The following is a 57,671-nucleotide window of genomic DNA, read 5'->3' as shown; positions in this document are numbered from 1 at the left end:
GTAAACGGGATTCTCCAAACAAAGTCCTCGCTGCTTCTGGATTTGCTGCTAAAAAACGACGAATACAGACACTTAAAGGTGTTTCGTTGCCTAATACACCTGCATCTGCTGTGCCGTAGAGTGATGCAGAGTCATAGCAAAGATGTTGAAAACCAACCCTTTCTCCTACCAAACTGCGCCATTCCTCACTAAATACTTCTCCCGCCATCACCAATTTAACTTGATACTGCTGCCACTCGATCCCACGGACAATACCAGTATCAATCACATCTTTCAGAAAAGGTGGATATCCCAATAGCACAACTTGATCAAAAGCACTACCAAGTGCCTGTACTACCCGAAGAATTTCTTCCTTATTATTACCTGGGGTAATTACCGTAATTGGATAACCTTTACTGGCAAGATAGCGACAGCAATTGGTAGTGTACATTCCACCTACCCAAGTTCCCAAAGTGAAACAAATCACAGCAAGGGTGCGTCTAGTGTCAGCAGCAAAACTATCGTGAAATATCTGTTCAAAGCGGGTGGCAATTTGCAATTCATCTGTGAAGAAACGCGGCCAAAATGTTGGTTTTCCCGTTGAACCTGAAGAAACAGCAATCATGTCACAGCTAGAAAGCTGTCCGTAGCGGCATAAGTTTGCTAATGGGTGACGCAGTAAATAATTTTCTTTGGTAATCAACGGCAGGGTTTGGAAATCTGTAAAATTTTGGATGGAATCAGGATTTATTGCTTGTTCTGCTAAGAAATTTTTATATGCAGGTACACTAGTAGCTACATCATGAAATAATGACAAAACCCTAGATTCGCCATCAGTGTTGAGATGCTGTTGTACAAGTGTATCTAAAGGAGTATGTAAAAAATCTGCATATACGCTAACTGCTCGTTGCCGTTGTGATTCAGTATTCATAATATTTTGTTGGTTGTTGGTTGTTGGTTGTTGGTGGTTAGTAGGTAGAGACGCGAGGAACATTGCGTCTGTAACAATAGCAGTTAGTTGTTAGTTGTTTGTTTTCTCTCTTGTTCCCCGTGTCTTCCTTGTCCCCATTGCCCCTACGAGTTCCCCAGTTCCCTCCGTAATCACGGCTATCCTTGTTGTAGCTAATAATAAAACCCTTTACCAATTCTTCAGCACCATGCAAGTCTATTGCAGTAAACAACACGCCAATAATAGGAGTAACCGTTTTTGTACTCAGTGTGGTGAACCTTTGCCTATTCATCAGGGAGAAATTATTGCTAATCGTTATAAAATTATCAAGTTACTTGGACAAGGGGGTTTTGGACGCACTTATTTGGCGGAGGATAGAAAACAAACTGCTAAAACGTGTGTGCTGAAAGAATTTGCTCCACAAGTAGAAGAAGAACAAGATTTAAAAAAAGCTAAAGAATTATTTGAGCGCGAAGCGAGTGTATTAAAAAAACTCCAGCATTCGCAAATTCCCCGCTTTCACGCTTCATTACAAGCCAAAATCGGCAATCATGATTTTTTCTTTTTGGTGCAAGATTATGTGGAGGGTGAAAATTACTTAGACTTGCTAGAAGAACGTCTTGCCAAAGGACAATGTTTTAACGAAGAGGAAGTAATCACACTCCTACAACAAATTTTACCTGTGCTGTCCTATATTCACTCACAAAATGTAGTTCATCGTGATATTTCTCCCGATAATTTGATTTGCCGACGTTCTGATCAACTGCCAGTATTAATTGATTTTGGTGGTGTCAAACAATTACCAGCGTCTCAAGGTTTTTGGTTTACCCAAATGGGTGGTATCCGCACAATTTTAGGTAAAAAAGGATATGCACCAGAAGAACAGCTACGGCAGGGAAAAGCTTTTCCTAGCAGCGATTTGTACTCATTAGCAGTAACAGCACTAGTATTACTGACGGGAAAAGAACCACAAAAACTTTATGACAGCTATCAGGGTAATTGGTACTGGGGAAAGGAAATCAAAGTCAGTGCCAAGCTAGAAGCTGTGTTAAAAAAAATGCTGGCTTATAAACCAAGCGATCGCTATCAAAACGCCAATCAAGCCCTACAAGATTTGAAATCGCCCGTCCCTATCCCAGCTGCCAATCCCCACATCACCAAACTCAAAACAATAGTGGTTGCACCAGGGCGAAAAGGTGTCAAAGCGCTAGCTACGAGATTCCACAACAAAACCCAAGCGATCGCCCAAAGCCTGCCTATGCCCGTTTGGCTGCGTCCTTTCGCCATGAGTATGATCGGCACAACTGTAGTTGCTTTGACTTTTGTCGGTTCTTGGGCGCTAGTCAGTGCTGTCATTCAAGGCGTATCATCAATTACTATTCCTACGATTACTCTCCCTAAATTACCTGATGGTTCCGATTCTCCTACTAAACCAGTGGGGGACTCTAGTAACAAAGAAGGAACCCGCATCAGCCAAATTTTAGATCGCCGTACCCAACTACAAATTCCCGAAGGGTTTTTTATTCAAACAGTCGATCAAATTTTTTATACTAACAATCCAGAGCTTGTAGGACGTTCCCTCACCTCTGACTCCAAAGATGAAGCTTTGCGTCAAGAGTGGTACTCTACAGCAGAGGATCTATTAAAAAAAATAGAACAAGCTAAACTTAGTACCAACGCCCGTCGTCAATTAGGAAGCTATAGCCGACGAAATTTACGAACTTGGCAGCAGCAGGCCCAAGCCGGAGAGTTCGGAGACTATACAATCGAACAACTCCAGACAGAAACAAATCGAAAATTTGACCTATTATTTCCGGGACAACGCCGTAGAAATGCGAAACTGGATGAGAATACATTTGGTCAGATATGGTACGCGATCGCAGCCGATCAAGTAAGTAAACTAGAATCTACAAATTAGTTCTTTGTTGGTGGTTGGTTGTTGGTTGGAAAACCCCAAACAACTAACAACTAACAACTGACAACACAAAAGTTCTTTGTTGGTGGTTGGTTGTTGGTTGGAAAACCCCAAACAACTAACAACTAACAACTGACAACACAAAAGTTCTTTGTTGGTGGTTGGTTGTTGGTTGGAAAACCCCAAACAACTAACAACTAACAACTGACAACAAAAAATGACAAATGACCATGAACGTTTATTGCTCCAAAGGACATGAAAATCCGCCTGGTTGCCGCTTTTGTTTACATTGCGGCGAAAAGTTGGATGCTGCTATTGGGGGTATCCAACCGGGACAAACTTTGGGCGATCGCTATTTAATTGTGCGTCAACTTGGTCAAGGAGGGTTTGGACGTACTTATTTAGCTGAAGATATTAACCGCTTCCGAGAACTCTGTGTTTTAAAAGAATTTTCTCCCCAAGTCCAAACTGCCTACGTTTTAAAAAAAGCAGAAGAACTGTTTCAAAGAGAAGCTACTGTTCTCTACAAGCTGCAACATCCTCAAATTCCGCGTTTTCGCGAACTGTTTCGCAGTAATTTTGACGGTAAAGAGTACTTATTTTTAGTGCAGGACTATGTAGAAGGACAAACCTATCGTTCGCTACTAGATGAACGCCTCAAAAAAGGTTTACGCTTCACAGAATCAGAAGTCATTCAACTATTGCTACAAATTTTACCAGTATTAGAGTATATCCACTCACTAGGAGTCATTCACCGCGATATCTCTCCAGACAACTTGATGCTTCGCAAACCCACCCAAACCCTCCCTTACCAAGCGGGAACTCAGGGGGGGTTAAATCCTTACTCAGGCGGAACTGAGGAGGGATTACCAGTCCTGATAGATTTTGGCGGTGTCAAACAAGTAGCAGCAGTTGTTGTCTCCCAATATTACCAACCAAACGCGGGTGCTGTGACACCACCAGCTACCTTACTCGGGAAATTTGGATATGCTCCCCCAGAACAGATGCAAACAGGGTTGGTTGAACCTCATAGCGACCTCTATGCTTTAGCAGCAACAGCATTGGTGTTGTTGACAGGTAAACAACCATCAGAACTAATTGATGACTACACCCTTGCTTGGCAGTGGCGACGAGAAATTAACCTTAGTCCCACTTTGGGAGCAGTGTTAGATAAAATGCTCTCCCCAGTTCCCCAACAACGCTATCAAAGTGCCCGCGAAGTCCTACAAGCCCTCAATCCTTCCCCAGCCCCCGTCCCCAATCCACCCACCACCGCAACCCTCGCCGTTGCCCCCTCCTCCCCCCACTCCCCCACTTCCCCTACTCCACCCTACGGGAAGCCGCTTGCGCGTCTACACACTCTCCCCACCTCCCCACCTCCCCATCCCCCCACCTCCCCATCTCCCACCTGGTGGACACCCGAGAAAATCATCTTGGTATTTTTATTACTAACAACATCTGCTGTTGTCGCCGTGTGGGGAGCAAACACTTTGCTTTCATCGCGTTTTGATGATGGTTCAGACGGTTCTACATCACAGCCAACACCAACATTCAGCCCCACCCAGCAACCCCTTGCTCCCCTCGCCAAATATTCACCAGAAGAACGGGCGCGCAAAGAAAGATTACGCGATCGCCGTCAGCGTTTAGGTATTGATGAAAACTTTTATTTGAGCTTGGTAAATCAAGTATTTTGGGAGAACAACCCTAGTTTGGAACGACGTAGCCTCACAGACGAAGCAGCAGATGCACAATTACGGGCGCAGTGGGACAAAACAGCTGAACAGTTATTGCAAAAACTAACTGTGTTGAGTTCAGAAAGCAGACAAAAACTAGGCACTTACGGAGGAGGCGATCGCGATCGCTGGAAAGTCGAAGTTAACAAACTCAATGTATCTAGCCGTGCTTTATATGATTTAGGAGATGCAGCATTCTTCCAGCAATTTCCAGAACAAGAACGCAAGAATTTTATCGATCAGCCCATCGGACAAGTTTGGCACGCTTTTGTTGCTGATAAACTCAGCGCTATTCTGGCTAGAAGTGCTTTCCAAAAGATTAATTTTGATCCTAATACGACTACCAAAACCGTTAGCGGCAACCTTAAAAGTTCAGCAGGCAAAGTTTTCATCGCCGACCTGCGCCAGAATCAGTTAATGGAAGTGAACTTAGCAGCAAATCCGCAAATTCTGTGGTCAATTTATTCGCCCACCGGGAAGTATCTGTTTTTGGAAGATTCTAAAAAGCGATCGTGGTCTGGGGAACTGCCAGAAAGCGGATTTTACGAGTTTGTTGTTGTGTCACGCACTTCCCAGCCCCTTTCATATCAACTAACTTTAAATGTAGAAAATCCTACTCCCACCCCATCACCTACACCAACCGATACCCCCACACCTGACGAGACACCCCCACCTACACCAACCGATACCCCTACACCTGACGAGACACCCCCACCTACACCAGAACCAACTTCTACACCATAATTTTGTTGGTTGTTAGTGGTTAATGGTTAGTTGTCAATTGTCAATGGTCAATTGTCATTGGTAAGAGGGAACTCTTAACAGTGAACAGGGAATAGGAAATAGATAATTTCTCCCTTGTCTGGTTTGTCTGGTTTGTTTCCCCACACTCCCAGACGCTTCAAACAGCGCGTCTCTACATTACTCCCCACACTCCTCCTACTCTCCCTTGTCTTCCTTTTCCCCCAAGTCGTCCCCCGTGTCTCCATGTCTCTAATCCCAATCTCTCATCCTGCCGCAGTCTTAAAAATTTCTGCATTTATTTCTATCGTTTATGTAATAATTGTAAGTCTGTGCATAAAAGCATAAGAATCTCTAGTCTTGCAGCGATTTTAAATTCCAAGAAATAGTTAAATAATCTTGGAGGTTGATTTCTCGTTAGTTGTTGTAAAGGTGGAAGAATTGGAAAAGCAATCTTACCCCCCCGAGGAATTATCTTCGGTTCCTGTTGGCAGACACTGCATTCTCGAACTTTACGGCTGTCCAATGGGTTTACTCAATGATATCGGGTTCATTAGAGAGGCTTTGCAAGCAGCTGCTAAGACAGCAAAGTCTACTCTGCTCAAAGAGGTATCATACCAGTTTGAACCCTACGGAGTAACCGCATTGGCACTTTTAGCCGAATCTCACATATCGATTCATACTTGGCCAGAAAACGGCTACATAGCAGTAGATGTGTTTACTTGTGGTCAACATACAAAACCGGAGAAGGCTTGCGAATACCTTATAGAGGCTTTTCAAGCCACTAGGCATGTACTCATGACACTTCCTCGTGGTAGGTTTTCACCGACTATTCAACCAACAATTAAAGAGTTGGAACAGACCCTACTGGTGAATACATGATATTGGAAGTAGAGAGAATAATCTTATGCCAGGTAGCGAAGTAGGTGCAGATTTTTGGGTAAACGAGTACATAACTCCTTGGGATATCTATGCTCATGGAGTAACGGCGGTACTTGCTTACCAGAAAACTGAATATCAAGAGATGTACATTGTGGAAACAGGAACCTACGGCAAAGCCCTAGTCCTAGACGGCAAGTGGCAATCTTGTACTGGGGATGAGTTTTTATACCATGAGCCCTTGGTTCACCCTGCGATGATTTTTCATGGCGCACCACGTAAGGTACTAATTCTTGGTGGCGGCGAGGGAGCTACAGCTAGGGAAGTTCTGCGATGGCAAACTGTAGACAAAGTCGTGATGATTGACATTGATGGCGAAGTGGTGGAAGCTTGCAAGCAACACCTAAGCGAAATGCATCAAAACGCCTTTGATGACCCACGTCTACATGTGGTAATTGCGGATGCCCTTGACTTTTTGGATACCACTGATGAGAAATGGGATGTAATCATCTCTGATCTTAGTGATCCGATTGAGTCAGGGCCATCATTTCAACTGTTCACCAAAGAATACTTTGAAAAAGCCAGTCGCGTATTATCACCGAATGGGTTTTTTGTAGTTCAAGCAGGCCCGGTATCACCAGGGGAATTAAATCTCCATGCGAGGTTGGCCAAAACCTTGAATGCGGTTTTTCCCAACGTGCAGTCTTATAGTAGCCACACCTGTACCTATGGCAGACCCTGGGGTTTTATCTTGGCTTCCCAGCTAGAGATCAATACCCGACCTGACCCAGAAAAGGTAGATTTGCTGTTGCAGGCAAAAACTAGTGGTGGGTTCCGCATGTTTGATGGAATCGCGCTTTTGGGTATGCTGCATTTGCCACTGCATCTGCGAAAAGCGATCGCTACAGAAACTCAAGTCTATACTCTGGCTGAACCTCCCAAATTTTTTGGTCAAGGTCAGTTACAGGGAGTATGAGATAGGGGTTATGGGTTTAGGGGTGTAGGAAGATTTGTATTGTCATGTTTGGTTGTGAGATTTTCTCATGAATAGCTGACTTGAAAGTATACTTCACCCCGTCTATCCCGTCCTATCAGACACCCCTTTCCGAACCTGCGGAGAGGGGCTGTTTTTGTGAGGTTTTTTCATGCTTGGTGGTGAAATTCAAAATACGTTTTCTTGGAACTTAATGATGATTTATAATAATATTATTTCGTATAGAAGCCTCCCTCGTCATATGGGATATAGAGGGTTGTGCTATGAGAGCGGGAAGATTTGAGTAAAATACAGCTTCAACAATATAAAGTCCTCCAGAGCTTTTGGTCTAATGGTGCTATTCCTTAGGGAAGTTGAATTCAAGCTGAGTTGTTAACAGAAAATAAATGCGTTACCAGGAAAAATATTGAAGATAAATGTCAGTTCCAGTTAAGTATAAATGCTTATGGTGATAGAGAAATTTTTTTGGATGTAGAGTCTTAATACAGCCAAAAATTTACGTTTCGTAACATCCCCCAATATTACACCCAACTTAGTTCGGTTATCCGGCTACCAACGGCAACACCAATAAGGGTTTTTAGCGTCACTATATATGTAGTAACTATTGCAAAGGAATTTCAGCTATTTTTTTGGCAAAAATACCATATTAGATTATAATGGAAAGATTTATCTAGACCTATTTACTCTCGAGTAAATTTGTTGTAATATTAAATAAATAGAACTCATACTGACTTCGTATTGATAGTGTCGTCACCAACGACTTAAGGAAAAGAAGAATTGTTGAAGATAGCGAAAGTGTATTTGTAGGGGTCTGAAAATCTAGGGATAGTAGGGGAACCCATTTAAGGGGCTAACCGTCTTGACAGGTTCTATCAAGCCCAAAAACTCAACCCTTTGTAGTAGTTTCCCAAGCCCTGCTAATGTCCGCTGATATATGCACAATCTTTTCTAATTAGCCATAACTATCTAAGTATTCTTTTGTGTTTGGAGTAGAGGAAAACGCACCAATGCCCACAGTTAACACTGAACTAGAAAACACCAATGCCAAATTCACGGCTGATATGGTGCGAACCTATTTGCGCGAAATTGGTCGTGTGCCACTGCTAACCCGTGAGCAAGAAATTGTTTATGGGAAGCAGGTACAGCAGATGATGACACTGCTGGATGCTAAGGAAGCTTTGGTGAAGAAACTGCGCCGCGAACCTAGCCTGGAAGAGTGGGCTGCTCACGTGAAAAAATCTGAGTCGGAAGTGAAGCAGACTGTGCAGCAAGGTAAGCGGGCAAAGCAGAAAATGATAGAAGCGAACTTACGCTTGGTTGTTGCTATTGCCAAAAAGTACCAGAAACGCAACATGGAGTTTCTGGATTTGATTCAAGAAGGAACACTAGGATTAGAACGTGGTGTAGAGAAATTTGACCCGACACGAGGTTATAAGTTCTCGACCTATGCCTACTGGTGGATTCGTCAAGCAATCACCCGTGCGATCGCTCAACAAGGCCGTACTATTCGCTTACCCATTCATATCACCGAAAAGCTGAACAAAATCAAAAAAGTGCAGCGAGAACTCGCTCAAAAATTGGGGCGATCGCCATCTCCCGCGGAAATTGCCAAAGAATTGGAATTAGAACCCGCCCAAATTCGCGAGTATCTAAACATGGCACGCCAACCAGTTTCTTTGGATGTGAAAGTAGGTGATAACCAAGATACAGAACTGCAAGAAATGCTGGAAGATGAAGGCCAGTCACCAGAGTATTACATGACTCAAGAATTCTTGCGCCAAGACTTGAATAACCTGCTTTCAGAACTCACCCCCCAACAGCGAGAAGTTTTAGCTTTACGCTTTGGTTTGGAAGATGGCAATGAAATGTCCTTGGCTAAAGTAGGTGAACGCTTAAATCTTAGTCGTGAGCGCGTCCGCCAATTGGAGCATCAAGCTCTGGCGCATTTGCGTCGTCGCCGCGCCAATGTGAAAGAGTACATTGCTAGCTAAATGGTTAGCTTAGCGCTCAAGGGCGACGCGCCTCCTGAGTTCAGGAGGCGATTTTTTTTCAGTTATCCGCGATTCAGTTATCAGTAAACATACAAATTTCAAAACTGATAACTGGTAACTGATAACTGTTCACTGTCATAATCCGGAATCGAGAGATTAACTTTTGTAGTTGCAGATAGATGTACAAAAGCGAGGTATTCTCCCAAAAAAAGCGCCACTTATTTTAAAAGTTACAAAGTTTTTGAATAATTTGAATTTTTCCTGACAATCATCCTATTGAGTTATTCAATTAGGGGAAACTGTAATAGCTCAAGCAATGGTAGTCTAAGGTTACGTTCAAAATTAAATAAAAAATTTCTTTGCTTCCAGAGTTTTTTCCCCGACAATATAAATCGACCTTTTGATGGAGTCTTGCTCCTTTAATGTTTAGTTAAATGTTAGGCAAAAGTTAAAAAAAGTATTTTTTGTTACAGGAGAAATAAGGTGCTTAACCACATAAACAAATTCCTTCCGCCTCGTCAGTATAGATTTCCATTAGTTGCATTACTACTGATTGTAGGTGTTGTTGGCGAGAGGGCTAAACCTGTGTTAAGTAACCAACTTGCTAGACTACATGCGCCTACCAGCCAGGAATTTAGTACTCAAACAACCACTTATACTTGGTTAGAGGGTGCTTCTTCTGTTAACTCAACTGCTACCAATAAAGAAATGCGTCTACGCAGAGCGCTCACAGCATCAAGCTCTACAACCAAAAAATCTAGTTTAGATAAAATAGCATCTACACAATTACTAGAGAATCCAGCACAAAATTACACTTGGTTACAGGGAAATAATCGCCTTAGCTCAGAACCACCAGCATCCTTAGGAAATAAATTAGCCTTACAGGAAAGCGTACCTAAAGCATCCATAAAAACAACAGAAGTGGCATCAAAATCGAAATTTCCCAAACAAGATGGTATTTACCTTTATGGACAGTCACCAAAACCAGGGCAGTTAGGACAAGGTTATATCGTATTTGAGAAGCGCCAGAATAAAATAATTGGTGCTTTGTATATGCCGAGTTCTGAATATAGTTGCTTCAATGGTACAGTCAATTCCTCAGGGGAGTTGGCGATGACTGTTAGGGGTTATGCTGGTGAAATTAGTCCATCGGAAATAGCTACAATCAATGGTTTACCTAGAACTAGTGACGATGAACCTGATATTTATGGGCATTCAGTAGAATTACAAGATTACTATCGATTAAAGTCTATCAGTAGTAGCGATCGCCAAATTTTAAAGATGTGTAAAACTAATCAATAAAGCTATGGTCGTTGCATGTTTGTGAGATATTTTAGAAATATTTAGATGTTAAAATTTGTTTTTTAAGCTTGTGATTTTCGCTATCCCATGATTATGCAATACCCCTGTTAGTAGTGTATTTATTTTAGATATTAACTAGAACAATTAACTATTTATTGATAGAGAACTCTTAACAGGGGACAGGGAAGAGGTATTCTTATCCTTGGTTGTGAGATTTTCTCAACTCTAAGAACCTTGGTGAATCTTTTGGTAAACCAAATCTCGTAGGATATTAGCTTTTTGATTCGTAACTGAACTGTGCAAACTCCGCAGAGTCATCCGCACCAAAAGATTTTTTTGATGGGGTTGGATACCCAAGCGTTGAATTGCTTGTGGGGGAAGTTGGTGATAGTGAGTTTGACTCAATATATCCACTGATTCCAAAAGTTCAGCGTCATTGCTTAAAGTCTCTATTATTTGTTCGCAGATATCTTCTAATTCCGTATCTATCGCGGTGACAATTGACATATCGCGGCTGATACTGGGTTGATTGGAGACTTGGCGGTAAGGTTCTAAATTTATCATTTGGGCTGCAATACGGGGGTGGGTACTCCGTAATAAGCGAATGTCATCTATTCCCTTTACCAGCATTGCTAAACGATCTAGTCCCCATCCTGATGCTAAACCGCTAGAATGCGATCGCAACAAATCAGGATGAACTTCCCCACATTCTCCTACTTCAATCCATTTGCCATCAACTAATACTTCAATTTCTAACCCGTTGCGGGTGTAGGGATGTGAGGTTTGGTTAAGGCGGTAGGATACCCCTGGAAGCACAGCATAGAGAATAGTTTCAATGAATTGGACTTTAGAGACGCGATTACCAATTAACCACACGTCCATTTGATGAGGTTCACCCACATGGCTTTTATCCACCACATCCCGGCGATAGCAGATACCGGGGTGGAGGATGAGTTGTTCTCCCTGGAGATGGGAAACTAACTCTGGCATAATTGCGGTGGTGTGAGTTCTGAGTAATCTACCGTCGTCCAGATAGCGGGTGTATTTTGGAGAACGGGACAAACTATCTGAAGGGAAATAAAGTTTGTCGAAATTGTCAGCGACTGTGGTGATGGGCGAAGAACGCCAAATAGTTGGTTCTGGATATCCAGACTTGTCCAAAGCCTCGGCGATTTTGTAGACGATAAGATTAATGACGTGAATGCCATTTGCCGGGTTCGTCAAGTCCGGCTTTAGAAGTCCCGGTGGTTCATTTTTAGCCTCTCTAGTTCAACTTTGTAATACGAGTGTAGCATCAATCAAAGGATAATGGCATCACTCAAGTGGGTGAAACAAGAGATGAAATGCATATGGAAATCCCTATCTGTGTACATCGCCTTGCACGGTGTTCGATTAAAAAAATAATTTTTTCATTGCTTTAATCCACATATAAAGTTTTTACTTATCTTCACTTGCAGGAGAAATCATCGAACCAGTAGCTTCACCTTGAGAACCTAACTGGACTTGTTCCACTGATGCTTCCATGCTGGCATCAGTGACATCACTAAAATATGTACCAAACAATTTGTCATAATTGGACGCAACTGCTAAAAATGCTCCACCCAAAATATAAATGGGTAGAGGTAATTGCAATTCTTGCACCCAGTCAAATAATTGTGCTAAGGCAAACAACACAACAAAACAAGCTAACCAAACTCTCATCTTCACTATCCACCGAGTTCAAATTTGTCTACCCATTTTAACGAAAGAGGCAGGAGGTAGTGCTTTGACTAGGAAAAATTTAAAGGGAAGAGGTAAACTTTTGACCCCTTTCCCTTTACCCCTTTACCTTTGTTTAAGAAAGAGTCCGCCGCAGTCGGGGTTGAATAATTAACAAAGCGACGAGAGCAAAACCCAGTAACACAGCTAAGGCGCTACCAAAGGTAACGTCACCCCAAAAGGCGTGCATCACCACGCTACTTAAGCCCCAATCTTGATGGGTGTAAAGATAGCGAATCGGTTCAATGGCGTAGCTAAGGGGATTGAGGGTAGCTACAACCTGCAACCACTGGGGCATAAACGATAATGGAGCTAAAGCAGTGCTGGCAAATAATAGGGGTAGATTCGTAACAAAAATTACTGCTATTAGTTCAATATGTCCAGGTAGGGCAAAAGCCAAGCCTAAGCTAAGGGCAGTTACACCCAAAGCTAGGAGAAAGACAATTAAAGCAATAGTCGCCAAACCAGCTATATCTGGCACTCCTGCACCTAGAAATCCTGCGGCTGCCACAATCACGGCTGCTTGCAGCAAACTTTGGCTGATGATAAAGATGGCGGAAGCCAATACAATTGAATATCGTGATGCGAGAGGAGCGACTAACAATCGATTCAAAAAGCCGAATTCACGGTCAAACATGACTGGTAAACCAGCATTTAACGCTCCACCAAAGGCAGTAAAAACAATAATACCAGCACTGAGAAATTGGGCGTAATTTGTTGTACTACCAAAAATACCTTTGGGTGCGTTTTGAAATAAAGCGCCAAATAGCACTAACCACATTACAGGTTGAATAATACCTGCAAGTAAGGTGGAAGGACGGCGTTGCAATTGAATAAACAAGCGGCGTGTCAAAGCCAAGGTTTCTTGAACTAGCTCACCAACAAAATTAGGAGCTGTATCAGCGTAAACTTGTGGTGCAGCCACTTGCTGCCAGTTAATTTCTGATTTGGGAGGTATAACAGTACCACTCATATCTATTTTGGTTGTTGGTTAGTGGTTGGTTGTTGGTTGGTGGTTGGTAGTTGTGGTTGTTCCAAACAACAAACAACTAACAACAATCAACACTTATCTCATATTTTGCTTTTTCTCTGCTTTGGGATCACGGTTTCCCAAGGCTGCTAGTTCCGCATCCATAAGGGTGCGTCCTGTGGCAGTGAGGTAAACGTCGTCTAAACTAGGACGAGATTGGGCAATCCCAAATACAGGTAATCCGGCATGATTTAGCGCTTGTTGGATGGTTATCAAAGCATCATTTTGTGGTGTTACCACTAAGTTTAGAGAATTTCCTTGAGCGCTGTTGATGATCACTTCCTGCACAAATGGCAGAGGTGTGAGTAAGTTTTTGGCTTTTTCTGCTTCTTCTGTGGGTGTAAACTCGCGGATACGCAGGGTGATGCGATCGCCTCCCACTTTATCTTTGAGTTGGGAGGGTGTACCATTGGCTATGACTACACCCCGGTCAATTATTGCCACGCGATCAGCTAAAGCGTCAATCTCTTCTAAGTAATGGCTGGTAATCACTACAGTAGTTCCGGCTTCGCGCAATTTACGCAGAAATTCCCAGACAATAAAACGGCTTTCTATGTCCAACCCCACTGTTGGCTCATCTAAAACTAGGACATCTGGTGCGTGTAATAATCCGGCTGCCAAGTCTAGGCGTTTGCGTAAACCACCAGAGTATGTGCCAGTCTTTTGATCTGCGTATTCTTGCAAACCGAGTAAATTTAGCACCACCTCAACGCGCTGTTTTGCCACCGCCGCGTTTAAGTGATAGAGTGCTGCTTGCAGTTGCAGAAGTTCGCGTCCAGTTAATATCTTATCTATAGCTACTTCCTGAGCTACATAACCAAGTCTTTTTCTAGCCGCTCTCGGATTATCTATCACGGAAATGCCAGATACTTCGATTTTACCAGCATCTGGTGTAGTGAGAGTACACAAAGCGCGTAGAGTAGTAGTTTTGCCGGCTCCGTTGGGGCCAAGTAAACCAAAAATTTCTCCTGGTTCTACCTGAAAGGAAACATCCTTGACGGCTTCAACCGAACCGTAGCGCTTTTTAAGGTTTTCAATTAAAACGGCGGGAGCCATGACAGGTAATCCCTAATAACTATACAAATCTCAACAGTGTCTACTCTTATTTTAAGAGTTAGGAGTTAAGACTAATGATTAGAAAAATATTTAACTTTCATTATGTGGTTTTTATACTAGGGTGATTGCAAGTCATCTGTCTTGGGACAGATGAATTTATGCTGCTACCTTTAGTGTGTAAAAATTTTATCTGCTCAAACTTCAAAAGCGATCGCTCTGTTAAAATTACCTTTTGTTCCCCTGATGGGGAATCAAAAACTAATTATTCTAAATTTTAAACAATGCCTCGAAGTAACCCAAGCATAATTAATAACTACGAATCTCACCTCAACTGGTCAGCGAACACGGAACTAGTGGGATTAGTATTTGAATTAGCCCCCAAAGCAGATGTTTCCATCTATCCCCAATACACCATTGGACTGCACGCTTGGTTTCTGGATCAAGTGCGTGCTGTAGATCCAGAACTTTCTGCTTATCTCCATGATGGCGAGTCAGAAAAACCTTTTACAATCTCTGCATTAGATGGAAAATTGGTCAGCAGTGGTAAACAGTTGCACCTTTTTGCTAGCAATACTTACCATTGGTATGTGACAGCATTATCAAAGCGGCTAGTAACATGGCTGGCGCAATGGCTGAAAAACCCGCCCACAGAAGTAAATTTACGGAATGCACCCCTACAAATTAAATCGTGTCAAATTACTCATGCCGTCACATATGCTGAGTTACTCAACTCTGACCATGAAGACACAATAGCACTACAATTTTTAAGTCCAACAAGTTTCCGTCGCAAAGGTCATCACCTACCCTTACCAATGCCTACCAATGTCTTCCACAGTTATCTACGTCGTTGGAATGACTTTTCTGGTATGCCTGTTGACCAAGAAACATTTTTGGCTTGGGTGGATGATCATGTGTTAATTACTCGTCACCTACTGACATCCGCAAAAGTACTAGCAGGAAAGAAAGGTGCTGTTACAGGGTTTACAGGCGCGGTAGAATTTGGTTTAAGTAAAGAAGCAGCTAAGCAACCGGAGTTTTATAAGTTATTTTATGCTTTAGGGAAGCTTGCACCTTACTGTGGTACTGGTCACAAGACTACCTTTGGATTGGGGCAAACACGCTTAGGTTGGTCATTACAAGCAACGCCAGAAGTGCCAAATGTAGAAAGTTTTTTGGCAAAAAGAATTGAAGATTTAACAGATATTTTTAAGGCGCAACGCAAGCGGACAGGAGGAGTGCGGGCGGAAGAGATAGCAGCTAAATGGGCTACTATTTTGGCGCGTCGGGAAATGGGAGAATCTTTGCAAGTTATAGCCCAGGATATGGGGATACCTTATGAAACGGTGAAGACTTATGCAAAGTTAGCACGGCGGGCTTTGGTGAACAATTCTGATTCTGTTTGAGGGTTGAAGTTGAAACGCAAAGGGGCGCAGAGAAAAGCGCACCAGGTAGCAGAGTTTAAGTTGTGGTTGGGTTAAAGGCGATCGCTTTGTTCTAGTTGTGTGGGAATATTGGCTAATCTTTTGATTATTCTTCACTTTGAATTCAGGTTTATATGATAACGAACACAGATGAACACAGATGCACACAGATGATTTATCGGTGTGTATCTGTGTGCATCTGTGTTCGATTTTTTTATTAATCAACACACTTAACGCTTTTAATACTTCCGTCTTCTTTGAGAGATACAATCTTTACCTTCACTGTTTGTCCTTCCTGGAGAACACCGGCTTTCTTCGGTTCTCTCTCGGTTAGCTTTATTGTTCCCAGTATCTCGTAAGTCACCTTGTTACCACTGATTTTGGTAACTTTTGCCTCTAATATTTGCTCAACTTGGAAGTCTTGCGACTTCATTACTTTGGCTATTTCTACTTGACGCGCTGACTCTACAGGAGATGGGGTAGAAATGGCAATTTCTCCTATTGGTACACCTGCATCTTTGTAGTAACGCATCAGGCGAGATACCCAACCTAAAATTTGCAGGATTTTTTGAGCATCGGTGATGGTTTTAAGGTAATCACTACAAGTTTTCTCGATACTGCGGTAATAATCTATGGTTCGGTTGCTGTGACTGATTTGTTTACCGTTACTCACTAAGGTTTTGAGATATTTGAAAAATCTGGAAGTTGCATCTGGTTCTTTGACTATAGTGCGTAAATAGGCGATCGCTTTTCCCAATTCGTTGACATCTGTATCTGCTTTGACTAAAGTTTGAGCGATCGCATGGGCAATATCCCATTCTGCATCTGTCAAAGATTCTGAATCAAATTCAACTAAAGTCATAATTAGTACATTCCTGCTGGTGGTTCACGGTCGGTAGGGTAGCGCAGTATGGTTGTAAGTTCTTCTAGTTGCGGTTTCTGAATCAGGCGTGAGTGGGCAATTTTGATATTTTGTTGTATAAATTTTTGTAGTTTTTCTCCTGTTAATTCATCAGATTCACTTAGCTGATATGATGAATAGCGTTGCTTGAGGTTTTGCGGTTGTTCGATTTTTTCCACACTCACCGTCATTGTCCCCATACCGATAGGTTTACCACCTCCCACTTTCAAGGCAATGGGATATTTGGGGTCTTGTCCTAAGATAATTAATAAAGTTCCTAACTCTTCTGGTAGTAAATTCTTAAAATGCAACTGAGTTGTGAAAGTGTACTCTCTTGCGGCTTGCTGTACGGGGATACCAGCATTTTGCCCTTTATCTATAGCCCTGATTGTATGGTAGTAAAATTTGCGACCTGCTACTAGACCACGAACAAAGTATGCGCTGCGTTGTTCGGGACGGGGACGATACAGCGAAGGCATAAAGCCAGCAGTAAATCCGATTTTCTCACATTTGGCATCGTTGAAATCTAGTAAACCCTGCCAATCTAACGCGCCGAATACCCGACTGGCGGGACAAAGTTGTTCTTTGTTACGGCAAGGTAGTCTTTCGGGGGGAATTTGGGATTTATACTTAGAAGTGATTACTGCTAAAGTGCTGTTGGTAATTGCTTCGTATGCAGACCGGATGCAGCCTTTGAGGGAGGTACCGCCAATTGAAAGCTTTTGGTCAACACCTTGGATCATGGTTTTAATCAAGGAAATGCGGTTGTTACCGATGTCGCTACCCATGACAACTACCCCGGTGGAGACGTGGAGAGATGTCTGCACTTTCAGCTTCAGATATAAAGTGCCATGTAGGCGATCGCTAAAATATTTATGATGTCCCACAGGACATTGTAACTTGGGACGTTCTTTAGGAAAAGAGACGAATTGATAAGGTTTTGGTGCTAGTTCAGGGTTAGGACGTTGTGGACGATTTGTTGTCATAATTGCGGTAGTTCTACAGTCAAAGCTACAAATTGCACAGTTGAAGTTCGATCATCAATAAAATAACGTTGAGCTAATTTTGGTTTTTTGTTTTTTTCTTCGTGCAGTCGAGTATCTAAATCTTTTGGGAAAATAAGCTTTTTAGGAAAACGAGTTTCATCAGGTCGATACCCATAAGCGGGATAAGCATAGGAGGGAAATTTTTTGATATTACTTGGTTCTATGCGCCAATTTTTCCCGACTAACTCAAAGCTATGATGAATGTCATTAATAGTTAATAACAGTATTTCATAAGTATTTTTTTGTTTGTATTTCCACCGCAGTTCACACTCATGATTGAACATTTGTCCTTCTAGCATGGGAAAGTCTGTTTCTGTTGGTGGTTCTTCTAAAATGCCACTGACTTTGTGAGTCCAACGCAAAAAATAATAGCTAGGTTCAATTATGAAGTTTGGTATTAAATCTAGTAATTCCAAGACTGATAAAGGATTTTTTTTATAACCAACAAAAGGTTTCATTTCGTCTGTACCAATAAATTACTCCAAGACCTTACAGAACGCTCAAATAAATCTTGAACTCTTCCTTCTTGCCAAATGAGCTGGACACCAAAACCTAAATCCATTTCTTGGGCTGCGATGGGTGTATCTTGATGGTCTACTGTAGGGAAAGCATATAATTTTGCTTCATCTGGTTCTAAAAACTCTCCTACACCTAAAAGGTAAGTATTAGCCCATTTTTTTTGACTACCAATAGCACAAATTTGTTGTTTATCTTCCGATAAAATACAGCCAGGATATTGCACAACGGCTTGATTTAACTTCACCTCTACTGTACCCAAACCACGAGATTTAGCAAAACCTAAGCCAAACCAACGATCATTTAAATCTCGCAATACTAAACCAATTAAACCTAACTGTGCCAAGGTAAAATTCTTTAAATGAATTTTGGTACGGAATTCACCAGCAGTGCAAACTTGATAGTTGAAAGGGCCGACTGCAACAGAACCAAATATTCGGTCGATTGCTACTCCATTACGTTCTTCTATTTTCAATGGTTGGGATTGATCAGGATAAGCATCTTCTATTCTGATACGGCTAGCGATAGAAGTATTGCCAAACATTTGGTCTGTAAAAGAGGAAAGTTTGTAAATCTCACTAGACGATTTATTTTGGAGATAATCGTATTTATCATTTAATGGGTCATTTGCCCAAAGTATATCTAAATTATTAGAATCGCGTCTATCTCTACCTACCGTCCTAACAATTCGTTCTGCATGGGCGCGAATAGCACCTTTTAAACTGCTTCCTGGCAAATATATAGAACGTCCTCCAGCATGATATGTTTCCACAAACTCCATATCAGGCTTGGTTGGATCAGCACCTTCTTTGCCCGATTTAATCAGAATCGGACCATCGGGAATGAGAGTGATATCAATTGTGCAGTGATTAACGAATCTTTTATGCATGATTGTATTGAATTAAAAAATCAAGCTTAAGCAGCTACCAGATTATTTAGCTGCAAATCACACTGTTGGAAAATGTAATTAACAGCAGCAAACAATGTATCTAGTTCCTGAATACTATAAAAAGTTAGATTTTTGGTAAATTTTTCTGATTCTAATTTACCAAACTGCCAGCGATCGCCATTAGAAACAATTCCAAATATAGTGATGGCAAATTCATTATTTAGTTTCTGTGCTGCGATCATCTCAGCAATACATTGCGCCCATCCAGCCTCAAAGTTATCCTGTTTTGCTTCTACTAAGATGAAATATGGCTTATCAAAAACTACTTTCCCTAAAGGCGACCTTTTCGCCAGGATATACTCTGGGAAACCTGACAAATTTTCATCATAATTAAAGGATTGGTGACTCCACAAAGTAAATCTGCTACTGTAGCGTTTCCATACTTCTTTTAAAACTGGGTAGATCAAATTTTCGCACACAGCAAATTCTGAGTTATTAACCACTCCTTCTCGCATCACTGTTTCTAAGTCCTCCCGGAAATAGTCAGAGACTTGAAACTCAACTTCACCCATAAAATTTGATTCAGTATAGGTGACTTGAAATGCTTTGAGAACTTCACCGATAGTTTTGTAGTTACTGAAAGCCATATTGACCTCCTCAAGTATTTGGCTGAACAGTGGTAGATTGCTTAGCTATATTTTCTCTGAGATAAGTAATAAGGTCATGAGTCCAAATATCTTTAAACTGTTTACCATCTGCATAGCTGGAGATAGTATCAGTCGTATGATTACTGACTAATTCTTGTAAGTATGTCAATAATTTTTCTGGATCTTTATCAACATCAATCCAGTCCATTTTGTCTATTTCCAGTTTAACCACACCCAAACCACGAGAACGTCCACCACCCAAAGGTATCTGTTCTGTTTCAAATTGATGCAAGCCGATCATTAGTAGTCCTAATTCCCAAGGTTCAGCATTTTCCACTACAGCCTGAAATTCAAATTGCGTACCACCGGGAACTACTTGGAAATCATAAAGTTTACCATCTGCTGCTGTTTCTGTGTCGCGATCAATAGCGACGCCATCTCTTTCTTGGTATTGTCCAAACCAAGTATTAGTTACTACTGTTAAATCTCGGACTTGGAATTTACTAGCAATCCAAGGAGAACCGAACAGGTGAGAAATTAAATCTGTATGCTTGATAATTTCCGCAGTTAAAGCCTCATCGTTATCAAAAGTCTCTTTTAACTGCTTCATTTCCTGAGATGTAATTGACCATTCATCTTCGTTTGCGGGGTTGGCGACTAGTTTGCGATCGCTTCCTACAATTCCTCTGAGAAAACTTTCGAGACGCGATCGCATTGCACCTTTAAAGCTAGAACCTGGGATGAGTGGATTACCCAAAGCATCTTTAATGACTGGTAAATCAGATCCTATGGGTTCACTAGAACGACCTGCACTAATTCTTAATGCGGTGATTGTAGTGAGTTTTCCTATAATTTGCAAGCGATTTTTGAAAGTATCGAACATAGTTTCTAATATTTAGATTACTTTGAAAATATTTTAGATATGCCTTAAATTTCTAGGGTAGTGGGAAATTGTGGCGATTGTAATTTCAATTTATGTGGAGTAACGGTCTCAATAGCAGATTGGATAAAATTTACAAATACTTTACTTACATCCTCATAATCACTACTAGTAATTGGTTGAAATCCATGAGCAAATAACGAGTTATTACGAACTTCTAAGGCATTAATAATTTTGTTTGCATTTTGCTGATAAAGTTGTCCTATTGGGTCATCAGGCAGTTTACTTAAAAGCTCATAGCTATCTTTCAAAGCCAGTTGAATTTTTTTCTTAACAGAAGAGCGTTTTTGCTCATATTCATCCCGCAAAGATTCCGGTAGTTGCTGAATATCAACGTCACCTGTTTTTATACCATATGATTTCAACAGACAAATTTGAGCTAATAATTCTAAAGCTCGGTAAAGTCTACCAACTGCATCATCGTAACGCTCTTGAGCAGCACGTCGTTCTGCATTTAGTATTAAGTCTTGGACAATCTCATAACCGTGTCCTACCGTACTATTACTAAAATCAAACTTTTCATCGATCTGTCCTCGACTGTTAATCACACGCTTAAGAAATAACCCCAGTTGTCGAATTTCAGGGTATTTCATCTGAGACTCAAAAAATTCCAAAGCCTCCCTATGTTCAAATCGATCCCAGGCATCCAACCCACAGCAACAAGCATATAAGGTTCGAATTTGTCGTCTAGTCTCAGGTGGCAATTCCATTGATGACAGAAGTCGCTTTAGTTGAGCGATCGCTGCTGGATAGTTGTATTGTTGTAAGAAAATTGGTAAGAATTGTCCAAGGGTGCGCTGTGCAACTACGGGTGCTACTGTTGCCTGTCCAGGCAATTCTCCTCTTTCGATCTTAATAATGTTTGTTCGGACAGTCGTAGTTACATATAATGTGACTTGATAATCAAGAGCAGCCATTGCCAATCCTACAGACATAGATTTAGTGCCGCCTGTATAATCAGCCATAGTTTGAGCATCTGGTAACTCTTGCTGAATACTCCGAATACATAATGAGGTTTTCAGATAGCATTCTGATAAATCATCTGGTTCTTGAATTAAAATTAAATCTCGATCTTGTTGAAAGCGATCGCTTAATCCTACTTGTGTAGGAATATTAGGTAATCTTTCAATTACTTCTGTTCCACGTCGGACTTCACAGGGAGATCCTTCTCCTATTACTTGGGATTTACTGCCTTTACTACCATCAGAACACACAAAGATAACGCGATCAGGTTGAAGAGCACGAATTGCAGTCACAATCGGTTGATGAGAATCACCAACTGTCACTAAAAGAATTTTTGGCATACTAAAATAAGCTCCTAGTTAACTTTGCTTATATTTTTATACTTGAATACCATCGCGCTTATATTTGAGATATCGTGCGCCATAGCCTAAATAACGGCGTATCATCTCTAACCAAATTGGTTTAAAATCGCTTTGACAAGATTTAGCAATTTCTTGGGCTTTTTTCTGAATATTACCATCAATATCTTCAATAATTTTTTCAGCTAGTGATTCTTTGCCTCTACCCCATTTTTTATCTCTACCAACTTGATAGCGGATGAAATTTTTAATTACTTCTGCACTATCAGTTGTGTCAGAAAGTCGTACTAAGTTACGAAATTGTGATTCTTCTAAGTCTCCATATTTTGTGTTATCTAAAGCAGTTTGAATCCAGACAACTAGCTCATCTTCAGCTTGAAGAATTCCCTTTTGAATCTTGAGTTGTTTTTGTGGATCTGATTGTTCACTCATTTAGCTTTCTCCCGAAATACACTATGAAATTCGTTACTAATTTGTATTTGTCCAAAACCTTCAGAGGTGCGATCGCCTACTCCTTTTAGTTCTAAATCCTTTAATTTTTCTAACCATAAATCCGGTTTATTTGTACTAAATAAATATACAGAGCCTCTATTAGTGACTAATTCTATATCTTTCATTAGTCCCCAAGCTGCATTCCAACCAGAACGATAGTTATAGCTGCTATATGCTACTTCTAACTTAAGAAAATTATCTTTTTCATCCCTATCTAGTTGCAAGAATTCATTCTCTAATTCTACAAATTGACACAACATTTCTGTGGAAATTACCGTGGTGTGTCGCCAATTGTCTGTAAGAATTGCGTCAGCTTGCAGGTCAAGAGTAAAATAAGTGCGATTTTCTAATAGATTTTTTTCGGGTTCACCAAATACTGACCACAATTCCCAACGTTCTTCAAGTTGTTTGTTAAATTCAGTGACTCTTGCTTTGATATCTGCTGAGTGTTCCTCTATTTTTGCTTGAATTACAACCTTGCCTAAACCTCGTGAAGTTGCACCACCTAAACGAAAATTCTCAGAATTTTGATTGATAAAATTACTCAGAGATTTGGCTAATTCTGGATTTTGAACTAAAACTGAACTTCGATAAACAACAGGATGCCAGTTTTTAGAATTTGTATTGGAGTCTTCAACAAATGACTCATTTAAAACTTCAATGCTGTAAAGGATATCATCTTCTGATGTGGCTCTGCGGCGATTAATTCCAACTCGTGTTAGAAAGCGAGTGCTAATAGAATGACTGCGGTATTTATATTTGATTTTGCTGTCGTTAGTTTTACTGTAGAAGCTGCTGTATGGTTCAACCCGTGCATCTGTTTTCTCTTCCAGAGATTTTGGATCGCTAGGGTCGTAAGGATAATTGTATGCATCTGCACAAAAGCGATCTATTAGTGTATCAAAAACTCCGTTACCTTTGGGTAAAAAACCTGGATTTGTTTTAGAACTAACTGCTGTTGCAGGTAAAACCATAACTTCATCATTCACAATTCTGGAAATGAGGTCAGACTTAGTTTTACCAGAATTGGACTCATCTGCAATCTTAGCTACGGCTGGATAAGCATTTTGAAAAATGGCAGGTTCATCACCTAAAAAAAGTGATTCAAAGTCACCGCCGCCTAATACTAAATTTTGTTCTGATATGCCTGGTATTTGTTGATTAGATAGTTGTAGAATTTGAGATGCGATCACGCCTCGAATTACTGAACCAGGAATATGATCTTCGGCTTCACTCACTGAACCAGGTTTTTTCCCAGTGATCGCTAATGGAGACAAAGCTGTAATCTCTAATATAATTCGCATCATACTTTTGCCTCTGGTATTAACAATTTCCAGGTTTGATCATCTTTTGGTAGTGTTTCGAGTTCCTTCCATTTCAACCAACCCAACCCAACAGATTTACTACCACCCAAAGCATGGATATGGCGCAAAGCAGCTAAAATCAAGGGTTTGGCATATTCTGGACATTCTGGAAGTAAATGAATCTTCCCAGTAAATTCCAGTTGATTATTAGCTGGGGAAGTTTCTAAAAAGTAGAGTTTTTGTTCTTCTGCGGTGCGACGGCGACGGTTGATGGTGACACCAGGACGTAATACCTCTGGTAAGTCTTGTCGTTCGATGTCACAAATGAGATCATCAACCACAATGCGTGATGGAAGTATAGGATTACCGAAGATTTTGGAAATAAAACAGTGATAGCCTTGATAACCAGCTAGTTGATAATCAGACTTAAATCTAGGATTAACTTGTGCTTCTGTTGGACAAAGTGTTTCTGCTTTGGGTGATGCAAATATTTGCCATCCTAATCCTCTTGCTAGCTTTTCGCATTCATGGCGTAATCTACCCTTTAATTGAGAGGCAGGAATAACTAGTTGTCCTTTAGCATTGCGGACTATGGGTTTGTCTGCAAGGGAACTATCAGAACCACCAGCACCAACACACAATGCAGTATCAATTACTGCGATGAGTTGAATAGTTTGAATTTGATTTTGAGGTAAATTCTGCAAAAAAATCATGTTGACGAAGTCTGTTGTTGTAACTGTGATGGATTAGAAGTGTTATGTGACTTTTTAATAAAAGGATATAAATCGACTAAATCTCGCCAAATAGTTTCATAAGTGACTTTTTCTTGAGATCCTTGTTTGTCCTCTTTTAAAGACATCCAAGGTGCAAGATTTCCGTTGTTATTTTGTTGCTTTGGTTTGCACCATGCATCTTCAAATTGAGTTTTCAATAAATTCTGAGCGTTTTTGTTAGTTAGTCGCAGTCGAAAATAACGATAGTTGAGTATTGCTGTCTGTTTACCTCGTTCTAGTAGATTACGAATTTGGTAGAGTTGCGATCGCGGAAATTCTGCATCCTTTAAAACCTGAGCAGTTTCCAAAAGTCCACCCAGTTCGTGTAAAGTATAGGGTACAGCATATAGCTTGAGTTTTTGCTGTCCTTGTCCTGATTTGATTAATCCCTGAGAACGAAATTCCCCAATATTAGAAGAAATCATCGTTACAGCTTTCATCACCAAAAAGTCAACTGTTCCGCCATAATAATTCTGTTTTCTGAGGTCTTTGGCATATTTTTTAGCAGATTTCAACAATTGACTAGTAAGTTTTTCTGCATAGTAAATTGGTGTGTCTTCAGCAGTAATTAACACCCCTGTTGACATACTTAATTTACATTGTTTCTCATCTGTAATTATTTTTTTGCCATGATAGCGATGCACCAATTGTGGATTATAATTCTTGTCCGATTTGTAACGTTTTCCTTTGTTTAAAAGTTGTCTTTCAAACTCTTCACCAATTGTTTTAGCGATAGCAAGTGCTTTATCTGCTGGCACAATCAACATCACATCATCCCCACCAATAGTTAAAATTTCAAACGGATGAATCCACACTTCTTTTGTACTTTTTCTTTCTGCTTGCAACTTTGAATTTAATTTGTGGGGTTGAAGATGTTTTGTTAAAGCTGCATAAACTGATTTTTCTGTAGCATCAGAAATATCCCGGCTAAAGCGTTGATAGTCTTCCGGATTTTTGATTTCTTTTTGGATGTAACCTCCCATGTTGTTTCCATCTGCATAAATATAAGCAATAAAGCCATTTGGAGCGCTAGCATCGCCAATTTCTCTAACAGAAAGTGCTTCTTTAACTCGGCTGGGGTGAAGATTTTCGGAACGGATTTTACCGTAGTATTTGTGGGGAGTATCATGTAAATATTGCTCAAACTTGTCAACCCAACTTTCTACTGCATCCTCACCAGGTTCCCAGGCAAAACCTGCCTTTTCATACCATTTTTTTGAACTATTGTCTCTTTTAGCTATTTGTCCTACGTATCTCTTCCTTGCGGATGCTTCTGAAAACCACGGATCGTCAGGAAGTCCCTCACTTGGATCGTCGGGAGAACTTTTCGCTTGGATAATAGCAGAACGACGATCGCCTTCATCTCGCTTTAAGTAGGGATGAGTTTCAAACATAGGCGGATAACAACGCAAGCTTCTATCACTTTCCTGCAATTTATTGCCATTCCGCCTTTGATTAAATTTTGCTGCTAACTTTCCAGCCAATTCATTAAATGTTTTGCGTTCTTTAAAAGCTTCTTCGGAATTTGTGTCAGGTTGAGCAAAATAAGCGTGAATTAATTGATTATCTAGATTTTTTAGATATTTTTCTAACCAGAATGTCTCATTATTTAATTCATCTGGCAACAAGCCAAATTGGATTTCTAATGGCTTAAATTTTCCTCCCACCGCGCAGGAATTAGCTGTCAAAGTTTCTTCTGTATAACGTTTTTCAATCGCATTAGCTAAATCATCAACAAAAGCAGCAGGACAAAACGCCAGAATATTTCCACCTGTAGAATAAATAATTAACTCTGGAATCAATGCTTGTGAAAGTTGAGGGAAGTTTTCTGGTTTATCTAACCAATTTTCTCTGACTTTTTTGCAGTAATTTTTTGCTTGTTGACATTGAGGATAATCAGGATGTTGTTCACAACCAAAAAAAGCAGGCAAATCAACTAAATTAATTCTGTCAAGTAATGCTGATGCACCGCGAATATCCGGAAGTTTAGCCGCTTCAAATACATACTGTTTAATCTTGGTCGCACCACCGTAAACTAAGCCAATGCGAGTCTGCTGTTTCCATAATTCAGGATAATCATTGTTTAATTCATCAAGGGTTTTGGGAAAATAACCTTCAGGGATGCTTTGCAGTTGTTTAACTTGCTCAACAAGGGATTTGGTTATTTCTGGTACTTCTTTCCCTTCATGCAAAGCCTGTCGCATTTGTTGCAACACACTTAAAGGAAACTGAGGTTGCTTTTTGTCTCCCCAAGCTAGACACCAGCAAAGCGCTATCGTGATGCTATTGGGATTGTTGACTTGTAATGTAGCTTTAGTCGCAGTTGAATCAGTCATTACACTTTATATATATAGTGGTTTTACTGAATGTATCAAATTATAGTCTACGTATGGAATCAGCCCTTTCCAGATCCTAGCCAAAATACTAGAGACTCCACTTGTTATGTAAAAAAATTACAAAATATTTATAAGTATAGAAGTCTGCAAACACAGGTTAAGCGATCGCCCACTCGAAAAGCCGTTACAATTCCTGATAGGACAGCGCATTTCCAAGCGATCGTAATGTTGAGGAAGCGCTGCGATGGATACCGGAAGAGAACGGTATAAAAGCCGAGAAGACGGACGCAAAACCATTTCGGCAGACGCAAAAACCATTTCGGCAGACGCAAAAACCATTTCAGCGAACTCAAAAACCATTTCGGCGAACTCAAAAACCATTTCAGCGGACGCAAAAATCATTTCGGCGAACTCAAAAACCATTTCAGCGGACGCAAAAATCATTTCGGCGAACTCAAAAACCATTTCAGCGGACGCAAAAATCATTTCGGCGAACTCAAAAACTATAACTTCTTCCTCAGATCCCACTATTTATACCGTTTATCCAAAAAATAGACTTCTTGCAAAAGTCGAATCAACCCCCCTCGATCCCCCCGTGATCGGGGGGAAGAAATCTTAACTCCCTCCCCGTTTCGCTTAGGGTTGGGGAGGGGTTCTTTTATTTTTGCAAGAGGTCTATTGTTTATAGAGAAGCGATACAAATGAATCTATCTGTGTTCATCTGTGTTCATCTGTGTTCGTTTTCCTTCACTGAAATTAATCACAAACCGTTATATCTTTAGATATATCGAACACCGATACACACCGATGAACACAGATGTAGACACGCAAGTGGCTTAGGTATAGGATACACCCATCGAACACCGATTCATCCTAACCACAAGCATATCGCCTTATTCAAGGTGTTCGATTTCCACCATAATATTTATGTCGTGGTTAATTTAAATTTAGAAGCGATCGCTTTGTTCAAATCACTTTCTCCAACTTGTTTTTTTAACTTTATAAAAATTAATCATACCTTGGATAGATTTATATCTATTCCTTGATCGCGATTTTGAGAAATTTCGTTATAGTCTATACATCTAAAGTCTGCATAGCCAGCTGACGAAGAGCAAAGTTACCCTGACATGACTAATTGGGTGGTATACCTTTTATGAGCAGAGTGTGATTGAAACTAGTAGCAGGCTATAGCAGAAAGAGTGTATAATTTACTTTGAAGCCATCAGTATGCCCACTGAACAGTTAACCAAAGAAAGCGATAATTTAGATCTAAGACAACTGCTCAGAACACTGTCAGCAGTCAAAAAAGGCGACTTTTCGGCACGGATGCCTATCGACCAAACTGGTATGGCAGGAAAAATCGCCGATACACTCAACGATATTATTGAGCAAAATGAACGGCTAACAGCAGAATTACAACGGATTGGGAAGGTTGTTGGTAAAGACGGCAAAATTAGCGAACGCGCTTCTTTGGGTAATGTGCGTGGTGGGTGGTCTGCCTGTGTTGATTCTGTGAATACATTAATTACTGACTTAGTCCAGCCTACAGCTGAAACAGCGCGGGTAATCAGAGCAGTGGCAAATGGTGATCTTTCCCAAACCATCGCCCCAGAAATGGACGGTAGACCCCTCAAGGGAGAATTTCTCCAAACTGCCCAAATGGTCAACACAATGGTGGGTCAGTTGAATGGGTTTGCCAGTGAAGTGACACGGGTTGCCAGGGAAGTCGGAACCGAAGGTAAACTCGGCGTACAAGCACAAGTTCCAGGAGTGGCAGGTACTTGGAAGGATTTAACCGATAGCGTTAACTTGATGGCAGGAAATTTAACTGCCCAAGTCCGTAATATTGCGGAAGTGACGACAGCAGTAGCCAACGGCGACCTCTCCAAGAAAATCACGGTTGATGTTAAGGGTGAAATTCTGGAGTTGAAAAACACTGTCAACATCATGGTGGATCAACTCAACTCCTTTGCAAGTGAAGTGACGCGGGTTGCTAGAGAAGTGGGTGCAGAAGGTAAACTCGGTGGACAAGCCCAAGTGCCGGGTGTGGCAGGGACTTGGCGAGACTTGACGGAATCTGTGAATATGATGGCAGGAAATTTAACTGCCCAAGTCCGTAATATTGCGGAAGTGACGACAGCAGTAGCCAACGGCGACCTCTCCAAGAAAATCACGGTTGATGTTAAGGGTGAAATTCTGGAGTTGAAAAACACTGTCAACATCATGGTGGATCAACTCAACTCCTTTGCAAGTGAAGTGACGCGGGTTGCTAGAGAAGTGGGTGCAGAAGGCAAACTCGGTGGACAAGCCCAAGTGCCGGGTGTGGCGGGTACGTGGAAAGATTTAACAGATAGTGTTAACTTCATGGCGGGTTCCTTGACGGCACAGGTACGGAACATCGCCGAAGTGACGACAGCAGTAGCAAATGGTGATCTTTCCAAGAAAATCACTGTCGATGTTAAAGGCGAAATTTTAGAACTCAAGAACACCATCAACACAATGGTGGATCAACTCAACTCCTTTGCAAGTGAAGTTACCCGGGTGGCGAGGGAAGTAGGAACCGAAGGAAAACTCGGCGTCCAAGCAGAAGTGCGGGGTGTGGCAGGCACTTGGAAGGACTTAACCGACAGCGTCAACATGATGGCTGGTAATTTGACAGGGCAAGTCCGTAATATTGCAGAAGTAGCTACAGCCATTGCCAACGGTGATCTTTCCAAGAAAATTACGGTTGATGTTAAAGGCGAAATTTTGGAGTTGAAGAACACCATCAATATCATGGTGGATCAGCTTGGTTCCTTCGCATCTGAAGTGACGCGGGTTGCTAGGGAAGTGGGTTCGGAAGGAAAACTCGGTGTACAGGCAGATGTCAGAGGTGTGGCGGGTACGTGGAAAGATTTAACAGATAGCGTTAACTTCATGGCGGGTTCGTTAACGGCACAGGTGCGCAACATTGCCGAAGTGACAACCGCTGTGGCAAATGGCGACCTTTCCAAGAAAATCACCGTCGATGTCAGAGGCGAAATTCTGGAGTTGAAAAACACCATCAATACGATGGTGGATCAACTCAATTCCTTTGCTGGTGAAGTGACGCGGGTTGCTAGAGAAGTAGGTGCAGAGGGTAAGCTGGGCGTACAAGCGGAAGTCAAAGGCGTTGCAGGTACGTGGAAAGATTTAACAGATAGCGTCAACTTCATGGCGGGTTCGTTAACAGCACAGGTGCGGAACATTGCTGAAGTGACAACCGCTGTGGCAAACGGTGATCTTTCCAAGAAAATCACCGTCGATGTCAGAGGCGAAATTCTGGAGTTGAAAAACACCATCAATACAATGGTGGATCAGTTGAGTTCCTTTGCGTCAGAAGTGACGCGGGTGGCGAGAGAAGTGGGAACCGAAGGGAAACTCGGTGTACAGGCAGAAGTCAAAGGTGTTGCCGGCACTTGGAAAGACCTCACCGGGGCAGTGAATATGATGGCAGGCAACCTCACTGACCAAGTACGGAATATTGCAGAGGTGGCCACAGCGATCGCTAACGGTGATCTTTCCAAGAAAATTACTGTGCAGGTGAAAGGGGAAATTTTCGAGTTGAAGAACACCATCAATATTATGGTGGATCAACTCAATTCTTTTGCATCGGAAGTAACGCGGGTTGCTAGGGAAGTAGGTTCAGAAGGAAAACTCGGCGTCCAAGCAGACGTCAAAGGTGTGGCGGGTACGTGGAAAGATTTAACAGATAGCGTCAACTTCATGGCGGGTTCCTTGACAGCACAGGTACGTAACATTGCCGCAGTCACAACAGCTGTGGCAAACGGTGATCTTTCCAAGAAAATAACCGTCGATGTCAAAGGCGAAATTTTAGAGTTGAAGGACACCATCAATACAATGGTGGATCAACTTAATTCCTTTGCATCAGAAGTGACGCGAGTGGCGCGGGAGGTAGGAACCGAAGGCAAACTCGGCGTCCAAGCAGAAGTGCGGGGTGTGGCGGGTACTTGGAAAGATTTAACAGATAGTGTTAACTCAATGGCGGGTTCCTTGACTTCCCAGGTGCGAAATATTGCCGAAGTGACAACGGCGGTAGCTAATGGTGATTTGTCCAAGAAAATAACCGTCGATGTCAAAGGCGAAATTTTAGAGTTGAAGGACACCATCAATACAATGGTGGATCAACTTAATTCCTTTGCATCGGAAGTCACACGGGTTGCGAGGGAGGTGGGAACTGAAGGGAAACTGGGTGTACAAGCTTATGTTAGAGGTGTAGCTGGTACTTGGAAAGATTTGACCGATAACGTCAACTTAATGGCAGGCAACCTGACAGCACAGGTGCGCAACATTGCCGAAGTGACAAAAGCGGTGGCAAATGGCGACCTCTCCAAGAAAATTACTGTTGATGTCAGGGGCGAAATTTTAGACTTGAAAAACACCATCAACACAATGGTGGATCAGCTAAGTTCCTTCGCATCGGAAGTAACGCGGGTTGCGAGGGAGGTAGGAACCGAAGGCAAACTCGGCGGTCAAGCCCAGGTGCAAGGCGTAGCAGGCACTTGGAAAGATTTAACCGACAATGTCAACTCAATGGCGAGTAACTTGACGGCACAGGTGCGAGGCATTGCCAAAGTGGTAACGGCGGTTGCTAACGGTGACTTGAAGCGGAAATTAATGCTAGATGCCAAAGGTGAAATTGAAGCTTTGGCAGAAACCATTAATGAGATGATTGATACCCTAGCGATCTTTGCCAACCAAGTGACGACCGTGGCACGGGAAGTGGGTATTGAAGGTAAATTAGGCGGACAAGCGAAAGTCCCCGGGGCGGCTGGTACGTGGAAAGATTTGACCGACAACGTCAATGAACTGGCTGCCACACTGACTACCCAGCTACGGGCGATCGCAGAAGTTGCAACTGCGGTGACTAAGGGTGACTTAACCCGGTCAATTGCTGTGGAAGCTTTAGGTGAGGTTGCCATCCTTAAAGACAATATCAACCAGATGATCGCCAACCTGCGCGAGACTACTCAGAAAAACACCGAACAAGACTGGTTGAAGACCAACCTGGCCAAGTTTACCCGGATGTTACAAGGTCAGCGCGACCTGGAAACTGTATCCAAACTGATACTTAGAGAGTTAGCGCCCTTAGTTGGGGCAGCCCACGGCGTCTTCTACATCATGGAAAATGCGGATAATCATCAGTATTTGAAATTACTGAGTAGCTACGCCTATCGCGAACGCAAACATCTAGCTAACCGCTTCCAATTGGGTGAAGGCTTAGTCGGACAGTGTGCTTTAGAAAAAGAACGCATTCTCCTAACAGAAGTACCGCACGACTATATCAAAATTAGTTCTGGTTTAGGTGAAGCAAGCCCAGTTAATGTTGTAGTGCTACCTGTACTATTTGAGGGACAAGTCACGGCGGTAATTGAACTTGCTTCCTTCCGGCGCTTTAGCGAAATTCATCTGACATTTTTTGACCAACTCACAGAAAGTATTGCGATCGTCTTGAACACCATCGCTGCGAGTATGCGTACGGAAGAGTTACTCAAACAGTCCCAGTCTTTAGCTGAGGAATTGCAAAGTCAGCAAAACGAACTACGAGAAACCAATAAACGCCTCGAACAACAAGCCCAAACCCTGAAAGCATCGGAAGATTTACTCAAGAAACAGCAAGAAGAATTACAAAAAACCAACGCCGAACTCGAAGAGAAAGCAGAACTCTTAGCTGTACAAAACAAAGAAGTAGAACGCAAAAATCATGAAATCGAACAAGCTAGACTGTCATTGGAAGATAAAGCTGAACAACTAGCCCTATCTTCTAAATACAAATCTGAGTTTCTCGCCAATATGTCCCATGAATTGCGGACACCACTCAACAGCTTGTTGATTTTGGCTAAGTTATTAGCAGACAACATTGAAGGCAACCTCAACGAAAAGCAAATCGAATACAGCCGCACAATTTACTCCGCCGGCAACGATTTGTTGTCCTTAATTAACGACATTCTCGACTTAGCCAAAATTGAATCGGGAACTATGTCTATTGATATGGATCAGATGCGATTATCTGATCTGCGCGAACAGGTGGAACGCACATTTAGGCAAGTCGCAGTAGACAAAGGATTGAATTTCACAATTGAATTACACCCAGAACTACCGCCGACAATCTATACTGATGCCAAACGGCTGCAACAAATCCTCAAAAATCTACTGGCAAATGCTTTTAAATTTACAGAAAGAGGTGAAGTTAGCCTACAAGTATTTGTAGCCAACCAGGGATGGAGTTCTGACCAAGAAACCTTGAATCGTGCTAATAGAGTAATAGCTTTTGCCGTTAGGGATACAGGTATTGGTATCGCCCCTGAAAAACAAAAAATCATTTTTGAGGCTTTCCAACAAGCAGACGGTACTACCAGCCGTAAATTTGGCGGTACAGGATTAGGTTTGTCCATCAGTCGAGAAATTACTCGTTTGTTTGGTGGAGAAATTAAACTAGTTAGTCATCTGGGTGAAGGTAGTACCTTTACCTTATATTTACCCCAACCACTTTCTGGTGCTGGGGAGATGGGGAGAACCGGAGATGGGGTGAAGTCTTCTGTCCACCACCCCACCACCCCACCACCCCATCACACTCCCCCTACTCCCCCCACTCCCCTGATCTCCACTCCAGTCATTGATGACAGAGACAACATCCAACCGGGCGATCGCACACTATTAATTGTGGAAGATGACACTAAGTTTGCCCGGATTCTCTTGGAGATGGTACGACAAAATGAATTTAAGGGCATTGTTGCCCATAGTGGCAATACAGGTTTAGCATTAGCCCAAGAATATCAGCCTTCTGCCATTATCCTGGATATTCGTCTGCCAGGGATGGATGGTTGGGCGGTGCTAGATCGTCTCAAACATGACGCCAACACTCGTCATATCCCCGTACATGTGATGACTGTAGAGGAAGGGAAACAGCGCAGTTTACAACAAGGTGCGATCGCTTATTTGCAAAAACCGATTAGCAGTGAGACACTACACCAGGCACTCACTAAAATTAAAGGTTTTGTGGAACGACGTGTCAAAAATTTACTAGTTGTAGAAGATGATGAAAATCAACGTCTGAGTATTGTGGAGTTAATTGGTAATACCGATGTTGCCACTACTGCTGTTAGTACTGCTAGTGAAGCATTGCAAGCCATACGAAACGGCCAATTTGATTGCGTAGTCCTCGATTTAGGACTACCAGATATGAATGGCTTTGAATTGATTGAACAAATCAAGCAATCCCCCAATGGCGAAGCCCTACCGATTATCGTCTACACAGCCAGAGAATTGACGAGGGCGGAAGATGTGCAGCTGCGGCGCATCGCCGAGACAATTATTGTGAAAGACGTGCGATCGCCTGAACGTCTTTTAGATGAAACTGCTTTATTCTTGCATCGTGTGCAAGCCGATTTACCTGCACCTAAACGTCTAATTCTTGAACAATTACAAAATTCTGACTTCCAACTGGCAGGTAAAAAAGTTTTAATTATCGATGACGATGTCCGCAATATCTTTGCTTTGACTAGTATGTTGGAACGTTATCAAATGCAGATTTTCTATGCAGAAAACGGTAGTGATGGCATAGAAGTTTTGCAAAACAATCCCGACACTAATGTTGTGTTGATGGATGTAATGATGCCAGAAATGGATGGTTACGAAACCACCCGCCGCATCCGCGCTAACCCCAATTTTAAATCTCTACCGATTATTGCCTTGACTGCCAAAGCAATGCAAGGCGATCGCGAAAAGTGCATTGAGGCTGGTGCGTCTGATTACATCACCAAACCTGTCGATATTGAACAGTTGCTTTCACTATTACGTGTCTGGTTATATAGGTGAACAGTTAACAGTTATCAGTTATCAGCACCTTAATCTCCGCCTGCCTTGAAACTCATCAACAAGATCCCCGACTTCTGAAAGTAGTTGGGGATCTGTCCTTCTTGATTTTTTAATTGGTAACTAATAAATTGATTGATAAACTAAATCACAAATGGTAAATAATAATTGCAATATTGGTGCAAAAATCGGTGCGGGATTTGCTCTGGGTTTATCCCTGATCACTGCTCTGGGAATAATATCATACCGCACTACTAATAATTTAATTGATAATTATCGTTGGCAAAGTCACTCCTATGAAGTAATGGGCGAATTAGATGATTTAATGTCCCAACTCAAAGATGCAGAAACAGCACAAAGAGGTTATATTATTACTGGAGAAAAACGTTATTTGCAACCTTACAATAATGCATTACCTAATATTCAGCAAAGTCTCAAAGACTTACGTAAATTAACAGCAGATAATCCTCAAACAACAATTAAATTAGCTAATATAGAGACATTAATTAATCAAAGATTAGTTGTAGATCAAAAAAGCATTAATTTACGGCGAAATCAGGGTTTTGCAGTTGCTAGACAACTAATATTGACAGATCAAAGTAAGATTTTAACAGACAAAATCCGTAGTCTAGTTACAGAGATGGAAGCCGAAGAAATTCGACTTCTACAACAGCGTACTAACCGGGCTCAAATTGCTGCTCAGCAGGCAACTGATACTATTATTTATGGTATCCCTCTAGCTTTTTTATTGCTAACTTTAATTGGTGCTTATCTCACCAGAAATATTTCTAAACCACTCGCAGAAATCTCCAAAGCTACAGAAAAATTAGCAGCAGGTGATTTGTCTGTAAATGTGCCAATTGACAACCGTAGGGATGAAATAGGGATATTGGCACAAGCATTTAATCAGATGATCGCTAATCTCCGGGCAACAACTCTCAAAAATAATGAACAAAACTGGCTTAAGTCTAATCTTGCCAAGTTTAGCCAGATGTTGCAAGGTCAAAGAAATCTGGAAAATGTAGCCAGAATAATTCTCTCAGAAATTGTACCATTGGTGGATGCACAACAAGGTGTTTTCTATTTCATGGAGTTTGAAGATGAGCAACCGATCCTCAAATTACTGGGTAGCTATGCACACCAAGAAAGTAAAAATTTATCAAGTAAATTCCGCTTGGGTGAAGGATTGGTGGGACAATGTGCTCAAGAAAAACAAAAAATTATACTTACAGACGTACCAAGTGATTATATCCGCATTCGTTCTGGCTTAGGAGAAGCTAAGCCTTTAAATATCATCGTTTTGCCTGTGCTATTTGAAAACCAGGTAATAGCAGTAATTGAATTAGCCTCTTTACAGAAATTTCGAGAAATTCATCTGACTTTTTTAGATCAAGTTAGTGAAATTATTGGTATAGTTTTGAACGCGATCGCTGCTGACATTCGCACTCAAGAACTACTAGAAGAATCTCAGCAATTAACCCAACAATTACAAATTCAACAACAAGAACTTACACAAAAAAATCAGCGTTTAGAAGAACAGGCAAAAGAACTACAAACCTCAGAAGAACTCTTGAAACAACAACAACAAGAATTAGAAGAGTCGAACGAAGAGTTACAACAACTAAACGCTGAACTAGAAGAAAAAGCAGAATTATTATCCAACAAAAATAAAGAAGTAGAACGCAAAAATCAAGAAATCGAACAAGCTAGATTATCATTAGAAGAAAAAGTCGAACAACTAGCAGTATCTTCTAAATACAAATCTGAATTTCTTGCCAACATGTCCCACGAATTGCGGACACCACTCAACAGTTTATTAATACTAGCAAAAATTCTCGCAGACAATGCTGAAGGCAATCTCACTGACAAGCAAATCGAATACAGCCAAACAATCTACTCCTCTGGGAACGATTTATTGTCCCTGATTAATGACATACTCGACTTAGCCAAAATAGAATCGGGAACCATGTCTATTGATATGGTTCAAATCACAATTGCTGATTTATGTGAGCCATTAGAACGTACTTTTAGACAAGTAGCAATTGACAAAGGATTGAATTTCACAATTGAATTAGACCCACAACTACCATCGACAATCTATACTGATGCCAAGCGGCTACAACAAATCCTCAAAAACCTACTTGCTAACGCTTTTAAATTTACAGAAAAAGGTGAAGTCAGCTTAAAAATCTTTGTAGCCAAACAAGGCTGGAGTTTTGATCACGAAACACTAAATCAGGCAGAAAAAATTATTGGTTTTGCAGTCAAAGATACAGGTATTGGTATCGCTCCGGAAAAACAAAAAATCATTTTTGAGGCTTTCCAACAAGCAGACGGTACTACCAGTCGTAAATTTGGTGGTACAGGATTAGGCTTATCTATCAGCCGAGAAATTACCCGTTTATTTGGTGGGGAAATAAAACTAGTCAGCCAGCTGGGGGAAGGGAGTACCTTTACACTGTATTTACCCCAACCACTTTCTGGTGCTGGGGAGATGGGGAGAACCGGAGATGGGGTGAAGTCTTCTGTCCACCACCCCACCACCCCACCACCCCATCACACTCCCCCCACCCCCCTGATCTCCACTCCAGTCATCGACGACAGAGACAACATCCAACCGGGCGATCGCACTTTATTAATTGTGGAAGATGACACTAAGTTCGCCCGGATTCTCTTAGATATGGCGCGACAATCTGAATTTAAAGGTATCCTGGCTCATAGTGGTAATACTGGTTTGGCGCTAGCACAGGAATATCAACCAACAGCAATTTTATTAGATATTCATTTACCGGGAATCGATGGTTGGACAGTACTAGATCGCCTCAAACACAACCCCAATACCCGCCATATTCCTGTACATGTGATGACAGTAGAAGAAGGAAAACAGCGCAGTTTACAACAAGGTGCGATCGCTTATTTGCAAAAACCGATTAGCAGTGAGACATTACAGGAAGCACTAACTAAAATCAAAGGTTTCGTAGACAGGCGAGTTAAAAATCTGTTGATCGTAGAAGATGACGACAATCAACGTCAAAGTATTGTGACATTAATTGGTAACGACGACGTTGCTACCACTGCTGTCAGTAATGGTACCCAGGCATTATCCGCGATCGCCAATGGAAAATTTGATTGTGTAGTTCTAGATTTAGGACTACCAGATATGAGTGGTTTTGAATTGATTGAACAAATCAAAAAATTACCGAATGTTGAGACACTACCTATTATTGTCTATACTGCTAGGGAATTGACCAGAAGCGAAGATACGCAACTGCAACGTATCGCCGAGACAGTAATTGTCAAAGATGTGCGATCGCCGGAACGACTTTTAGATGAAACTGCTTTATTTTTACACCGTGTTCAAGCCAATTTACCCGCACCTAAACGTCAAATTCTCGAACAATTACAAACTTCCGACAACCTATTAGCAGACAAAAAAATATTGATTATCGATGACGATGTTCGCAATATCTTTGCCCTGACTAGTCTGCTTGAGCGTTATCAAATGCAAGTCTTATATGCTGAAAATGGCAGCGATGGGATTGCTGTTTTAGAAAATAATCCTGATATTAATGCTATCTTGATGGATGTGATGATGCCAGAAATGGATGGTTACGAAACCACCCGCCGCATCCGCGCTAATCCTGATTTTAAATCTCTGCCGATTATTGCCTTGACTGCCAAAGCCATGCAAGGCGATCGCGAAAAGTGTATTGAGGCTGGTGCATCCGACTATATTACCAAGCCTGTTGACACAGAACAATTACTTTCGCTATTGCGTGTTTGGTTGTACCGATAGTATTCGTTCCTCAGATAGAGGTATGAGAGATTATTTTTTATTTGTGGGTAGATGTGGGATTTAATACTTTCACATTATAAATAAGATGATCAGAAAATTTTGGATTTTAGATTTTGAATTTGGATTGAATCCACGGATAAATCCGCTTTATTTTACCATTAAGGAATAATACCAATTCAATTAATGATTGCAACACATCCCTTGGATAAAGACGCGATGAATCGCGTCTCTAAAACGTGGCCTATCTGTCGCATTCTTTTGGCGAATTGCTGAGGGGGTGACAACCGCAGTCAACTTGTGGCAGGGCAAGCCTTTCAGGTGACGGACGCCCTCAAAGATAAAAAGCAACAGCAAGATTTTTCTTATTCATCAGCACTCAAAACTCCTATTTTCACAAAGCGCGATCGCGCTCAATTAATTCTCATCTTTTCAGCAGTGATTAAAGTGAAAGGCAAGCCAAGCCTAAGTTACATCCCCCTTGTCACCCCCTCAGGGCGAATTGGTATAATTGGTCAATTGTCAATGGCAAATCAACAACCAACAACTAACCACTCTTGTAGAGACGCGATGTTCCTCGTGTCTCTACCCACTAACTACTAACTACTAACCACTAACTACTAACAAAATATATTTATTTCATCTAATTAATTAAAAAACATGGAGAGAGAAGAACTGGAAGATGTAGAAATTCAATTGTTATTAGAAGGGATATATCGTTATTACGGGTTTGATTTTAGAAACTATGCTTTAGCTTCCCTCAAACGCCGGATTTGGAATACTGTTAAAACTGAAGGATTAACCACTATCTCTGGACTGCAAGAGAAAGTCCTTCATGAACCAGAATGCCTAGAGAGATTAGTATTAAATTTATCGATTAATGTCACGGCAATGTTCCGAGATCCGAGCTTTTTTTTAACTTTTAGAAAAAAAGTAATTCCCATCTTAAGAACTTATCCTTTTATTCGTATTTGGCACGCTGGCTGTTCTACTGGTGAAGAAGTATATTCGATGGCAATTTTACTAAAAGAAGAAGGACTTTATCACCGCTCACGTTTATATGCCACTGACATTAATGAAACAGTTTTGCGTAAAGCTAAATCAGGAATTTTTCCATTAGCGATGATGCAAGAATATACTCAGAACTATATACAAGCAGGTGGCAATAAATCTTTTTCTGAGTATTATACAGCAGCTTACGGAAATGCTATTTTTTCATCAGAACTTAAAGAAAATATAATTTTTTCCTTACATAATTTAGCTACTGATAATTCTTTTAATGAATTTCATGTAATTTTTTGTCGTAATGTCTTAATATATTTTAATAAAATTCTTCAGCATCGAGTTCATAAACTTTTTTACGAAAGCTTAATTAGATTTGGAATTTTAGGATTAGGACGTCAAGAATCGATCAGATTTACACCCCATGAACAAGACTATGAACAATTAGTTAGTAGTGAAAAATTTTATCGAAGAGTAAGTTAAATTTTGTTGTTTGTTGCTTGTTGATTGTTGCTTGGAGAATCAACCACCAACCACCAACCACTAACACATAAAAACTTATGACATATAAACTCATTGTGATTGGTACATCTTTTGGCGGACTAGAAGCATTACAAGTCATATTATCGGGATTGCCCAAAACTTTCCCTGTACCAATAGCCGTTGTCCAACACCGTCACAAAACTTCTGATGATACACTAAGATTCTTATTACAAAGTTACACTAATTTAGTCGTTAAGGAGGCAGAAGACAAAGAAGAAATTTTACCTGGGTGGGTATACTTAGCTCCCGCAGATTATCACTTGTTAATAGAAAGTAAAGACAAAACAGTTTCTCAACCTTATTTTTCTCTATCTACCGATGCCCCCGTCACCTACGCACGGCCATCAATTGATGTGCTATTTGAAACTGCGGCGGATGCTTATAAACAAAAAGTTATCGGTGTACTGTTGACAGGAGCAAATCAAGATGGTGTTCAAGGACTGGCAAAAATCAAAGCACGCGGGGGAATGACTATAGTTGAAGAACCTGAGAGTGCCTTTTGTGCAATTATGCCCGCAGCAGCGATCGCCTTCAAAGTTGCAAATCAAGTTTTACCCTTAGTAGATATTCCTTCTTTCTTAGTAAAAATTTGTAATTGATGTCGCCTATTTTAGAGAAGCTATAAATAGTGTACTAATTAATTAAGTATATAAAACTCCTTGTTACCATCCCCAAGACCTATTTTCAAGCCAGCTAAAGTTATAACTTAAGATAGTGTGAATTCAGCTAGCTTTAGCGTCACAGTCAATAGGAAGACGTAAAAACGGCTTGTTCTATTTCTAAAAGTGTATATTTGAAATGTCATTTGAGCCTAAAGTTAATGTTCTGTTGGTAGATGACCATCCAGAGAATTTGCTAGCCCTAGAGGCAATTTTAGACAGCCTTGGTCAAAACTTGGTAAGGGCTACATCAGGCGCAGAAGCCTTGCGAAATCTATTGAATCAGGATTTTGCCGTGATTTTGCTGGATGTACAAATGCCAGATCTGGACGGGTTCGAGACAGCAGCCTTGATTAGACAACGAGAGCGATCGCGGCATACACCAATAATTTTTGTAACGGCATTCAACACCAGTGACAACATGGTCTTTAGAGGATATTCTTTGGGTGCAGTAGACTATCTCTTTAAGCCCATAGAACCGGAAATATTGAAGTCCAAAGTAGCAGCATTTATTGATTTATTCCAAAAAAGTGCCGAAGTGAAGCGACAAGCCGCACAGTTAGCAGCAATGAATGCTGAACTTAAAAAACGCGAAGAAATGTTTCGTTCTTTGAGTGCTTGTTCACCCGTAGGCATTTTTTTAACTGATCCTAGTGGTAAATGTACTTATGCTAACCCCCGCTACCATGCTATTTTTGGTTTAACACCAGAGCAAAGTTTAGACGAAGGCTGGATCACAACAATTCATCATGAAGATCAACAATCAGTAGTTGCAAATTGGTATGCTGCTGCTACTGAAGGTAGGGGATACAAAGGAGAGTTTCGCATCATCACTCCAGCAGGAATTGAGCGCTGGGTTTATATGTCCTCATCACCAATGCTTTCCGAAGAAGGCAATGTCATCGGTTTTACAGGTACATCAGAAGACATCACAGAACGCAAAAAAGCTGAAGAAGAACATATCAAACTTATTCGCGAACAAACAGCACGCCAAGAAGCAGAAACAGCAAATCGCCTCAAAGATGAATTTTTAGCCACCCTCTCCCATGAACTCCGCACACCCTTAACATCTATACTGGGTTGGGCAAGACTGCTGCGACAGCGAAAATTAAATGAAGAAGCGATCGACCGTGCTATAGAAACAATTGAACGCAATGCTGGTTTACAAGCTCAGCTTATAGAAGATATCCTAGATGTCTCGCGCATTATGCGAGGCAAGCTTACTCTTAATATTTGTCCAGTTAACTTAGTTAACTTAACTGCAACAGTTGTAAATAGCATACGTCTAGAAGCAGAAGCAAAAAAAATTCAACTTGAATACGTAGTTGAACTCAACGAAACAGAGAACACGGCGACGCAACGATACGACGACACGGAAAATAAAGAGGACGCAGGGATGCAGGGACACGGGGACACGAGGAATACAGATGAAATACTCTCCGCGTCCCCGCCTCTTCCAGTCACCGCGTCTTCCGTAATCGTCTCTGGTGATCCTAATCGCCTACAACAAGTTCTATGGAACTTGCTTAACAATGCCATTAAATTTACCCCCTCTGACGGTAGGGTAGAAGTACGCCTAGAAGTAGTAAACGATTGGGAGATGGGGAGAACCGGAGATGGGGAGAAAGTGGAATCAACCTCTCCCCACCACTCCACTACTCTACGACCCCATCACAAAAACCACTATGCCCAAATTACCATCACTGACACAGGTGTTGGCATTAGTCCAGAATTTCTCCCCTACGTTTTTGATCGTTTCCGTCAAGCAGACGGGAGTATAACTAGAAACCACGGCGGTTTAGGATTAGGATTAGCGATCGTACGTTATTTAGTGGAAATGCATGGTGGTAGTGTTCATGCTGATAGTTCAGGAGTCGGACAGGGAGCAACATTTAGTGTAAAGTTGCCATTGTTGGCAACACAGCAAGTATCCCAAGATCAGGAATCAAAAAACCAAGAATGTGCTGTTGCTACCAAAGCAGAGGGAAATTTCCCGAAAGCGCCTGTTCTCCAAAGATGGAAATTAAAACAAACAGAACAGATAACGAAAACAGCTTCCCCCAGTTCTGTTATAGAATCATCCTTGAGTGGTTTGCAGGTGTTAGTCGTGGATGACGATACTGATACACGAGAATATGTAACCACCGTGCTGCAAGAATCGGGAGCAGAGGTAACAGCAGTTGATTCGGTACAATCGGCACTTTTAATGATTGCAAAATCCTTACCGGATGTGTTGATTAGTGATATCAGTATGCCTGAAGAAGATGGATACACATTAATACGTAAAATACGAAACTTACAGCCAGAACAAGGAAGAGATTTACCTGCGATCGCATTAACAGCTTATGCTAGACCACAAGATTGTCAACAAGCCCTTGATGCAGGTTTTCAGATCTATGTTTCCAAGCCAGTTGAACCAAATCAATTAATTCACTCCGTAGCAAAATTAATGCAGAGATTAGGTGCGGGAAGCTAGGAGGGGAGGATGGGGTGATGGGGTGATGGGGTGATGGGGAGGTGGGGGGCTAGGGGTCCCCACTTTGTGGGGTTGGGGGGCAATGGGGAACTCACCGGACCCCACGACCGACAGGGAGTGGGGATTAGGGGCAGTGGGGAGATGGGGTGATGGGGAGTAGTAGTCATTAACTACTAACCACCAACAACCAACCATCAACCACCAACCACTAACTATTAACTAATATGTAAATTTTTCATAATATTAAATTCAGTACTGCTCATGTTTATATTTCGTTATTTAATTGCCTGATTAATTGTTTTATACTAAATTGACATTACCTTAAAGATTAATGCTCGATTTCAACAGCTTAGTGGAGTTTTCCCGCACCAACTGCGTTAGCATTTGTGCATTTCTCGTGCCAGCAAACTTACTTGCAACGCTGTTGACGATGGTTTTTGCTGCACTCCGTCGCCCGTCATATCAAGTTTGGCAATCAGCAATAGTAGCCTGTATATTTGCTGTTGTGATGATACTGCACGTTTACACTTGGTTTATGATCGGCGTAGTCATGATTCCCACTTATGTTTTGTTGTGGCTAGCTATTACCTGTTTGCTTTGTAATGTAGGGTCAATTGTATTTCACAGACGTAACACCAACGCCCCAATTTTTGGAAGATAATCCCCAACACGCTAAACAATTAAAGTATATTCAATAGCCCGTCTGTACGGCCTTTTATTAGTATTTATCCACAGAAGAGGAAGTTAGACAATTAACACAACAGCAGTCTTCTGAACAAGACGATATTTAAAAATTGATGCAGCAACTATCAGTGCATCACTCACTAAAATCTTTTTCTTTGTCTTCAAGGAATTATTCACATCAAATTTGTAGTTAAATTTTGTTAAGATTGGACTCGATGTGAGTTAGCCTTCCCTGCTTGTTGCTTACCTTGGAGACACTCAATGCTGCGACTAGAACATATTAGTAAAATTTATCCGACTGGCGAAGTTCTCAAGGATATTAATTGGGAAGTTAAAACAGGCGATCGCGTTGGTTTAGTTGGGGTTAACGGCGCTGGTAAATCTACCCAACTCAAAATCATCACGGGTAAAATAGAGCCAACCTCTGGCGAAGTTATTCGTCCTGCCAGTTTACACATATCTTATCTCAATCAAGAATTTGATGTAGATCCTAGTCGCACTATCAAAGAAGAATTGTGGACAGTCTTTAAGGAAGCAAACCAGGTACAGTTATCTTTGGTGCAGGTGCAAAAGCAGATGGAAACCGCCTCTCCAGAAGAACTGGATAAACTAATTAATAAGTTGGATAAGCTGCAACGGCAATTTGAAGCCCTAGATGGTTACGGCTTAGAAGCACGCATTGGCAAGATATTACCAGAAATCGGTTTTGAACCAGAAGACGGCGATCGCCTCGTTAGTGCCTTCAGTGGTGGTTGGCAAATGCGGATCAGTTTGGCTAAAATCCTCCTGCAAGAACCTGATTTATTACTGTTAGACGAGCCAACAAACCACCTAGATTTAGAAACAATTGAGTGGTTAGAAAATTACCTCAAAGGCTTGAATACACCAATGGTCATAGTTTCCCATGACCGGGAGTTTTTAGATCGTCTCTGCACTCAAATAGTCGAAACAGAACGAGGTGTTTCTACTACTTATCTTGGTAACTATTCAGCATATTTACAACAAAAATCTGAAAACCAAACAGCACAACTGAGTGCCTACGAACGTCAGCAAAAAGAATTAGAAAAACAACAAGCTTTTGTTGATAAATTCCGTGCTAGCGCCACCCGTAGCACCCAAGCCAAAAGCCGTGAAAAACAACTAGAAAAAATCGAGCGTATCGAAGCCCCTACAGTAGGAGTGAAAACACTACAATTTCGTTTCCCCCCTGCACCCCGAAGTGGCAGAGAAGTTGTAGAAATTAAAAACTTAACTCACATCTACGATGACAAAATTCTATTTTTAGGGGCAAATCTCCTGATTGAGAGAGGCGATCGCATCGCCTTTGTTGCTCCCAATGGCGCTGGTAAATCAACATTACTGCGCCTAATTATGGGTATGGAACAACCCACAGAAGGTGTTGTCAAACTAGGCGAACATCATGTGATCCCAGGATATTTTGAACAAAACCAAGCAGAAGCTTTAGACTTAGAAAAAACAGTCATGGAAACCATTCATGACGAAGTACCTGATTGGAAAAACGAAGACGTTCGCACCTTATTAGGACGCTTTTTATTTAGTGGTGATACAGTCTTCAAAAAAGTTGCGGCTTTAAGTGGTGGTGAAAAAGCGCGTTTAGCATTAGCAAAAATGTTGTTGTGTCCAGCGAATTTATTAATATTAGATGAGCCAACAAACCACTTAGATATTCCCGCCAAAGAAATGCTGGAAGAAGCACTACAAAACTACGATGGCACAGCGATAATTGTTTCTCACGACCGCTATTTTATTTCTCAGGTAGCTAATAAAATTGTAGAAATTCGCGATGGTGAATTCCGAGTTTACTTAGGTGACTACCATTACTACCTTGAGAAAATAGCTGAAGAAAAAGAACAAGCGAGATTAGCAGCGATCGCTGCTGAAAAAGCTGCCAAAAAAGCTGCTAAAGCTGCCAAGGCTGCTGCCAAGAAGAAGTAAATACCACTACAATTTATGGCTGCGATCGCACCTCAGTTCAGGCTACATACCAAGCCTTTATTCTTCAAAAAGTGATGGACTTGACTCGATAGAGTTATCAAAATCGGGCGTTGGGAATTGCATGGATCGCCGCATCTTAGTAACAAGTCTGATTAGTACCTCCTGTTGTTGTTTTATACGTTGCAAATTACCAATTTGCTTATGTACATGTTGGTTTAGCTCATGTTCGTGAATCGCGAAGGCAAATTGTTTACCCACCTCCGTTGCTAGTTCAATTTCCTCGGTTGTCCACTCACGAGTTTGTGCTTTTGTGGACTCTCGCCAAGCATTAAACGATTGACGGGGGTAAAGCAACCGCTCGTCGGAGTCACACTCTCCTGCCCACAAAGGTTCTGTCTGAGTTTCGTCTCGAAAAATACTTAAGTATCCCAGCAATTGCTGACGATACACAAGTGGAATCATCAAGATGCTACGAACTTTGGATGAAGTGAAAGCCACTTGTAAAAAACGGAACTCATGTATTTGATAAATGTCGGAAATTGCCCAAACATCATAATTCCCAAACTTATAATGTTCCTGCCAGATGCTATACTGCTCCATCAATTGATATTTTGCCAGTTCTGGCATCACAGGTTGTTTGCCGTAGGCATAAACCTTGAGGTGATTGCTGGAGGTTTCCAAACAGTCTAAAAAGCTCTTGGCATTGCCGTCTTGGAGATTAAATCCTTCATTTCTCATGCACAGCCTGCCACCAGAACCACCGAATGCGGTAACGGTTTGTGCCAAAGCTGACTGAAATTCAACAGTAGATAGTGAATGTAGTAGGGTGACAATGTGCTTGATGGTAGCTTCCTGTGAAGCTGTTTGCGGCACTTGGGAAAGAAGGGCACTTTGAGCGATCGCTACTGACAACTGATCAACAACCATCTGCACCACTTCCACTTCCGATTCTGCAATCGAACGAGGTTCTGCATGGTGAGACGCCAGCAACCCCCAGAGTTGATCATCATGCAGAATAGGTAATACGAGAGAAGATTTAACCCCCATCGCCGTTAGGTATTCCAAATGGCACGGATCAACAGGGCGGTAGCGGAACTCCTCAGAGATCATTTCTCCTGTTTCCGAATCATACAGGGGGCTTTGACCAATTTGCTTAGTATCAACATTCACAATCGAACGCACCCGTACCTTGAGATACAAATCACGGTATTGGGGCGGAATTTCATCCCCAGGAAAATGTAGCCCCAACACCGACGGCAACCGATTATGATCTACAGATTCAGCAATAACTTGACCGCTTCCATCTGGATTAAACTTGTAAATTTTTACTCTATCAATTTCCAAAAACGACCGTAACTCTGCCACTGTTGCTGTCAAAATCACCTGCAATTCTAGCTTTTGACGGATATAGCTTGTAAGCTGGCGCAGTAAACTTTTTTGCTTGAAATTATCCTGCATATATTAAATTTTGAGCAGTAATGAGGGAACAACCAAGTTTGCTATTTTTGCCTTCATCTAAGCATTTTGGCGGATATCCGCATCTTGGCAACAATTTTTCACAATCATCTCATTGAGGGGACACCCGCGAATAAATTTTGGGGATTCGCCCATATTTTGATAGCGGGGCTGTCCTGGTAATTGGTAATGGGTAATTGGTGAGCCAGCGCGCCCCAAGGGGGGTTCTCCCCCAATCCCCACTCCCTGTCGGTCGTGGGGGCCGGTGAGTCCCCCATGAGCGTAAGCGCGAACCCGTAAGGGTAATTAAGATACTGATGATTTTTCCAATGCCCAATGCCCAACAACGAAGCATTATTAAGTAGCATTACAAAATTAATTACACATTCTTCAAGCTATTCCCCCTTCCCCGATCCCCGATCCCCAACCCCTCACTACCACAAAGTTTAAGAAATATCTAAAAAATAGAAAAACTCTCATATAAGAAGTTAATAAGCACAAATCTACTTGCAGCTGCGGTTAGCAGTGGTATCATTCGGGTATTACAAAAAGTAAAGGGCAATTTTATTATGACCAAAGCACCTGTTGCTCCCGTGGTGCTAGTCATTTTAGACGGATGGGGCTACTGCGAGGAGACAAAAGGAAATGCTATTGCCGCTGCTAAGACTCCGGTAATGGATAGCTTATGGGCAGCATATCCGCATACCCTTATCCGCACATCAGGAAAAGCGGTAGGGTTGCCAGAGGGTCAAATGGGTAACTCTGAAGTTGGTCACTTGAACATTGGCGCTGGCAGGGTTGTACCCCAAGAGTTGGTACGCATTTCTGATACAGTAGAAGATGGTTCCATCCTCAAAAATTCAGCACTTGTCAGCATTTGTCAAGAAGTCCGAAGTCGCAATGGTAAATTGCACATGATCGGGCTTTGTTCTGAGGGTGGTGTACACTCGCACATTAGCCATCTGTTTGGACTACTTGACTTAGCAAAAAGTCAGGAAATATCAAACATTTGCATCCATGCAATCACTGATGGCCGCGATACCACCCCCACAGACGGCATTAACTCCATCGCACTGATCCAGGACTACATTGACCGGATCGGAGTCGGACGCATAGTCACCCTTAGTGGTCGCTACTATGCAATGGATCGCGATCGCCGTTGGGATCGGGTTCAACGTGCCTACGATGTGATGACAAAAGATAGTTCTGGCAATGGTCATTCTGCCGTAGAAGTTCTGCAAGCATCCTATGCAGAGGGTGTAACAGACGAGTTTATAGTTCCAGTCAGAATAGCGCCTGGAGCCATAGAACCAGGAGATGGGGTCATATTTTTCAACTTCCGTCCCGATCGCGCCAGACAACTCACCCAAGCTTTCGTGAGTCCAGAATTTAATGGTTTTGAAAGAAAGCTGATCACGCCACTGTCCTTTGTCACCTTTACACAGTACGACCCAGAATTGCCAGTAAAGGTTGCCTTTGAACCGCAAAATTTAAGTAATATTCTCGGAGAAGTCATTTCTCAGCATCATCTCAAACAGTTTCGTACCGCCGAAACTGAAAAATACGCCCACGTTACCTACTTCTTCAATGGAGGACTAGAAGAACCCTTCCCAGGAGAAGACAGGCAACTAGTTAATAGTCCTATGGTTGCTACCTACGACAAAGCGCCGACGATGTCGGCCCAAGCAGTTACAGATGTAGCAGCAGCAGCTATTGAAAAGGGTATTTATTCCTTAGTTGTAATTAACTATGCTAACCCAGACATGGTGGGACACACTGGTCAGATCCCAGCAACAGTAGAAGCAATTGAAGCAGTAGATCAGTGTTTAGGTCGCCTGCTGACCAGTATAAGTAAAGCTGGAGGTACAGCAATTATTACAGCTGACCATGGCAACGCCGAACACATGATAGATGAGAATGGCAACCCCTGGACGGCTCACACTACTAACCCAGTCCCTCTGATTATCGTGGAAGGAGAACAGGCGAAAATCCCTGGTCATGGCGGCAATGTTACCTTGCGTAACGATGGCAAACTAGCTGACATCGCTCCTACGATTTTGCAGATTTTACAGCTACCTCAACCACCAGAAATGACTGGGCGATCGCTTTTGCAACCAACAGAGTACGATGTGCAACTTTCTCGCGCACCCGTGCAAGTGGGGCTGTAAAGAGTTCATAATAGTGAATTATGAATGAGAATTTTATACAATTCATAATTCACAATTCATAATTCATAATTCATAAACATTTTCTACTATGACCGTTTCTAACGTTGTACAAGGTATCTGGGTTTTTTCTGCAATTGCCTTGATAGTCCTAGTGTTATTACATAGCCCCAAAGGTGATGGTATCGGAGCCATTGGTGGACAAGCTCAATTATTTAGCAGCACCAAAAGTGCAGAAAAAACATTAAACCAAGTGACTTGGGCTTTGACAGTCATTTTTCTTGGTTTATCTGTGGTTTTGAGCGCCGGTTGGCTCCCTAAATAGAAGTGTGAGGAGTGGGGGAAGTGTGAGAAGTGGTGAAGAAGACAAAGAGGACAAGGGAGACAAGGAAGACAAACGATTCATTGCTTCCCAACCATCAACCACCAACCCTACCCTTACGGGAAGCCACTACGTGTCTACGGGTTCGCCAGTCCCCCTACCCTTACCTTAAGCCGCTACCTGCGGAAGCCGCTTCGCGTCTACGCGTCTACGTGACGGGAACCGCCTTTTTGGGGGGCTGGACTCACCACCAACTACCAACCAACAACCATCAACTAACAAGTTTAGTTTGGCGACGTTTACTAGCATTCATTGGATTAGCTGTAATCACGGGACTGCTCGTTATCTTAACTAACGTGCAGTCGTTTGCCATTCCCCCCTCATCTCCCCCCACCTCCCTACCTCTCCCCCAACCCCATCCCCTACCGTCCACACTGATGCGGTGGCAAGATACAACTAATAGCGGTGACTACTTTTCTCAAGTTGCACCAACACCAGTAGGTTATTTAGTTTGGTCACAGTTTCCAGTTAAGGTTTATATAGAAACACCGCCAACAATAGATCCTAAGCAAGCCCAAGCATGGGTTAATCATGTCTTACAGGCTGTACACGAGTGGAATGCTTATTTACCTTTACAGGTAGTCGAAAACCAAAAAGTAGCTGACATTACTGTTATACGGAAGAACCCACCACTGCAAAAGTTGCCTAATAGCAATATTCCCCGGGCGCGTTCCGCTCAAACTACTTACGAATTTTACAATAATAAAAATATTTTATACCATCGCTTCACTATCCTGCTCAGTCCCAACCAAACAGGACAATATCTTTTAGCTGCTGTTCGCCATGAACTAGGCCATGCTTTAGGAATATGGGGACATAGCCAGTCACAGAGTGATTCTTTATACTTTTCCCAAGTTCGCAATCCCCCACCAATTTCTGCGAGAGATGTCAACACACTGAAGCGAGTGTATGAACAACCAACTAGTTTAGGATGGACTTTACGAAGCTTTAGGACTTCGCCAAAATCTAAAATCGCGTCAAGCAAAAAAACTGGTTGCTGTCGTTCCATGTTGCCTTTGGAGGAATTTGGTTTGGAACAGCTTTATGTATGATTGCGATCGCTTTGAGTAACCGTAACACTACTAATGGTGACGAGTTGTATGCAATCAACTCAATTTTGAAACTATTAGATGATTTTGTAATTATCCCTGCTGCTAACCTAGCTTTATTAACGGGTGGACTGCTGTGCTGGCTGACAGTTTGGGGATTTTTCAAACACTACTGGGTAATAGTAAAGTGGGTAGCAACTGTAACATTGATTACTTTTGGAACTTTGTGATTAGGTCCTTGGACAAATGCTATGACTGCTATATCTCAAGCACAGAGATTACAAGCGTTGCAAAATCCACTTTATGTCTTTGACCAAAAAGCAATAATTGTAGGTGCAATCATTCAAACTGTCAGCATTTTAGCCATCATTGTTATTTCGGTTCTCAAACCTTGGAGAAGGAGCAATATTCAGAAACAAGAGCCGAAAGAAGCTGTTGTTTCTGGTAGTTAAGGAACTATTAATACCAAAATCAAAACCAACCACAATCAGTTGTGGTGTATGGTTTATATACGTTCGGAACTATATTTTTTTGCCCAGCAAACTTCCTTCCGTAATAACCATCATCAAAACCACGGGCAAATTCACCACCAGCGGTGCGTGGCTTGTATGCTTTGCCTTTTTTAGCATTCTCACGTCCTTGGCGATACCCATCAGCGTAAGCTTGGGGATGATAGGCCGGATCTTCATCAACAAGCCAATGGGTAATCGGATAACAATAGTTCAATGGATAAAAAGGATAGAAATCATGATAGCGGTAGCGTCGATGAGCTTGAGCTGGTTGATCGTTGAGGAGAAAACTAGTAGCGGTCATTAAAGCCACTAGACTTGTCATAACTATCTTTTTCATAATATTAGTCTCCAGAGTTATAGAACTCCTGGTACTTTTAAGATATCGGTAACAACATTTAATTGCCATCACCTGTTAGGGTGAGCAAAACAATTTTTATTTGAGATTAGGAATTGGAGATAAAGAACTCACAACTTTGAATATAAGTAAGCCAACGAAGTTATATAGCATTCTTAAATCATTTATGAACAAAAAGCTCCCCGACTTTTTATAAAGTTCGGGGAGCTAGGCGATGTGATTGTTTACAACTCAAATAGGATTGCTATATAACAATCTTGTTTTTATCTACCATAGAAACTAGACAAAATTTTCTGGGTCATTTAGAAAGGAAATAGCCAGGTAAAGATAGTACGGGGTTGATATTTTGCAGTCCTCGTCAGCGAAAATTGCCTCTACAAAAGTTACAGGAGATCATGCGGTGAGTAATCTGGGCAAAAAAAGATTAGATGTAGCGATCGCGATCGCTGCTTGCGCCATTGGTGGTGGTGGTATTTCAGCTGCGCCGACTCCTGGCGTAGAAGTTCCGAAGCAGGTTGTTTTAACTGCCTCTGATATTGCCATGTACACTTCGATCTGGAAAATCTATTTTGAAGAAGATTTATCTAGCAAACAAGTGATAGAAATGTTGGTAGAGATAGGTTTAGTAACAGTAGCAGCAGTAGGAACAGCTTATATTGTTTCCAAAGCAACCACAGCAATATTGTGTGAAATTACAGACTGGCTTGGGCCAGCAGGTTGGGGTATTGCAGCAGCGATCGCAGGTTCTTTAACAGGTTTATTTGGCGCTGCTTGGGCAGTATACTGCGATTATCTTTACCGTCAAAAAGAGCAACAACCTGCGTAATTTTGTCATTGGTCATTCGTCATTACAAAGGACAAATGACCAATGACCAATGACTGTTGCTAACTTTTAAAACACACCAACTTTATCTATTTTTTCCCAATGTCGTAAAGCGATCGCACTAAATCCCAGAGGTACTAGTTTATCTGTGCGTACCTCCCTCTACCCCAGAAAATTAAAGAAAAACTTTTATTCCAAAACATATCTCAACTCTGCGTTCCTTTGCGTTAAAAATATATTATTCCGATGCTTTACCAAAACACTACTGAATCAGATAACTGTGCCAAACCGGTTCAGTATCTTTACGACTCTGTTCAGGAAGCAGTAACCGCCACGTTTTACCCTCTTTTTGCAGTTGCAGATACACTTCAAACGGTTTGTTTGCTTGTGTTAATTTCCGTTTCGGTAGCTTGAAGGTGAGATCGTAGGTTCCACGAACCTGGTATGTAATCAGATTCTGGATCGTCAAGGGTTTTTCTTGGGTAATTGACAGGTGATTAATTTTAAACCCCTGAAAATCAAGATCCAACTGTTGGTTGAGTTGTTGTTGGGTTTTCTCCAACTGAAGTGCGATCGCTTTTTCCACTAACTGACTAGGTGGTGCAAGTACGCTAGTAGTACATGCAGTCAGTACTAATAGCATAATGACAATGATTGTTAGCCGCATTTTTTGCCGTATCACTGCTAAAAACAAAGTTTTAGGGAATATCAGGAATTTATACTACTCTTTCTGTAGGATATACCAGACTCCAGACTCAATCTGAAGTTACACCATCTGTTGTAATAATTTTCTCTTTCTAAGAAATTTAATGGTCTTAATTTTTGAGCAATTACTCCTTAATGGTAAAATTCCCCAGATTGATCTGTATAACTGCACTCTATGTGGCGACTCACTTTCACTATCTGTACCTTAGCAATCCAAAATCTAAAATCAGATGACTTAGTCAGATACTTTCAAAGCTTCATTTTCCTTTTCGGTAATTTTATTTTTTCAGGGAAAATATATGCCTGTGGCAGTAGTCAGCTTGATACTAGCTATACACTCTGATTTTGATTGATGAATATAAATTTTTTCTAAAAATTCAGTTCACAATAATAATTTCAGATATATCAGTGGTCATTTTTACATGATACAGTAATTACTTAGTTCATTTTTGTAAAGCAACGATAATTTTTTTATGAAACCCATTATGATTGATTAGACAAGTACACTTAATACTACTTACAATACATCAGAACTAAGTAGAATGAAAAAATAAACACCAGCCAATAAATTAGGTTTTCAACTAAAAAAGCGCTTAGGCTTTGCATTTTAACAACCTTCACAAAAAACATTATGTTATGCTCACTGTCTCATAGAAAATAAATCACTGGAAATATGAGTACTTTTGTTAAAAAGCTACGAAATCACGTTTTAAAGAATTTGTATCAAATTTCGTTCCTGCAAAATCAAGCTGAGCGGAATTACGAAGCTGCTGTTAAGCAGCACTCAGCAAATTTACCTGTGCTTTCAGTAGCTGATTTTAAGTTAGTTGAGTCTATAAAACGTGAAGGAGTAGTAGTAACTTCACTAGAATCTTTATCTATTCCACAGACAGAGAAAATGTTTTTGGCTGCACAAAAATTGATGCCAGAAGTAGCAAAGAGTGTGTGTGCAGAAGAACATGAATATGTTGTTCATGCTAGTTCTGAACAAATGATGCAGTATCCAGAAATATTTATGTGGGGACTGGAAAAACGTTTGCTTAATATAGTTGAAAATTATATTGGTCTACCTGTTGCCTATCATGGAGCATATTTTCGCAGAGACCTTGCCAACTCTGTTGAGCGAAAATCTAGGCTGTGGCATATAGACGTAGAAGACACAAAAATTCTTAAGATAATTGTGTATTTAAATGATGTAGATGATAATTGTGGTCCTTTTCAATACATCCCACAATCTTTAACTTCGACTGTAGCTCGTTCTTTAAGATATAAACATGGTTACATTCAAGAAAAAAGATTGCAAAATGTTTTATCTCCATCTTTATGGAAATCATGTACAGGATTGGCTGGTACAGTAGTTTTTGCAGCTACTTCCAAAGTTTTTCACAGAGGGAAAATTCCTGTAGATCAAGATAGATTCACAATCTTTTTTGACTATACAAGTAGACAACCTACATATCCATTCTATTGCAAGTCATCCCTGCCTTGGGAAGACTTACTATCACTAGCAGCAAAAGTGAATCTTTCCGAACAACAAAAGCAGTGTGTTTTTTGGCGTCCAAGTCTGTAAAAGTCAAGTTTTAGCTATTATCAGCTGCATACGCTCCACCACACAACAGCTAAAGATGAGGACTTGGGGCTAGTGAATTAAAAATGTAAAGAAAATAGGTTCTTTTTTGAGTTTTGAACTTAGATTTCTCTTTACTAATTAAAGATTTTGAAAATACGCGGGATATAGCACAGTACCAGTTATATTTTTCAAAGCAGCAGGTTGCAACTCTAATGCCATAAAAACTTCATCAGGAAAAGATAATGATGATTGCAAGCCAAATTTTCCTACTGTTTTGAAACCAAAGCGTTGATAGTAATGTGGATTGCCAACAACAATAACAATGGCATGATCTAATTCGCGACATTTTGATAAACCCACCTGCACCAGTCTGCTACCAATACCTTGGCGCTGATGTGATGATTTTACTGCCAGAGGTGCTAGTGCCAGTGCTGGAATATTTTGGTTGGGTGTTGCAATGATAATCTGACTAAAAAGAATGTGTCCTAATACTTCTTCTTTTTCTACTGCTACTAGTGAGAGTTCAGGTATAAAATTCTCCGATTTACGAATAATCTCTACAAGTTCAGCTACCTTGACTTGCCCAAAAGCTTCTGTAATTAATTGGTGAATTGCTAAGATTTCTTTGTTGCTTTCTGGAATAATATTAATTATTTTCAAAGCTATCATAACTAGACAAAGCTAGACTAAATTACTTGGTATAAATCTTTCTTAAATCTTCTGCCTTTCTTCGCTCATCTCTGGTATAAAATCAAGCAGAATTCAATGAAATAATACCTTGATCAAAAACGTGGTTGGCTGTATCTATACCACTAATTTCTATGCGATCCGCAAACACTTCATAGGCTGCAAAACTTAATCTTTCCACAGAATACTCCGTCCATTCATTTTTGCCCACAGGACGAGTACCTGCACCACCCCCACAAATTAAATAAGTTGTACCATTGATGATACGGGTACGTTCATAATGGTGTTCATGTCCATTGATATAAAGTTGCACACCATATTTTTGAAACAAAGGAGTGAAAATTTGAATAAAATCTGGGTTGCTACCATAGACACCTGATGCATATATGGGATGATGACCAAAAACAATTTTCCAGGTAGCATTACTGCGGCTTAATTCTTTTTCTAACCAATTTAGCTGGTTAATCCAGTCAGCATTACTATTAGTATCTAGTGCGAAAAACTGTATTTTATCCCGGCGAAATGTGTAGTAGCGTCCTTGCATATTAAAGCCTGCATATTTGACTTGCAAGTCGCCATTGGCAGTGCGAATATCGTGATTTCCTAAAGCAACTTGAAATTTTACATCTTGCTTTAGTAATGGAGCATAGGGACGCTCAAAGACTGCGTTGATTTTCTCAATTTCACCATTGGTATAGATATTATCTCCTGCTAAGATAACCAAATTATAAGGATTTTTGCTGTGATAATTAGCCATCGCTCTAGCTACAGCATATTGGCCTCTTGCACCTGTGCCTGTATCTGCGACAGAAACAAAGCGTAATAACAAATCTTTTTTGGTAGATGGATTAGCGGCTATTACCTTTGAGATTTGCTCGTTATTTTGACCAATAATCCCACGACTAATACTAGCTAAAAATCCTACACCGATCGCACCGAGTCCACTTAAAAATAAAAATTGACGACGTTTTAGTTTCATGTTTGGCAAAAATCATTAATTAAGTCAGTTTAACCCAAGCATTGAAATGATACATTAAGGCTGGGGAGGTAGCAGCCACAATATAAATCCTTGATTAGCTGCTCTAGGTGAAAGTTCCATGTCACAGGACAATCAGAATTCACAACCACCTTCTTCGTCACAACCGCAGGATAATACATCTCGTCAGACAAATAACCAGAGGCGACAGTCTTTTTGGAAGACTAAAACTATCCAAATTCTCAAAGGCGCGATCGCACTTTTAGAAACGACAGTAGAAAAGCTAGAGACAGAATCACCTGCAACTGATGTATCTCTCAACTGGTGGAGTAGACTTTTAGCCAAAATCCGCTCTTACTTACCAGCAAATTTATCAGCAAAGTTGTCAGATACAGCTTTGACAGGAGCGATCGCTATTTTTGCTGTGATCTTATTTTGGGCTACTTCCACCGTTTTCACAGGCAAACCCACCGAAATTGCCACTACTCCTCCTACTCCTCCTACTCCCCTCACCTCTCCATCTCCAACTGAAGAACCAACTGTAGCAGAAACACCACCACCTGTAGAGGAAGAAGAACCCACACCAATACCAGAAGAAACCACCCCACCACCCGAACCAGAAACAGAAGTAACTCCAACACCAACACCCACACCCACAATTGACAATCAACCAACAACAATCACCAATCAACCAGCAACGGTAGTATTAACACCAGAACAAATTTTAATTGCAACGATTGAAAATCAAGTAGCAGAAGTTAGCGATCGCTTTGCCTCTGGACTCATAAAATCGATCCAAGCTAACTTTCTCACTAGCAATTTAGATATCAAAATTAGCGATGATTGGTATACCCTCAGCGAATCCGAACAGAATAAACTCGCAGCTGAAATTCTCCAACGTTCTCAAGAACTAGACTTTACCCACCTAGAAATTAGCGACTCACAAAACAGGCTTGTTGCACGTAACCCTGTTGTGGGTACTGAAATGGTAATTTTTAGAAGACAAGCCTAATAGTGGTCATTTGTCAATTGTCAATTGTCATTTGTTAGTGGTTAGTGGTTGGTTGTTGATTGTTGCTTGTTGTAGAGACGTGCCATGGCACGTCTGTAC

45 protein-coding genes and 1 pseudogene (1 of these 46 running past the window's edge) are annotated in these 57,671 nt (G+C 41.3%); 24 read left to right on the top strand and 22 right to left on the bottom strand.

Annotated elements, in window-relative coordinates:
- On the bottom strand, positions 1-910 hold the 5' portion of the coding sequence (locus tag UYI_RS0100470) for a phenylacetate--CoA ligase family protein (RefSeq protein ID WP_026085662.1). Its footprint begins 599 nt before the window's first position; the window shows 910 of its 1,509 coding nt (coding positions 1-910); it begins with the start codon at positions 908-910; the stop codon falls past the left edge of the window.
- 226 nt (positions 911-1,136) lie between these two features.
- Here UYI_RS0100470 and UYI_RS0100465 point away from each other — a divergent pair, with 226 nt between their 5' ends.
- From UYI_RS0100465 to UYI_RS0100435, 6 genes are all read left to right on the top strand, one after another.
- Positions 1,137-2,846, top strand: a complete 1,710-nt coding sequence (locus UYI_RS0100465) for a serine/threonine-protein kinase (RefSeq protein WP_016864727.1) — start codon at positions 1,137-1,139, stop codon at positions 2,844-2,846.
- 227 nt (positions 2,847-3,073) lie between these two features.
- Complete coding sequence (locus UYI_RS0100455; RefSeq protein ID WP_016864725.1) at positions 3,074-5,320, top strand: serine/threonine-protein kinase; 2,247 nt, start codon at positions 3,074-3,076, stop codon at positions 5,318-5,320.
- 429 nt (positions 5,321-5,749) lie between these two features.
- Positions 5,750-6,199 (top strand): adenosylmethionine decarboxylase, encoded by a 450-nt coding sequence (speD, locus tag UYI_RS0100450; protein ID WP_016864724.1) that lies wholly within the window; start codon positions 5,750-5,752, stop codon positions 6,197-6,199.
- A 25-nt stretch (positions 6,200-6,224) separates the two neighbouring features.
- Positions 6,225-7,172 (top strand): fused MFS/spermidine synthase, encoded by a 948-nt coding sequence (locus UYI_RS0100445; RefSeq protein ID WP_016864723.1) that lies wholly within the window; start codon positions 6,225-6,227, stop codon positions 7,170-7,172.
- Between the two features lie 1,025 nt (positions 7,173-8,197).
- On the top strand, positions 8,198-9,181 hold the full coding sequence (locus UYI_RS0100440; RefSeq protein WP_016864722.1) for an RNA polymerase sigma factor, RpoD/SigA family: 984 nt from the start codon (positions 8,198-8,200) through the stop codon (positions 9,179-9,181).
- Positions 9,182-9,664: 483 nt separating this feature from the next.
- Positions 9,665-10,483 (top strand): hypothetical protein, encoded by an 819-nt coding sequence (locus UYI_RS0100435; protein ID WP_016864721.1) that lies wholly within the window; start codon positions 9,665-9,667, stop codon positions 10,481-10,483.
- Between the two features lie 225 nt (positions 10,484-10,708).
- Here UYI_RS0100435 and srmL read toward each other — a convergent pair whose 3' ends face one another.
- From srmL to UYI_RS0100410, 4 genes are all read right to left on the bottom strand, one after another.
- Positions 10,709-11,707: a PheS-related mystery ligase SrmL gene (srmL, locus tag UYI_RS0100430; RefSeq protein WP_026085661.1), complete on the bottom strand. Its 999-nt coding sequence runs from the start codon at positions 11,705-11,707 to the stop codon at positions 10,709-10,711.
- Positions 11,708-11,920: 213 nt separating this feature from the next.
- On the bottom strand, positions 11,921-12,184 hold the full coding sequence (locus UYI_RS0100425; protein ID WP_016864719.1) for a hypothetical protein: 264 nt from the start codon (positions 12,182-12,184) through the stop codon (positions 11,921-11,923).
- A gap of 133 nt (positions 12,185-12,317) precedes the next feature.
- Positions 12,318-13,214: an ABC transporter permease gene (locus tag UYI_RS0100420; RefSeq protein ID WP_016864718.1), complete on the bottom strand. Its 897-nt coding sequence runs from the start codon at positions 13,212-13,214 to the stop codon at positions 12,318-12,320.
- 93 nt (positions 13,215-13,307) lie between these two features.
- Positions 13,308-14,327 (bottom strand): ABC transporter ATP-binding protein, encoded by a 1,020-nt coding sequence (locus UYI_RS0100410; protein ID WP_016864717.1) that lies wholly within the window; start codon positions 14,325-14,327, stop codon positions 13,308-13,310.
- A 281-nt stretch (positions 14,328-14,608) separates the two neighbouring features.
- Here UYI_RS0100410 and cas6 point away from each other — a divergent pair, with 281 nt between their 5' ends.
- The gene (cas6, locus tag UYI_RS0100405; protein WP_016864716.1) at positions 14,609-15,730 is read left to right on the top strand and encodes a CRISPR-associated endoribonuclease Cas6; all 1,122 of its coding nucleotides are present in this window, start codon (positions 14,609-14,611) and stop codon (positions 15,728-15,730) included.
- Between the two features lie 235 nt (positions 15,731-15,965).
- On the opposite strand, the gene UYI_RS0100400 is transcribed toward cas6, so the two are convergent.
- The 11 genes from UYI_RS0100400 to cas10 are packed head-to-tail and all read right to left on the bottom strand — an operon-like array spanning position 15,966 to position 26,914.
- Positions 15,966-16,610 carry a hypothetical protein gene (locus UYI_RS0100400; RefSeq protein WP_016864715.1) on the bottom strand — a complete coding sequence of 215 codons (645 nt, stop codon included), beginning with the start codon at positions 16,608-16,610 and terminating at the stop codon, positions 15,966-15,968.
- A 2-nt stretch (positions 16,611-16,612) separates the two neighbouring features.
- On the bottom strand, positions 16,613-17,635 hold the full coding sequence (locus tag UYI_RS0100395; RefSeq protein ID WP_016864714.1) for an RAMP superfamily CRISPR-associated protein: 1,023 nt from the start codon (positions 17,633-17,635) through the stop codon (positions 16,613-16,615).
- On the bottom strand, positions 17,632-18,153 hold the full coding sequence (locus tag UYI_RS0100390; protein ID WP_016864713.1) for a hypothetical protein: 522 nt from the start codon (positions 18,151-18,153) through the stop codon (positions 17,632-17,634). The genes UYI_RS0100395 and UYI_RS0100390 overlap by 4 nt, the downstream gene beginning before the upstream one ends.
- On the bottom strand, positions 18,150-19,100 hold the full coding sequence (locus UYI_RS0100385) for an RAMP superfamily CRISPR-associated protein (RefSeq protein WP_016864712.1): 951 nt from the start codon (positions 19,098-19,100) through the stop codon (positions 18,150-18,152). Before UYI_RS0100385 ends, UYI_RS0100390 begins: the two co-directional genes overlap by 4 nt.
- A 26-nt stretch (positions 19,101-19,126) precedes the next feature.
- Positions 19,127-19,747: a hypothetical protein gene (locus tag UYI_RS0100380; protein ID WP_016864711.1), complete on the bottom strand. Its 621-nt coding sequence runs from the start codon at positions 19,745-19,747 to the stop codon at positions 19,127-19,129.
- A 10-nt stretch (positions 19,748-19,757) separates the two neighbouring features.
- Complete coding sequence (gene csx7 / locus UYI_RS0100375) at positions 19,758-20,630, bottom strand: type III CRISPR-associated RAMP protein Csx7 (RefSeq protein WP_016864710.1); 873 nt, start codon at positions 20,628-20,630, stop codon at positions 19,758-19,760.
- 44 nt (positions 20,631-20,674) lie between these two features.
- Positions 20,675-21,991, bottom strand: a complete 1,317-nt coding sequence (locus UYI_RS0100370) for a TIGR02710 family CRISPR-associated CARF protein (protein ID WP_016864709.1) — start codon at positions 21,989-21,991, stop codon at positions 20,675-20,677.
- 36 nt (positions 21,992-22,027) lie between these two features.
- The gene (locus UYI_RS0100365; protein WP_016864708.1) at positions 22,028-22,441 is read right to left on the bottom strand and encodes a hypothetical protein; all 414 of its coding nucleotides are present in this window, start codon (positions 22,439-22,441) and stop codon (positions 22,028-22,030) included.
- Positions 22,438-23,808 carry a type III-D CRISPR-associated RAMP protein Csx10 gene (gene csx10, locus UYI_RS0100360; protein ID WP_026085660.1) on the bottom strand — a complete coding sequence of 457 codons (1,371 nt, stop codon included), beginning with the start codon at positions 23,806-23,808 and terminating at the stop codon, positions 22,438-22,440. Before csx10 ends, UYI_RS0100365 begins: the two co-directional genes overlap by 4 nt.
- A complete protein-coding gene (locus UYI_RS0100355) occupies positions 23,805-24,518 on the bottom strand; it encodes an RAMP superfamily CRISPR-associated protein (protein WP_016864706.1) in 714 nt (237 codons plus the stop codon). The genes csx10 and UYI_RS0100355 overlap by 4 nt, the downstream gene beginning before the upstream one ends.
- Positions 24,515-26,914, bottom strand: a complete 2,400-nt coding sequence (gene cas10 / locus UYI_RS0100350; RefSeq protein ID WP_016864705.1) for a type III-B CRISPR-associated protein Cas10/Cmr2 — start codon at positions 26,912-26,914, stop codon at positions 24,515-24,517. The genes UYI_RS0100355 and cas10 overlap by 4 nt, the downstream gene beginning before the upstream one ends.
- Positions 26,915-27,158: 244 nt before the next feature.
- Between cas10 and UYI_RS36305 the strand changes: the two genes are divergently transcribed.
- From UYI_RS36305 to UYI_RS0100315, 7 genes and pseudogenes are all read left to right on the top strand, one after another.
- On the top strand, positions 27,159-27,533 hold the full coding sequence (locus UYI_RS36305) for a hypothetical protein (RefSeq protein ID WP_157226270.1): 375 nt from the start codon (positions 27,159-27,161) through the stop codon (positions 27,531-27,533).
- Between the two features lie 608 nt (positions 27,534-28,141).
- Complete coding sequence (locus tag UYI_RS0100340) at positions 28,142-34,771, top strand: HAMP domain-containing protein (protein ID WP_016864703.1); 6,630 nt, start codon at positions 28,142-28,144, stop codon at positions 34,769-34,771.
- A gap of 151 nt (positions 34,772-34,922) precedes the next feature.
- On the top strand, positions 34,923-38,564 hold the full coding sequence (locus tag UYI_RS31640; protein WP_016864702.1) for a response regulator: 3,642 nt from the start codon (positions 34,923-34,925) through the stop codon (positions 38,562-38,564).
- A 297-nt stretch (positions 38,565-38,861) separates the two neighbouring features.
- Positions 38,862-39,056, top strand: a pseudogene (locus tag UYI_RS39925) (hypothetical protein); the annotation flags it as partial.
- A gap of 165 nt (positions 39,057-39,221) precedes the next feature.
- Positions 39,222-40,046, top strand: coding sequence for a CheR family methyltransferase (locus UYI_RS0100325; RefSeq protein ID WP_016864700.1), 825 nt, complete (start codon positions 39,222-39,224; stop codon positions 40,044-40,046).
- A 77-nt stretch (positions 40,047-40,123) separates the two neighbouring features.
- Positions 40,124-40,705: a chemotaxis protein CheB gene (locus UYI_RS0100320; RefSeq protein ID WP_016864699.1), complete on the top strand. Its 582-nt coding sequence runs from the start codon at positions 40,124-40,126 to the stop codon at positions 40,703-40,705.
- A gap of 199 nt (positions 40,706-40,904) precedes the next feature.
- Complete coding sequence (locus UYI_RS0100315) at positions 40,905-43,241, top strand: hybrid sensor histidine kinase/response regulator (RefSeq protein ID WP_016864698.1); 2,337 nt, start codon at positions 40,905-40,907, stop codon at positions 43,239-43,241.
- On the opposite strand, the gene UYI_RS36300 is transcribed toward UYI_RS0100315, so the two are convergent.
- Positions 43,224-43,436: a hypothetical protein gene (locus UYI_RS36300; protein ID WP_071588797.1), complete on the bottom strand. Its 213-nt coding sequence runs from the start codon at positions 43,434-43,436 to the stop codon at positions 43,224-43,226. The genes UYI_RS0100315 and UYI_RS36300 overlap by 18 nt on opposite strands.
- 136 nt (positions 43,437-43,572) lie before the next feature.
- On the opposite strand from UYI_RS36300, the gene UYI_RS31635 reads away from it, so the two are divergent.
- Together UYI_RS31635 and UYI_RS0100305 are read left to right on the top strand one after the other, a co-directional pair.
- Entirely contained in the window at positions 43,573-43,902 is a 330-nt protein-coding gene (locus UYI_RS31635) for a hypothetical protein (protein WP_035137879.1), read from the top strand.
- 284 nt (positions 43,903-44,186) lie between these two features.
- On the top strand, positions 44,187-45,881 hold the full coding sequence (locus UYI_RS0100305; protein WP_016864695.1) for an ABC-F family ATP-binding cassette domain-containing protein: 1,695 nt from the start codon (positions 44,187-44,189) through the stop codon (positions 45,879-45,881).
- 57 nt (positions 45,882-45,938) lie between these two features.
- Here the strand turns inward: UYI_RS0100305 and UYI_RS0100300 are convergent, their stop codons facing one another.
- Positions 45,939-47,339, bottom strand: coding sequence for a GAF domain-containing protein (locus UYI_RS0100300; protein WP_016864694.1), 1,401 nt, complete (start codon positions 47,337-47,339; stop codon positions 45,939-45,941).
- A gap of 566 nt (positions 47,340-47,905) precedes the next feature.
- Here UYI_RS0100300 and gpmI point away from each other — a divergent pair.
- From gpmI to UYI_RS38520, 5 genes are all read left to right on the top strand, one after another.
- The gene (gpmI, locus tag UYI_RS0100290; protein WP_016864692.1) at positions 47,906-49,504 is read left to right on the top strand and encodes a 2,3-bisphosphoglycerate-independent phosphoglycerate mutase; all 1,599 of its coding nucleotides are present in this window, start codon (positions 47,906-47,908) and stop codon (positions 49,502-49,504) included.
- Between the two features lie 88 nt (positions 49,505-49,592).
- Entirely contained in the window at positions 49,593-49,826 is a 234-nt protein-coding gene (gene secG, locus UYI_RS0100285; RefSeq protein ID WP_016864691.1) for a preprotein translocase subunit SecG, read from the top strand.
- A 227-nt stretch (positions 49,827-50,053) separates the two neighbouring features.
- On the top strand, positions 50,054-50,935 hold the full coding sequence (locus UYI_RS31630) for a peptidase (RefSeq protein WP_199332191.1): 882 nt from the start codon (positions 50,054-50,056) through the stop codon (positions 50,933-50,935).
- Complete coding sequence (locus tag UYI_RS38525) at positions 50,932-51,162, top strand: hypothetical protein (RefSeq protein WP_016864689.1); 231 nt, start codon at positions 50,932-50,934, stop codon at positions 51,160-51,162. The genes UYI_RS31630 and UYI_RS38525 overlap by 4 nt, the downstream gene beginning before the upstream one ends.
- 21 nt (positions 51,163-51,183) lie before the next feature.
- Entirely contained in the window at positions 51,184-51,384 is a 201-nt protein-coding gene (locus tag UYI_RS38520; protein WP_016864688.1) for a hypothetical protein, read from the top strand.
- Positions 51,385-51,403: 19 nt separating this feature from the next.
- Here the strand turns inward: UYI_RS38520 and UYI_RS0100270 are convergent, their stop codons facing one another.
- A complete protein-coding gene (locus tag UYI_RS0100270) occupies positions 51,404-51,781 on the bottom strand; it encodes a hypothetical protein (protein WP_016864687.1) in 378 nt (125 codons plus the stop codon).
- A 418-nt stretch (positions 51,782-52,199) separates the two neighbouring features.
- On the opposite strand from UYI_RS0100270, the gene UYI_RS0100265 reads away from it, so the two are divergent.
- Positions 52,200-52,625 (top strand): hypothetical protein, encoded by a 426-nt coding sequence (locus UYI_RS0100265; protein WP_016864686.1) that lies wholly within the window; start codon positions 52,200-52,202, stop codon positions 52,623-52,625.
- A gap of 259 nt (positions 52,626-52,884) precedes the next feature.
- Here the strand turns inward: UYI_RS0100265 and UYI_RS0100260 are convergent, their stop codons facing one another.
- Positions 52,885-53,289, bottom strand: coding sequence for a hypothetical protein (locus UYI_RS0100260; protein WP_016864685.1), 405 nt, complete (start codon positions 53,287-53,289; stop codon positions 52,885-52,887).
- Between the two features lie 711 nt (positions 53,290-54,000).
- Between UYI_RS0100260 and UYI_RS0100255 the strand changes: the two genes are divergently transcribed.
- Complete coding sequence (locus UYI_RS0100255; protein ID WP_016864684.1) at positions 54,001-54,897, top strand: phytanoyl-CoA dioxygenase family protein; 897 nt, start codon at positions 54,001-54,003, stop codon at positions 54,895-54,897.
- Between the two features lie 138 nt (positions 54,898-55,035).
- Here the strand turns inward: UYI_RS0100255 and UYI_RS0100250 are convergent, their stop codons facing one another.
- Complete coding sequence (locus UYI_RS0100250; protein ID WP_016864683.1) at positions 55,036-55,566, bottom strand: GNAT family N-acetyltransferase; 531 nt, start codon at positions 55,564-55,566, stop codon at positions 55,036-55,038.
- A gap of 82 nt (positions 55,567-55,648) precedes the next feature.
- Complete coding sequence (locus UYI_RS0100245) at positions 55,649-56,563, bottom strand: metallophosphoesterase family protein (protein ID WP_016864682.1); 915 nt, start codon at positions 56,561-56,563, stop codon at positions 55,649-55,651.
- A gap of 118 nt (positions 56,564-56,681) precedes the next feature.
- Here UYI_RS0100245 and UYI_RS0100240 point away from each other — a divergent pair, with 118 nt between their 5' ends.
- The gene (locus UYI_RS0100240) at positions 56,682-57,572 is read left to right on the top strand and encodes a hypothetical protein (protein WP_016864681.1); all 891 of its coding nucleotides are present in this window, start codon (positions 56,682-56,684) and stop codon (positions 57,570-57,572) included.
- The last annotated feature ends 99 nt before the right edge of the window (positions 57,573-57,671 follow it).

It is taken from the genome of Fischerella muscicola PCC 7414, assembly GCF_000317205.1.
Lineage (GTDB): Bacteria > Cyanobacteriota > Cyanobacteriia > Cyanobacteriales > Nostocaceae > Fischerella > Fischerella muscicola.
Note: the sequence above shows the minus strand (reverse complement) of the source record. Positions and strands in the feature narration are given on the sequence as shown.

Bases quoted from the DNA above. Each gene is read 5' to 3' on its own strand.
- UYI_RS0100245 (WP_016864682.1), bottom strand. From the start codon at position 56,563: ATGAAACTAAAACGTCGTCAATTTTTATTTTTAAGTGGACTCGGTGCG.
- UYI_RS31635 (WP_035137879.1), top strand. From the start codon at position 43,573: ATGCTCGATTTCAACAGCTTAGTGGAGTTTTCCCGCACCAACTGCGTT.
- UYI_RS0100255 (WP_016864684.1), top strand. From the start codon at position 54,001: ATGAGTACTTTTGTTAAAAAGCTACGAAATCACGTTTTAAAGAATTTG.
- UYI_RS0100355 (WP_016864706.1), bottom strand. From the start codon at position 24,518: ATGATTTTTTTGCAGAATTTACCTCAAAATCAAATTCAAACTATTCAA.
- UYI_RS0100445 (WP_016864723.1), top strand. From the start codon at position 6,225: ATGCCAGGTAGCGAAGTAGGTGCAGATTTTTGGGTAAACGAGTACATA.
- UYI_RS0100325 (WP_016864700.1), top strand. From the start codon at position 39,222: ATGGAGAGAGAAGAACTGGAAGATGTAGAAATTCAATTGTTATTAGAA.
- UYI_RS0100260 (WP_016864685.1), bottom strand. From the start codon at position 53,289: ATGCGGCTAACAATCATTGTCATTATGCTATTAGTACTGACTGCATGT.
- UYI_RS0100380 (WP_016864711.1), bottom strand. From the start codon at position 19,747: ATGGCTTTCAGTAACTACAAAACTATCGGTGAAGTTCTCAAAGCATTT.
- UYI_RS0100420 (WP_016864718.1), bottom strand. From the start codon at position 13,214: ATGAGTGGTACTGTTATACCTCCCAAATCAGAAATTAACTGGCAGCAA.
- UYI_RS36300 (WP_071588797.1), bottom strand. From the start codon at position 43,436: ATGGTTGGTTGTTGGTGGTTAGTAGTTAATGACTACTACTCCCCATCA.
- secG (WP_016864691.1), top strand. From the start codon at position 49,593: ATGACCGTTTCTAACGTTGTACAAGGTATCTGGGTTTTTTCTGCAATT.
- UYI_RS38520 (WP_016864688.1), top strand. From the start codon at position 51,184: ATGACTGCTATATCTCAAGCACAGAGATTACAAGCGTTGCAAAATCCA.
- UYI_RS0100370 (WP_016864709.1), bottom strand. From the start codon at position 21,991: ATGCCAAAAATTCTTTTAGTGACAGTTGGTGATTCTCATCAACCGATT.
- UYI_RS0100340 (WP_016864703.1), top strand. From the start codon at position 28,142: ATGCCCACTGAACAGTTAACCAAAGAAAGCGATAATTTAGATCTAAGA.
- UYI_RS0100425 (WP_016864719.1), bottom strand. From the start codon at position 12,184: ATGAGAGTTTGGTTAGCTTGTTTTGTTGTGTTGTTTGCCTTAGCACAA.
- UYI_RS0100390 (WP_016864713.1), bottom strand. From the start codon at position 18,153: ATGAAACCTTTTGTTGGTTATAAAAAAAATCCTTTATCAGTCTTGGAA.
- UYI_RS0100365 (WP_016864708.1), bottom strand. From the start codon at position 22,441: ATGAGTGAACAATCAGATCCACAAAAACAACTCAAGATTCAAAAGGGA.
- UYI_RS0100305 (WP_016864695.1), top strand. From the start codon at position 44,187: ATGCTGCGACTAGAACATATTAGTAAAATTTATCCGACTGGCGAAGTT.
- UYI_RS0100385 (WP_016864712.1), bottom strand. From the start codon at position 19,100: ATGCATAAAAGATTCGTTAATCACTGCACAATTGATATCACTCTCATT.
- UYI_RS36305 (WP_157226270.1), top strand. From the start codon at position 27,159: ATGGATACCGGAAGAGAACGGTATAAAAGCCGAGAAGACGGACGCAAA.
- UYI_RS0100250 (WP_016864683.1), bottom strand. From the start codon at position 55,566: ATGATAGCTTTGAAAATAATTAATATTATTCCAGAAAGCAACAAAGAA.
- UYI_RS0100320 (WP_016864699.1), top strand. From the start codon at position 40,124: ATGACATATAAACTCATTGTGATTGGTACATCTTTTGGCGGACTAGAA.
- UYI_RS0100400 (WP_016864715.1), bottom strand. From the start codon at position 16,610: ATGACTTTAGTTGAATTTGATTCAGAATCTTTGACAGATGCAGAATGG.
- UYI_RS0100300 (WP_016864694.1), bottom strand. From the start codon at position 47,339: ATGCAGGATAATTTCAAGCAAAAAAGTTTACTGCGCCAGCTTACAAGC.
- UYI_RS0100465 (WP_016864727.1), top strand. From the start codon at position 1,137: ATGCAAGTCTATTGCAGTAAACAACACGCCAATAATAGGAGTAACCGT.
- UYI_RS0100440 (WP_016864722.1), top strand. From the start codon at position 8,198: ATGCCCACAGTTAACACTGAACTAGAAAACACCAATGCCAAATTCACG.
- csx7 (WP_016864710.1), bottom strand. From the start codon at position 20,630: ATGTTCGATACTTTCAAAAATCGCTTGCAAATTATAGGAAAACTCACT.
- UYI_RS38525 (WP_016864689.1), top strand. From the start codon at position 50,932: ATGATTGCGATCGCTTTGAGTAACCGTAACACTACTAATGGTGACGAG.
- csx10 (WP_026085660.1), bottom strand. From the start codon at position 23,808: ATGATGCGAATTATATTAGAGATTACAGCTTTGTCTCCATTAGCGATC.
- UYI_RS0100315 (WP_016864698.1), top strand. From the start codon at position 40,905: ATGTCATTTGAGCCTAAAGTTAATGTTCTGTTGGTAGATGACCATCCA.
- cas10 (WP_016864705.1), bottom strand. From the start codon at position 26,914: ATGACTGATTCAACTGCGACTAAAGCTACATTACAAGTCAACAATCCC.
- UYI_RS0100410 (WP_016864717.1), bottom strand. From the start codon at position 14,327: ATGGCTCCCGCCGTTTTAATTGAAAACCTTAAAAAGCGCTACGGTTCG.
- UYI_RS0100395 (WP_016864714.1), bottom strand. From the start codon at position 17,635: ATGACAACAAATCGTCCACAACGTCCTAACCCTGAACTAGCACCAAAA.
- UYI_RS0100455 (WP_016864725.1), top strand. From the start codon at position 3,074: ATGAACGTTTATTGCTCCAAAGGACATGAAAATCCGCCTGGTTGCCGC.
- UYI_RS0100240 (WP_016864681.1), top strand. From the start codon at position 56,682: ATGTCACAGGACAATCAGAATTCACAACCACCTTCTTCGTCACAACCG.
- UYI_RS0100270 (WP_016864687.1), bottom strand. From the start codon at position 51,781: ATGAAAAAGATAGTTATGACAAGTCTAGTGGCTTTAATGACCGCTACT.
- cas6 (WP_016864716.1), top strand. From the start codon at position 14,609: ATGCCTCGAAGTAACCCAAGCATAATTAATAACTACGAATCTCACCTC.
- gpmI (WP_016864692.1), top strand. From the start codon at position 47,906: ATGACCAAAGCACCTGTTGCTCCCGTGGTGCTAGTCATTTTAGACGGA.
- UYI_RS31640 (WP_016864702.1), top strand. From the start codon at position 34,923: ATGGTAAATAATAATTGCAATATTGGTGCAAAAATCGGTGCGGGATTT.